We start from the raw sequence: 55,416 nt of genomic DNA on the forward strand, positions 1-55,416 counted from the left end.
TCGTGCGTGCAACCGGATGCACGACCTGTATCCCGGCAATCGCTACGAAGGGGCGATCCGGCTTTATCCCGACAACACGAATCTTCTCGACGCGTCCGTCGATCCGATCGAAGTACGCATGCGGATCGGGATGGTTTTCCAGAAGCCGAATCCGTTTCCGAAATCGATCTACGAGAACGTCGCGTACGGATTGCGGGTGCGCGGAGAGCGGAGCCGATCCGTGCTCGACGACCGCGTCGAGCAGGCGCTGAAGGGGGCCGCCCTGTGGACGGAGGTGGAGAAGCGCCTCAACGACCCCGCCTTCGCGTTGTCGGGCGGGCAGCAGCAGCGGCTGTGCATCGCACGTTGTCTTGCGACCGACCCTGAAGTGCTCCTGTTCGATGAGCCGACTTCCGCGCTCGACCCGATCGCGACGGCAAGCATCGAAGAGCTGATCGACCAGTTGCGCGAACGCGTCACGATTCTGATCGTGACCCACAACATGCAGCAGGCGGCCCGCGTATCCGACTACACGGCGTACATGTACCTCGGGGAACTGATCGAATTCGGACGGACGCGACAACTTTTCGTCAATCCGACTCGCCGCGAAACGGAAGATTACATTACCGGTCGGTTCGGCTGAAGGGGCCGGGCTGTATGTACTGCGGCCGGATATGCCGAGGTCGCGCGCTCCGCGTCGAACCCGCTGCAGGGTCGGCAACTTCCGCATTCGTCTTTACCATGCGCGGTCAGGCAGGATAGAATCGCACGATTTTATTGGGTTCGGGGCGGATGAGACGTAAGCTTGTCGTCGGGAACTGGAAAATGAACGGCGATCTGGCCCGCAACCGGGAGTTGCTCGGCGCGCTCTCGACGCGGGTGCCCGATGAAGTCGATTGCGCGGTCTGCGTTCCATTTCCGTACCTCGCTCAGGCTCGGGAGCTTCTTTCCGGTGCTTCCGTCACTCTCGGGGCGCAGGACGTCAGCGAATTTGCGGAGGGGGCATATACCGGGGAAGTGAGCGCGGCGATGCTCGCGGACTTCGGTTGTCGCTACACGATCGTCGGTCATTCGGAACGAAGATCGATGTTCGGCGACGACTCCGCACTCGTCGGTCGAAAGGCCTTGGCGGCGATGCGTGTCGGGCTTGTTCCGATCCTCTGCGTAGGAGAGTCGCTCGAAGAGCGTTCATCGGGACGGACGGAAGCAGTCCTTCGAGGGCAACTCGATGCCGTGGCCGGGATTGTCGGTGCTTCGTCACTCTCCAAGCTGGTGATCGCGTACGAACCCGTCTGGGCCATCGGCACGGGGCAAGCCGCTTCCGCTGCTCAGGTCCAGAGCGTCCTGTCTTTCGTGCGCGGTTGGCTTGCGGATCGAACCCCCGGGGCCGACGACGTCAGAATCCTTTACGGTGGAAGCGTGAAACCGGAGAGTGCGGGACCCCTGTTCGGTTTGCCGGATTCGGATGGGGGCTTGATCGGGGCGGCTTCGTTGATCGCCGCCCAATTTCTCGGTATCTGCGAAGCGGCACGGATCGCTTGGCAGGATAATGTGCGGCAATTCGAAGGTCTTAAATGAATAATCTCGTTTTCTCACTCGTTCTGACGGTTCACGTGCTCGTCGGGCTTGGCGTAATCGGTCTGGTATTGATGCAGCATGGAAAGGGCGCCGATGCCGGTGCGGCGTTTGGCGGCGGGGCTTCCGGCAGTGTTTTCGGATCCTCGGGCTCTGCGAATTTCCTGAGTCGGACGACGGCGGTTTTGGCGGCGATTTTTTTTGCGACGAGCCTTGGGCTCAGTTACCTCGCAAGTGATAAGCCGGCGCGGCCGACGAGCGTGATGGAAGGCGCCGCTCCCGCAGTGGCCCCGGCAGGCGCCGCTGGTGCGACGGGCGACGGAGTGCCGCAGGATTCGAAAGCACAATCGATCCCAAAATAGATTTCTTTAGGCTTTGCGTAGTCGGAAAAACGTCGTATAATTTTGTGGCTGTAACAAACGTGCCGACGTGGTGAAATTGGTAGACACGCCATCTTGAGGGGGTGGTGGCGAAAGCCGTGTGAGTTCGAGTCTCACCGTCGGCACCAGTATTCGAGATCGCCCGCGAAAGCGGGCGTTTTCTTGCGGCTTCTTCTCTGAAGCTGGAATTGACGAGAAATTCAAACGGGGTGTGGTGCGATGCTGGAAAATTACTTTCCTGTTCTGATGTTCATCCTCGTTGGTCTGGGATTCGGGCTTGTCCCGGTAATTCTCGGTCGTCTTCTTGCTCCCTATCGACCTGGCAGTGAAAAGCTGTCGCCCTATGAGTGCGGTTTCGAGGCGTTCGAAGACGCGCGCATGAAATTCGACGTTCGCTATTATCTGATAGCGATTCTCTTTATTCTTTTCGACCTCGAAATCGCCTTTTTGTTTCCATGGGCGACCGTCTTCCAGGAATTCATTGCGGCTGGCGAAATTGCCTGGTTCGTATTTGGGTCGGTGATGCTGTTTCTTGCCGTGCTGGTAATCGGCTATGTCGTCGAGTGGAAAAACGGTGCGCTCGACTGGGAGTGAGGTATGAGTATTGAGGGCGTCTTTCGCGAAGGATTCGTGACAACTTCGCTCGATGCGGTAATCAACTGGACGCGAACCGGCTCGTTGTGGCCCATGACGTTCGGATTGGCGTGCTGTGCAGTCGAAATGATTCACGCGGGATGTGCGCGTTACGACCTGGACCGGTTCGGCGTCGTGTTCCGGCCGAGTCCGCGCCAGTCGGACCTGATGATCGTCGCCGGGACTCTGTGCAACAAGATGGCGCCGGCGCTGCGCAAGGTGTATGACCAGATGGCCGAGCCGCGGTGGGTCATTTCGATGGGCTCCTGCGCGAACGGCGGCGGTTATTACCACTATTCATATTCCGTTGTCAGAGGCTGCGACCGGATCGTGCCGGTGGACGTCTATGTCCCCGGTTGCCCCCCGACCGCCGAGGCGCTGCTTTACGGAATCATCCAGTTGCAGAACAAGATCAAGCGCACGAACACCATCGCGCGGTGACGAGTGGCCCATTTATGAGTGCAAAGCTGGAACGTCTGAGTCAGTCGCTGAAGGATGTCCTGGGTGGGAGCCTGCAATCGATCGTCGTTGATCGTGGCGAAGTGACGATCGAAGTCGCGGCGAGTGCGCACACTTCGGTCGCGCAGATTCTGCGCGATCACCTCGATTTGCGGTTCGAGGAATTGATCGATCTCTCCGGACTCGATTATTCCGCTTACCGGCAAGGTGATTGGGCGGGCAAGCGGTTCGCGGTTGCGGTGCACCTTCTTTCGCTCACGCACAATTGGCGCGTGCGCCTGCGGACTTTTGCTGACGACGATGCGTTTCCGGTGCTCGAATCGCTGGTCGGCATTTGGCCCGGTGCCAACTGGTATGAGCGCGAGGCATTCGATCTATACGGGATCCTGTTTGCCGGCCATCCCGATTTGCGCCGCATCCTGACGGACTACGGATTCGTCGGGCATCCATTCCGCAAGGACTTTCCGGTGTCCGGCTACGTCGAAATGCGATACGACCCGGAGCAGGGGCGAGTCGTCTATCAGCCGGTGACGATCGAGCCGCGCGAGAATACACCGCGCATCGTGCGCGAAGAGAACTACGGGGATGTCGGCAATGGCTGAGATTCGCAATTACACGATCAACTTCGGGCCGCAGCACCCGTCCGCGCACGGCGTGTTGCGCCTTGTCCTCGAGTTGGACGGGGAAGTTGTCGAGCGGGCTGACCCGCATATCGGGCTGCTTCACCGCGGCACTGAAAAGCTGGCCGAAACACGCACCTGGGTGCAGTCCGTTCCGTACATGGATCGACTCGACTACGTGTCGATGATGTGCAACGAACATGCGTATTGCATGGCGATCGAGCGCTTGCTCGGTATCGAAGTACCGCTGCGTGCGCAGTACATCCGCGTAATGTTCGATGAAGTCACGCGGATTCTGAATCATCTTCTCGGTATCGGTACTCACGCGCTCGATATCGGCGCAATGACGATGGTGCTGTACACGTTCCGTGAGCGCGAAGATCTCATGGACGCGTACGAGGCGGTTTCGGGCGCGCGGATGCACGCCGCCTACTATCGGCCGGGCGGCGTCTATCGCGATCTCCCTGACCGGATGCCGCAGTACGAGACCAACAAGTTCAAGAACGCGAATACGGTTCGCGAGCTGAACGAGAATCGGCAGGGCTCGCTGCTCGATTTTCTCGAGGACTTCACGGCACGGTTTGGGGGCTATTGCGACGACTACGAGACGCTTCTGACCGATAACCGGATCTGGAAGCAGCGTACCGTCGGTATCGGCGTCGTGACGCCCGAGCAGGCGAAAGCCTGGGGGTTCACCGGGCCGATGCTGCGTGGATCCGGCATTGCGTGGGATTTGCGCAAGAAGCAGCCGTACGAGGTGTACGACCGGCTCGATTTCGATATCCCGGTCGGCAAGAACGGTGATTGCTATGACCGGTATCTCTGCCGCATGGAAGAGATGCGGCAGTCGAACCGGATCGTCAAGCAATGCATCGAGTGGCTGCGTAAGAATCCCGGTCCGGTAATTGTCGACAATTACAAGGTCGCGCCGCCGCCGCGCGAAAGAATGAAGAGCAACATGGAGGAGTTGATCCACCATTTCAAGCTCTTCACCGAAGGAATGCACGTTCCCAGCGGCGAAGTCTACGCCGCAATCGAACATCCGAAGGGTGAGTTCGGGGTGTACGCGGTGTCCGACGGCGCCAACAAACCCTACCGGCTCAAGCTCCGCGCGCCCGGTTTCGCACACCTCGCCGCGATGGACGAAATCGCGCGCGGCCACATGATCGCGGACGTCGTCGCCATCATCGGCACGATGGACGTTGTCTTTGGCGAAATCGACCGCTGACGGAACGAAATGACGAACGTCGACACGCAACCCGGGAAGACGAGTACGAAATGCTGAGTCTGGAATCGCTACAACAGATCGACCGCGAGATTGCGAAGTACCCGGTCGATCAGAAACAGTCTGCGGTAATGTCGGCGCTGCGCATTGCGCAGATCGAAAAGGGTTGGCTGGCGAAGGAAACGATCGAGTTCGTCGCCGACTATCTCGACATGCCCGCGATCGCCGCCTACGAGGTTGCGAGTTTCTACAACATGTACGACCTGCAGCCGGTGGGACGACACAAGATCACCGTGTGCACGAATCTCCCCTGTGCGCTGTCCGGCGGCGTGCATGCGGCGGATTACCTGAAGCAAAAACTTGGAATCGACTTCAACGAGACCACTCCCGACGGCAAGTTCACCCTCAAGGAGGGTGAGTGCATGGGGGCTTGCGGCGATGCTCCGGTACTGCTGATGAACAATCATCGCATGTGCAGCTGGATGACAGAGGAAAAGATCGATCAATTGCTGGCCGATCTGGAAGACAAATGAGCGCACGCGGACTTATTCTCGCCGGCGTCGACGGCGACCGTACCTGGCGGTTACAGGATTACATCGAGCGCGGCGGTTACTCGGCGCTAAAAAAGATCGTCGCCGAGAAGATCGCTCCCGAAGCGATCATCGCCGAGCTGAAAGCGTCCTCGCTGCGGGGACGGGGCGGCGCGGGTTTTCCGACGGGATTGAAGTGGAGCTTCATGCCCCGTTCGTTTCCAGGGTCGAAGTATCTCGCATGCAATTCTGATGAAGGCGAGCCGGGGACTTTCAAGGATCGCGACATCCTGCGGTACAACCCGCACAGCGTCATCGAAGGCATGACGATCGCCGCCTATGCGATGGGTTGCGAGCGCGGGTACAACTACATTCACGGCGAGGTTTTCGAAATTTACCAGCGCTTCGAGGAAGCGCTGGTTGAAGCACGGAATGCCGGATTGCTCGGCGCAAACATTCTGGGTTCGGAGTTCTCGTTCGAATTGTTCGCTCATCACGGTTACGGCGCTTATATCTGCGGCGAAGAAACCGCATTGCTGGAATCGATCGAAGGGAAGAAGGGGCAGCCGCGCTTCAAGCCGCCTTTTCCGGCAAGTTACGGCCTGTACGGGAAGCCCACGACGATCAACAACACCGAAACGTTCGCGTCCGTCCCGTTCATCATGAACATGGGCGGCGAGGCGTTTCTCGGTCTCGGCAAGCCGAACAACGGGGGCACGAAACTGTTTTCGGTGTCCGGGCACGTAAATAAGCCCGGTAACTACGAGATCGAATTGGGGACGCCTTTCTCCGAGTTGCTCGAGATGGCCGGTGGAATGCGCGGAGGGCGCAAGCTCAAGGGCGTGATTCCCGGCGGATCTTCTGCGCCCGTGTTGCCTGGGGCGATCATGATGGATTGCACGATGGACTATGACTCCATCGCGAAGGCCGGATCGATGCTCGGTTCCGGCGCGGTTATCGTCATGGACGAGACGACGTGCATGGTGAAGGCGCTCGAGCGTCTCTCGTATTTTTACTTCGAGGAATCGTGCGGCCAGTGCACCCCGTGCCGTGAAGGAACGGGTTGGCTGTACCGGGTGGTACATCGGATCGAGAACGGCTTGGGACGTCCAGACGACCTCGATCTGCTGAATTCGGTGACGGGCAACATCATGGGCAGGACGATTTGCGCGCTCGGCGACGCGGCGTCGATGCCGGTGCAAAGTTTCATCAAGCACTTCGGCTCGGAATTCGAATACCACATCGAAAACAAGAAATGTCTTGTGCCGCCCGAGGTTCAGTACGAAGGCAGCAAAATCTACGTGAGTCAGTGATGCTAGAGATTGAAATCGACGGCAAGCAAGTATCGGTCGAGGACGGCAGCACCGTAATGGATGCTGCTACGAAGGCTGGTTCATACATTCCGCACTTCTGTTACCACAAGAAGCTTTCCATTGCAGCGAACTGCCGCATGTGTCTTGTGCAGGTCGAGAAGGCGCCGAAGCCGCTTCCCGCCTGCGCGACGCCGGTTACCAATGGCATGAAAGTGTGGACGCGGTCCGAACAGGCGATCAAGGCCCAAAAGGGCGTGATGGAATTCCTGCTGATCAACCACCCGCTCGACTGCCCGATCTGCGATCAGGGCGGCGAGTGCCAGTTGCAGGACCTTGCGGTGGGTTATGGCAGCAGCCAGTCCCGCTACGAGGAAGAGAAGCGCGTCGTCTTCAACAAAAACCTCGGCCCGCTGGTTGCGACGGACATGACCCGGTGCATCAACTGCACCCGCTGTGTCCGCTTCACGACCGAGATCGCTGGCATGATGGAACTTGGTCAGGCGTTCCGCGGCGAACACGCCGAGATCATGCCGTTCGTCGAGAAGACCGTCGATTCCGAACTGTCGGGCAATATCATCGACCTCTGCCCGGTCGGAGCCCTGACGTCGAAACCGTTTCGCTTCGCCGCACGCACCTGGGAGCTGTCGCGGCGAAAGTCGATCAGCCCGCACGATTCGCTCGGCTCGAATCTCATCGTTCAAGTGAAGCACGACGTCGTGAAGCGCGTTCTACCGCTCGAAAACGAGGAAATCAACGAGTGCTGGTTGTCGGACAAGGACCGGTTCTCGTACGAAGGCCTGAACAGCGAGGAGCGGCTCACGGTCCCGATGGTCAAGCAGGACGGAGAATGGAAGCAGGCGGACTGGCAGACCGCGCTCGAGTTTGCCGCAAACGGATTGCTTGCCGTTGCGAAGGAGCACGGGCCGGCGGCGATCGGCATGCTCGCCTCGCCGCATTCGACCCTCGAGGAACTGCATCTTCTGCAGAAGTTCGGCCGCGCACTCGGAACCGACAATATCGACTTCCGGCTGCGGCAGACCGACTTCCGCGCGGATGGCCACCTGGAAGGCGCGCCCTGGCTCGGAATGGCGGTCGCTGACGTCGCGATCCTCGACCGTTTGCTCGTCGTCGGCAGTTTTTTCCGCAAGGACGCGCCGCTTCTCGCGCAACGTGTCCGTCAGGCCGCGAAGCGGGGGCTTCAAGTCGATTCGATAAACGCGGCATCCGATGACTGGCTCCTGCCGGTGAGGAACGGCGTCGTCGTCGCGCCGTCGGCAATGGTCACAACGCTCCTGCAAGTGGCCGCCGCACTGGCGGGCGAAAAGGGCGTCGCACTGCCGGACGCACTTGCCGCGTCGGCTCCGAGCGAGATCTCGGCCGAAGCGCGTGCGATCGCCCAGAACCTTGCGAGCGGCGGTCGGGTCGCCGTCTGGTTGGGTAATTTCGCTGTTCAATCCGCCCGCGCCGCAGAGCTGCAGTTCGTCGCCCAGGAGATCGCGCGTATCAGCGGTGGTTCGTTCGGGGTGATCGGCGAGGCCGCGAACAGTGTCGGTGGCTATCTTGCGCAGGCAGTGCCGATCGTCGGCGGGTTCAATGCGAGACAGATGATCGAGCAGCCGCTGAAGTCGTACGTCTTGCTGGGCGCCGAACCGGATTTCGATTTCGCGAACCCCACTGCGACGGTGTCTGCGCTGCAAGGCGCCGAACTGGTCGTTGCGCTGTCGAGCTTCACGTCGCCCGCGTTGCTGTCTTGCGCCGATGTGCTGCTGCCCGTCTCTCCGTTTACGGAGACGTCCGGCACCTTCGTGAACTGCGAGGGCAGGGTGCAGAGCTTCAACGCGGTGGCCCGTCCCCGAGGCGACACGCGACCCGGCTGGAAGGTGTTGCGCGTGCTCGGCAATCTCCTCGATCTCGATGGGTTCGACCAGAACGATTCCGAGGCCGTCGCAGCCGAGGTGTTGTCGGAAGATGTCGTTGCACGGCTCGGTAACGGCGTCAAGGACATCGAACTCTCCCCGACGAAGGCTTTGCAGGCGCTGGAGCGTGTCAGCGACGTCCCGATTTACTTCGGCGACCCGCTCGTCCGCCGCTCGCCGCCCTTGCAAAAGACGCGGGATGCTGCCGCAGTCGTCGCGCGCGCGAGCGCCGCGACCCTTTCGCGGCTCGGAATCGAATCGGGCAGTCGTGTCCGCCTGAAGCAGGGCGCTGCAACCGCCGAACTTGCAATCGTTGCCGACGACGGCGTGGCGCCCAATTGCGTGCGGATCGCGGCTGCCCATCCCGCCACCGCGGCGCTCGGCTCGATTTGCGGCGAAATCAGCGTGGAGCGTATCTGATGGAAGCGTTGCTCGAACCCGTTGCGCAGTTGTTCGGCCCGGCGTGGCCGGCGGTTTGGACTCTGACCAAAATCGTCGCGATCATCGCACCGCTGATGCTGTGCGTTGCCTACCTGACCCTTGCTGAGCGTAAGGTCATCGGGTACATGCAGGTCCGTATCGGTCCCAACCGTGTCGGCCCGAAGGGTCTCCTGCAGCCGATCGCCGACGGGCTCAAGCTGCTGTTCAAGGAAATCATCGTTCCGTCGAGCTCGAACAAGGGGCTCTTCATCCTCGGTCCGATTCTCGCGATCGCGCCGTCGCTGGCTGCCTGGGCGGTCGTTCCGTTCGGCGACGGCATGGTTCTCGCCGACGTCAATGCGGGCTTGCTGTTCCTGCTCGCGATCACGTCCGTCGAGGTCTACGGAGTGATCGTCGCCGGCTGGGCGTCGAACTCGAAGTACGCGTTTCTGGGATCGATGCGCGCTGCAGCACAGATGGTGTCGTATGAAGTCGCGATGGGCTTCGCCCTCATTTGCGTCCTGCTGATCTCTTCTAGCTTGAATCTTTCCGACATCGTCCGATCGCAGGGGCAGGGTCAATTTCACGATATGGGACTTTCCTTCCTGTCGTGGAACTGGCTGCCACTGCTGCCGATGTTCGTGGTTTACCTGATTTCCGGAATCGCCGAGACGAACCGCGCTCCGTTCGACGTCGTCGAGGGCGAGTCGGAAGTGGTCGCGGGGCATATGGTCGAGTATTCGGGGATGGCCTTCGCGCTGTTCTTCCTAGCTGAATACGCGAACATGATCTTGGTGTCGATCCTTACATCGGTCCTGTTCCTTGGCGGCTGGTTATCACCGGTTGGATTCCTGCCTGACGGTTTCCATTGGCTCGCGCTCAAGACGGCGGCGATCCTGTTCATGTTCCTGTGGGCCCGCGCAACGTTTCCCCGGTTTCGCTATGACCACATCATGCGTCTGGGCTGGAAGGTATTCATTCCGATCACGCTCGTCTGGGTGATCGTGGTTGCGGTGTGGATGATGTCCCCACTGTCGATTTGGAAGTGAGAGGCTGAAGATGGGTGCCAAGGATTACATCGGTAGCCTGTTCCTCAAGGAACTCGTGAAGGGACTTGCGCTGACGGGACGTCATCTGTTCGCGCGCAAGATCACCGTCCAGTTTCCGGAGGAGAAGACCCCCGCGAGTCCGCGTTTCCGCGGCCTTCATGCGTTGCGCCGGTATCCAAACGGCGAGGAGCGCTGCATCGCATGCAAGCTCTGTGAAGCGATTTGTCCCGCGTTGGCCATCACCATCGAGTCCGAGCAGCGTGACGACGGTTCCCGTCGGACGACGCGTTACGACATCGATCTCACGAAGTGCATTTTTTGCGGCTTCTGTGAAGAGGCCTGTCCGGTGGATGCGATCGTCGAAACGCGCGTGTTCGAGTATCACGGAGAAAAGCGCGGCGACCTCTACTACACCAAGCAGATGCTGCTGGCGAACGGCGATCGGTACGAAGCGCAGATCGCCGCGGACCGGGAAGTCGACGCCAAGTACCGCTAAGGGAGGGCGCCGGTCGGCGCCACAATACAGAACATGGAATTCAAGACCTTCGTCTTTTACGTTCTCTCCGCGATCATGGTGTTCTCGGCGCTGAGAGTCATTACCTCTCGCAATCCGGTTCAGGCCGCATTGTTCCTCGTGCTGGCGTTTTTTACCGCGGGCGGCATCTGGCTGTTGCTCGCCGCCGAATTTCTCGCGATCGTGCTGATAATGGTTTATGTCGGCGCGGTGATGGTGTTGTTCCTGTTCGTGGTCATGATGCTGGACATCAATCTCGACCGACTGCGACAGGGCTTTTGGAGTTATCTGCCGGTCGGCGCCTTGATTGGCGTGCTGCTCGTCGTCGAGATGGCGCTCGTGCTCGGCGGCCGGTACTTCGGCCTCGAAGCGATGCCCACTCCGCCCGCCGCGCAAGGCGGGTACAGCAACACGCGCGAACTGGGGCGTCTGCTTTATACCGACTATGTTTATCCGTTCGAACTCGCGTCGCTCTTGCTGTTGGTGGCGATGATCGTTGCGGTGACGCTGACGCTGCGCAAACGCAAAGGCGTGAAGTACGTCAATCCGTCGGAACAGGTTTTGGTCAGGCGCGACGAACGTGTCGAACTGATTTCGATGTCTGCCGAGAAAGAATAAGAACAGCGGCGGCTGTGCGGCCGGTGTAATCAGGGAGTTTTTGATGCTTTCGCTTTCCCACTATCTCATTCTGGGCGCGATCCTGTTCGCGATCAGCGTGGTCGGGATTTTCCTCAACCGGAAAAACCTGATCGTCCTGCTCATGGCGATCGAGTTGATGCTGCTCGCGGTCAATTTGAACTTCATCGCCTTCTCCCACTACCTGGGCGATCTGGCAGGGCAGCTTTTTGTTTTCTTCATCCTCACCGTCGCGGCGGCCGAATCGGCAATCGGCCTTGCGATTCTGGTCGTGCTGTTCCGCAACCTGCGGACGATCCACGTGGATGATCTGGACAGCCTCAAGGGTTAAGGAAGCGTCGCGATGACGGATATGCAAAAGCTTTATCTCCTGGTGCCGCTCGCACCGCTCGCCGGTGCGATTCTCGCCGGCCTGTTCGGCAAGGCAATCGGCCGCGTCGGTGCCCACATCGTCACGATTCTCGGCGTCGCGATTGCGTTCGCCGCGTCGATCGTCATCTATCAGGACGTCCAGGCGGGCAACACGTTCAACGGCACGATCTACACATGGATGACGAGCGGGAACCTCGTTTTCGAGGTTGGCTTTCTGGTCGACTCGCTGACCGTGATGATGATGCTCGTCGTGACGTTCGTGTCGCTGATGGTGCACATCTACACGATCGGGTACATGCACGACGACCCGGGGTATCAGCGCTTTTTCAGCTATATCTCGCTGTTCACCTTCTCGATGCTGATGCTGGTGATGGCGAACAACTTTCTTCAGCTCTTCTTCGGCTGGGAAGCGGTCGGCCTCGTTTCTTACCTGCTGATCGGTTTTTGGTACGAGCGTCCGACGGCGATTTACGCGAACCTCAAGGCTTTCCTCGTCAACCGGGTCGGCGACTTCGGATTCCTGCTCGGCATCGGTCTGATCGCCGCCTATGCGGGGAGCCTCAATTACGCTGAAGTGTTTGCCCGTGCCGGCGACCTTGCTGCCCAGGACATGGCGGTGACCGGCTGGCCGCTGATGACCGCGATCTGCATCTGCCTCTTCATCGGTGCGATGGGCAAGTCTGCCCAGGTGCCGCTCCACGTGTGGCTGCCCGACTCGATGGAAGGCCCGACACCGATCTCGGCGCTGATCCACGCCGCGACGATGGTGACCGCCGGCATCTTCATGGTCGCGCGCATGTCGCCGCTGTTCGAGCTGTCGGACGTCGCGCTGTCCTTCGTGCTCGTCATCGGTGCGACCACCGCACTTTTCATGGGCTTCCTCGGCATCGTCCAGAACGACATCAAGCGCGTGGTTGCGTACTCGACGCTGTCGCAGCTCGGCTACATGACCGTCGCGCTCGGCGTGTCGGCGTACTCGGCCGCCGTGTTTCACCTGATGACGCACGCGTTTTTCAAGGCGCTGCTGTTCCTCGGCGCGGGTTCGGTGATCATCGGCATGCATCACGACCAGGACATGCGGAACATGGGCGGGCTGTGGAAATACATGCCGGTGACCTGGTTCACGTCGCTGCTCGGTTCGCTCGCGCTGATCGGTTTCCCGTTCTTTTCCGGTTTCTACTCGAAGGATTCGATCATCGAGGCCGTCCATGCCTCGACGATCCCCGGCGCGGGGTATGCGCTGTTCTGCGTGCTGTTCGGCGTGTTCGTGACGGCGTTTTACTCGTTCCGGATGTATTTTCTCGTCTTCCACGGCAAGGAGCGATTCGGCAGCAACCACGGCCAGCACGATCATCAGGGTGATCATGACGATGAGGAACCGTCGACGGACCATCATCACGGTCTGGCGCCGGGTCAGAAGCCGCACGAGTCTCCGTGGGTCGTCACGTTGCCGCTCGTTCTGCTCGCGATTCCATCGGTCGTCATCGGTTTCTTCACGATCGAGCCGATGCTGTTCGGTGACTGGTTCAAGGACGTCATTTACGTCGGCGACAATCACGTCGGGCTTTCCGAACTCGCCGCGAGCTTCCACGGCGCGATCGGCATGGGACTTCACGGGCTGCAAACCGCGCCGTTCTGGCTTGCGACGGCCGGGGTCGTGCTCGCATGGTTCTTCTACATGGTGCGCCCGGACATCCCGGCCGCGATACAGCGGACCTTCCGCCCGGTGCACGCACTGCTCGAAAACAAGTACTTCTTCGACCGATTCAACGAAATCGTATTTGCCGGCGGCTCCCGGGTGCTGGGTAAGGGCTTGTGGAAGGGTGGCGACCAGGGCCTGATCGACGGCGTCGCGGTCAACGGAACCGCGCGGCTGGTGGGGTGGGTTGCTCAGATTTCCCGGCTGTTCCAGACCGGTCATCTGTACCAGTACGCCTTCGCGATGATCATCGGCGTCTTCATTCTGCTCACTTTCTGGTTCAACCTCGGTTGAGCCGGTGATTGGAATACTGAATAACGATAAACGCGCGTCGGCGAACGACGCACTTGACGGAAAGTAACGATGACGGGTTTGCCATTTCTCAGCCTCGCGATCTGGATTCCGATCCTCGGCGGATTGCTCGTCCTAGCGACCGGTTCGGACCGTAACGCACCGCTCGCGCGGTCGCTCGCCCTGCTGGTGGCGATCGCCGGTTTCGTGATCACGCTGCCGCTATATACGCTCTTCGACGCGAGCACGAGCGCGATGCAGTTCGCCGAAGTGCTTCCGTGGATTCCGCGGTTCAACATCAACTACCATCTCGGGGTCGATGGCATTTCCGTCATGTTCATCCTGCTGAACGCGTTCATCACTGTCATTGTCGTGATCGCGGGCTGGCAGGTGATCCAGGAGAAGGTCGCGCAGTACATGGCCGCCTTCCTGATCATGTCGGGATTGATGAACGGAATTTTCTCGGCGCTCGACGCGATCCTCTTCTACACCTTCTTCGAGGCCTCGCTGATTCCGCTGTACCTCGTCATTGGCATCTGGGGCGGCGCGAACCGTGTCTATGCCGCAATCAAGTTTTTCCTCTACACACTGCTCGGTTCGCTGCTGATGCTGATCGCGCTGCTTTACCTGTTCATGGAGGCGGGCGGCAGCTTCAATATCCTCGACTGGCACCAGCTCCCGTTGGGAATGGGCGCGCAGACGCTGATTTTCTGGGCTTTCCTGATTGCGTTCGCGGTCAAGGTGCCGATGTGGCCGGTCCATACCTGGCTGCCTGACGCGCACGTCGAGGCGCCGACCGGCGGCTCGGTGGTCCTGGCGGCGATCGCACTGAAACTCGGTGCCTACGGCTTCCTGCGCTTCTCACTGCCGATCGTTCCCGACGCCGCGCAGGCGATGGCGCCGATGATGATCGTGTTGTCGCTGATCGCCGTGATCTACATCGGCTTCGTCGCGCTGGTCCAGACGGACATGAAAAAGCTCGTGGCGTATTCGTCGATTTCCCACATGGGATTCGTCACGCTCGGATTCTTCATGTTCAACCCGGTCGGCCTCGAGGGCGCGATCGTACAGATGATCTCGCACGGGTTCGTCTCGGGCGCGATGTTCCTCTGCATTGGCGTGCTGTATGACCGGATGCATTCGCGGAACATCGCCGACTACGGCGGCGTCGTGAAGACGATGCCGAAGTTCGCCGCCTTCTTCATGCTGTTCTCGATGGCGAACGCGGGTCTGCCGGGCACCAGCGGGTTCGTCGGCGAATTCATGGTCGTGCTCGGCGCGGTTCAGTTCAATTTCTGGGTTGCGTTCGCTGCCGCGATCACCTTGATCCTTGGTGCGGCCTACACCCTGTGGATGTACAAGCGGGTCGTTTTCGGTGTCGTCGGCAACGGTCATGTGGCCGAACTGGACGACATCGGCGGGCGCGAGTTCCTGTTCCTCGGCATCCTCGCACTGTGCGTGCTGGCGATGGGCCTCTACCCGTTCCCGTTCACCGAAGTGATGCACGCTTCGGTCAATGAACTCCTGCGGCACGTTGCCGTGAGCAAGCTCTAACCGAGCACGCGAGACACTTTTTCGGATTGGTCAGAAGATGAATTTCGTCATTCCCGACTTCTACCCCGCAGCTGCCGAGATTTTTGTCGCGGTGATGGCGCTGGTAATCATGCTCGCCACGACTTTCGCGCGCAGCATCGCGCGGAGTCTCGCGTACTACCTGACGCAGTTGACGTTGATTGCGGCCGCGTTCGTGACGATTGCGACGATGGACGGGCAGGTGAGCTTCACCTTCAGCAACATGTTCATTTCCGACCTGATGGGTGATTTCCTCAAGCTGGTCATCTATTTCACCGTGGCGACCGCGCTGCTGTACGGGCGCGGGTACCTCGCGGATCGGAACATCGACCGGCCCGAATACTATCTGCTGTCGTTGCTGATGACGCTGGGCATGATGGTGATGGTCACGTCGAACCACCTGCTCTCGCTCTATATCGGGCTCGAGATGATGTCGCTGTCGCTATATGGCATGGTCGCATTCGATCGCGAGTCGGCTCGTTCCACCGAAGCGGCAATGAAGTATTTCGTTCTTGGTGCGCTCGCGTCGGGTCTGCTTCTGTACGGGATGTCGATGATCTACGGCGCGACCGGAAGCCTGGAGCTTTCCGGCGTCGCGCAGTCGATCTATCACCAGGCCGCAAACAAGACCGTGCTGTTGTTCGGGCTCGTGTTCCTGCTGGCGGGCATCGCGTTCAAGCTCGGCGTCGTGCCATTCCATATGTGGGTGCCCGATGTATATCAGGGCGCCCCGACGGCCGTTACGCTGATTATCTCCTCGGCGCCGAAGCTCGCCGCATTCGCGATGGCGATGCGTTTGCTGGTGTACGGTTTGTTCGAACTAGCGGAGCAATGGCAGTCGATGCTGATGTTCATGGCGGTGCTGTCGATCATCCTCGGTAACCTCGCGGCGATCGCGCAGTCGAACATCAAGCGCATGCTCGCGTATTCCGGCATCTCGCACATGGGATTCGTGCTGCTGGGACTGCTCGCCGGGGTCGTGGACGGCGACCGCCATTTCGCGCTGAATGCTTACAGCTCCGCGATGTTCTACGCGATCTCCTACGTGATCATGACCCTCGCGTCGTTCGGCACGATTCTGCTGCTCTCCCGAGCGGGGTTCGAGGCCGAGAACATCGACGATTTCAAGGGCTTGAACAAGCGCAGTTCGTGGTTCGCGGCGCTGATGATGATCGTGATGTTCTCGATGGCCGGTATTCCGTTCTTCATCGGCTTCTTCGCGAAACTCGCGGTGCTGCAGGCAGTGGTCGCTGCCGGATACATCTGGCTGGCGGTTCTCGCCGTCGTGATGTCGGTGATCGGCGCCTACTATTACCTCCGCGTCGTGAAGGTGATGTACTTCGACGAACCGGTCGATGCCGCGCCACTGCGCGCCCCGGCCGGTGTGCGTGTCCTTCTCTCCGCGAACGGTCTCGCAGTCGCGGTGCTCGGGCTGTTGCCGCAGGGGCTGATGTCGCTTTGCGCCTATGCGCTCCTCGCCTCGCTCTGACATCGATCTGGAAGAAGCCGAACTGGAGTCGACGCCTGTTTTTGACGGGGCGTTGCTGAAGGTTCGGCGAGACCGTGTCAGGCTCCCCGACGGGAAGGAGTCGGTCCGCGAGTACGTCAGGCACCCCGGCGCCGTTGTCGTCCTCGCAGTTCTTCCGGACGGGGCGTTGTTGTTCGAACGTCAGTACCGGTACCCGTTGCGCCGGGTCTTCCTCGAGCTGCCGGCGGGAAAAATCGACGCCGGTGAGGACGTGCTCGAATGTGCCCGCCGCGAGCTCCGTGAGGAGACCGGCTACGAGGCGGCGCAATGGCAGTATCTCGGCGTGATGCATCCTTGCATCGGCTACTCCGACGAACGCATCGAGATCTTTCTCGCGCGCGGACTCGCGCACGTCGGACATGCGCTCGACGAGGGTGAATTCCTCGAAGTCCTCAGTCTCACCGTCGACGAGGCGATCGCCGCAATCGACGCCGGAGACATTACCGACGGCAAGAGCATCGTCGCACTATTCAAGGGGTTCGCGGCGCTGGGCCTGTCGCTCGTCTCGGCACCTCAGGCGGACATCGCGGGCGGCGCGGGGTCGCCGGCTTAGTCTCCACCTCAAGACTGGCGGCGACGCCGGCGGTGCCGATCCGAAACCGGAAAAACAAGCTGCGAGGTTGCGGGCCTCGGGGCGAGTAGGGCCGGTTTGAAACCGCGTCTGGATTCCCCCTTCCGCTGCTGCGGTGGCTGCGGCGTCTTTAACGGACTCGGCAGCGGAAGGGGGGATGCGGCGCCGTTGCTCAGCCGCAGGTGCCGACGGCGCCGCACGCGGTGCAGAAGTCGCAGCCGTCCTTGCGGATCACCGAGTAATTGCCGCATTCGACGCACAGCGCGCCCTGCATCACTTTCGGATCGCTGGTTTCGCGCGGCGCTTCGAGGATCCCCATTTCACGCACCGGGTATCCCTTCTCGTCCAGCACGCCGAGCATCGCGTAGCGGTGGATGATCAGCTGTGCCATGTAGGCGACCGTGCTGGGGTAGTTCTGCTGGCGCTTCGTGCCCGGGACGAACGCCATGAAATCGCCGAGCGGCTCCGGGTAGTTCAGGAGCTTGCGCAGCTTCATGCCGATCCATGCCGGATCCATCACGCGCATGTCGAGCGACAGGATGCGCGTGAGTCCGTCCAGTGCGCGCGGGTAGTTGCCGGACAACCACACGGAGTACGGGCGTGTCATCCCGACCGAGAAGCCGTCCTGCGCCGGCAGCGTGATTTCCTTCAGGCCGAGCACGAAGTCTTCGCCGGTGGCCGGGTTCTGGATATCCACCGTCCAGGACAGCGTGCCGTCGGTGCCGGTCTTCGGTTCCTGCAGGCTGAACAACGTGTCCAGAACCGGCGTTGCGCCCCCTTCGGTCAGCGCGCCGAGTTTTTCGCAGCGGTAGCGGACGACCTGGGCGAAAGCGGAGACGGTGCCGGGGAAGAGCGTCTTCTCGCCGTGCGGCGGGAAAGGCATCTCGAAGGACTTTTCGCCGATCGTCTTCGCCAGCGTCTCGAGTTTGAGCTTGAGCCAGCCCTGGTCGTTCGCGCGCATGTCCATCGACAGCGTCTTCGCGACGGCGCCGAGGCCGCGCGGCTGGTCCGCGCCGTTGACCCACACTTCGAACGGGAAGCCGCCGTGGCCGTTGTTCTCGATGTGACCGACGAACAGCGCGAAATCGCCCTGTGGCGTATCGAGCATGTAGGTCCAGGCGAGGTTGCCGTCGGGCAGCTCCGGGCGGCCCGGCCAGCGCAGGCTCGACAGGACCGGTGCCGGAAGGCTCTTGATCGCGAGACGCTTGTTCGGGCCGGACAGTTCGACGTCCTGCGGCTGCTTCTGTTCGTTCGACGGCGTCACCGACAGGACCGCGCCTAGCACCGAGTTCGGGCGGTAGGTCGCGAGTCCCTTCAGACCGGCTTTCCATGCCGTCAGGTAAAGGTCCTCGAATTCGGCATACGGATAGTCCTCGGGGACGTTCACCGTCTTGGAGATCGACGTGTCGACGTACGGCGCGACCGCCGCGACCATGTCCTTGTGCGCCTGGGCGGAGATTTCGAGCGCGGTCACGAAATACGTCGGCAGCCTGTCTGCGTTGCCGCCGATGTGCCGGTACAGCCGCCACGCGTAGTCCTCGACCGCGTATTCCTTGTAGGTGCCGTCGCCCATGCGCTTGCGGCGGGTATAGGTGTACGAGAACGGCGGCTCGATACCGTTGGACGCGTTGTCGGCGAACGCGAGCGAGATCGTGCCGGTCGGTGCGATCGACAGCAGGTGCGAGTTGCGCACGCCGTGCTTGCGGATCTTGTCCTTGACCTCGGCCGGCAGCCGCGACGCGAAGTTGCCGCCCGACAGGTACAGGTCGGCATTGAACAGCGGGAACGCGCCGCGCTCGCGCGCGAGTTCGGCCGATGCAAGATAGGCGCGGTCGCGCATGTACTCGGAGATTTTCGCCGCGACCGCGCGCGCCTCGTCGGTGTCGTAGCGCTTGCACAGCATGATCAGCGCATCGCCGAGGCCGGTGAAGCCGAGGCCGACGCGACGCTTCGACTGCGCTTCGTTCTCCTGCTGCTCGAGCGGCCAGTGCGTGACGTCGAGCACGTTGTCGAGCATGCGGATCGCGACGTCGATGACCTTGCCGAACGCCGCGTAATCGAACTCCGCCTTGTCGGTGAACGGCTGCTTCACGAACGGCGTCAGGTTGATCGAGCCGAGGTCGCAGCAGCCGTATGGCGGCAGGGGCTGCTCGGCGCACGGGTTCGTCGCCTCGATCGTCTCGCAGTAGTACAGGTTGTTGTCCTGATTCATGCGGTCGAGGAAGAGGATTCCCGGCTCGGCGTGGTTGTACGTCGAGCGCATGATCTGGTCCCACAGCTCGCGCGCCGGTAGTTTGCGGTACACCCACAGCCCGTCGTCACGCTGGTAGGCGCCGCCGTCCTTGAGCTCGTCGATGGGCTCGGCCTTGTGCGTGAGCTCGACGTCGGTGTTCGAGTCGACCGCCTTCATGAACGCGTCGGTGACGCCGACGGAAATGTTGAAGTTCGTCAGGTCGCCGTGGTCCTTCGCGTGGATGAATTCCTCGATGTCCGGGTGGTCGCAGCGCAGCACACCCATCTGCGCCCCGCGACGGGCGCCCGCGGACTCGACGGTCTCGCATGAGCGGTCGAACACGCGCATGTACGAAACCGGGCCGGAAGCATTCGACAGCGTTCCCTTGACCAGCGCGCCCTTGGGGCGAATGCTCGAGAAGTCATAGCCGACGCCGCCGCCGCGGCGCATCGTCTCCGCGGCCTGCGCGAGCGCGGTGTAAATCCCGGGCCGGCCGTCGACCGCTTCGGTCACCGAGTCGCCGACCGGCTGCACGAAGCAATTGATCAGCGTCGCCTGAAGGTTCGTGCCGGCAGCGCTGTTGATGCGCCCGGCCGGGACGAAGCCTCGCTCCTGGGCCTCGAGGAACTTCGCCTCCCAATGTGCACGCTTGTCTTCCGCTTCAACGGCCGCGAGCGCGCGGGCCACCCGGGCGCGCACTTCCGCCACGCTACGCTCGTCGCCTTTGGCGTATTTCTCGACCAGAACTTCGCCGGAAATCTCCTGGGCTGCTAGCGTGGATGCGTCGGTCTTGACTTTTGCCTGGATCGTCGTGCTCATTTGTTTCGTCCGTTTCAGGAGTTTCGGATGCGTCGAAGAATAGGCGTTAACGGCAAGATATGCAAAAAATTAAAATGTAGAAAAAACAACGAGATAATAATTTCGACAGTGTGTCAATATGTCGAAGCACACTATATCTAGTAGCCGAAAAATTGGCGTGATCGGCGTGGAAACCGCGCCGGACAAGGCGTTCCGGCCGCCCGGTCACGGGCACGGCGGAACGGGCGGGCAAAAAAATTCCTGCGGCGCGATCTGGCATACTTCGGCGGGGCTCCCCGTCAGCGTCGGGGTGGAAAGAACAGCGCGATATAGCCCGCGAGGTTGAGTTCGGCGTCCTCGCGGATCTTCGCCAGCGCTTCCGGGCTCATGTCGAGCTGGGACCAGATGACCGGGTCGATTCCAGCGAGCGCCGTCTCCGTCGTGTCGCGATTCAGGTCGGCGGCCGCGAGGTGGGCGGCAACATGAACGATCGCGGCTTCGTAAGCATGCTCGCCGCCGAGCCGCGGGTTGAACTGGGCGCCCGTGATCCGTGCGAACGCGCCCGGCAGCTTCCATCGCTCCATCAGCGCGGCGCCGACTTCGGCGGAATCGCAGCCGACGATGCGGCGTTCCGCTTCGTGAAGGCGCTCACCGCTTTCTTCGCTGGCCGCCCGCGACGCCGCCGCAGCGTCGGGCGCCACCTGATACATCACGAGGTGCCCGAGGTCGCTGAGCAGTCCGACGACGAAGAGCCTTTCCGCGGAGGGGAGCTTGCGCGCTCGCCCGATCGCCCGCGCGGCGAGCCCACGCATCACGCTGCGGCGCCAGAAGCGGGCGAGATCCAGCTGAGCTGGATCGAGCCGCGCGAACGTCGATCCGAGCGACATCGCGAGAACCAGGTCATGCGCCTGCTGCAAGCCGAGCAACACGACCGCCCGGTCGGCCGTCTCGATCGGCCTGCCGTAACCGTAGAACGCGCTATTGACGACGTGAAGAAGGCGCGCCGTCGTCGCCGGATCGCCGGAGATCGCCGTTGCCACCGCGGTGAGGGAGCCGTCCGGAGCGTCGAGTTCCTCGCGGATGCGCAGGTACACCGACGGCAGCGAAGCGAGCGCTGCGAGACCGGTGACGAGTTCTGGGGCGGAAGGCATTAGGCGTGTCCTTGTCCTTGTCCTGGTCCTGGAAGATCGGCCGCCCGTGCCGGCGAGCGGGCCGCGAAAGTGACGACTTGGCCGGGAAGGGGTTCGGGCTGAAGCGTGACGTGCGCGATGCCGAACCGGTCGTTCAACAGATTTTGCAGGCGCGCGAGCGTGTCAGGCCAGTCCCGTCCGGTGCGCACGACCACGTGGGCGGAAAGAGCGACGTGGTTCGAATCGAGGCTCCATACGTGGAGGTCGTGAATCGAATGGACGCCTTCGACGCCCGCCATTGTGCGGCCGATTTCGGGCAGCGAAAGGTCGTCCGGGACCCCTTCGAGCAGCGTGTGCGCGGCGGTGCGAAGCAGCTTGAGCGTCGACGCGAGGATCAGGCCGCAAATCAGCATCGACAGCAACGGGTCGACCGGGAGCCAACCCGTATAGGTGATGACGAGGCCGGAGACGAGGGCCGCGACCGAACCGAGCATATCGCCCATCACGTGAAGCAGCGCGCCTCGCGTGTTCAGGTCGTCTTCGCCGTGCGACAGGAGCCAGGCCACGAGGAGATTGATCGCGAGGCCGATCGCCGCGACGAGCGTCACCGCGGCACCGGCGACCGGCCGCGGGTCGAGCAGTCGTTCGACCGCGTGCCAGCTGATCAGAATGACGAGCACCAGCATGAACAGCCCGTTGAGCAGGCCGGCGAGCGTTTCGAACCGGCGAAGGCCGTACGAATGCCGCACACTTGCCGGGCGACGGGAAACGACGGCGGCGACGGTCGCGAGCGCGAGCGCGAGGCTGTCGGTGAGCATGTGGCCGGCGTCCCCGACGAGCGCGAGGGATCCCGACCACCAGCCGGCGACCGCTTCGACCGCGGCGAAGGTCAATGTCATCGCCAGCGCCCACGGGAGCGCCCGGCCGGTGTGCGCGGCGTGCGCGTGGCCGTGATGCGAGCGCGTCGCGTGGGCGTGGCCGTGGTGCGAATGGCCGGGATGTCCGTGATCGTGCGGGTGCGGCGAAGCCATCGTCATCGTGCGAAATTCGCGGAAAGAAGCGGCGCGTTCAGCCGGTCGGGCATTCGAATTGCCGGAGTCGGAGGGCACGCGAAGCCGTTGGTGCCAGCAGGTCGAGCGCGGTCCGGTTTACCATCGAGGCGGAGACTACACCATGCGCATCATCAGCTGGAACATTCAGTGGGGGCGCGGCGCCGACGGCCGGGTCGACCTCGGGCGGACGATAGCGGCGATCGGTGAAACCGGTGGGGCCGACGTGATTTGTCTGCAGGAAGTCGCGCAGAGTTTCCCCGGTCTCCCCGGTGGCCACCGCGAAGACGGCGTCGCGATCCTCTCGGAAGCGTTTCCGGATCACGAGCCGGTGTTCGGCCCGGGGGTCGATGTGCCGGACGGCCGGGGAGGGCGCGCCCGTTTCGGGAACCTGATCCTGTCGCGGCTGCCGGTCGGCCAGGTGTTTCGCCACCTATTGCCGTGGCCCGTCGATCCGGGCGTGCCCGGGATGCAGCGATGCTGTATCGAAGTCGTGGCGCAAGCGCCGTCGGGACCGCTGCGCGTTCTCACGACGCACCTCGAGTATTACTCGCAGCGGCAACGGGCAGCGCAGGTCCGCGCGCTGCGGGCGTTGCAGGACGAGGTCGCGGCCCATGCGCGGGCGGCTGCGGTCGGCAAGGAGTCGAACCCGATCTTCGCCGCGCGCCCGCGGCCGTCGAGCGCGGTGCTCTGCGGCGATTTCAACTGCGAACCGGGTTCGGCGGAATACGCGCAGATGCGCGCCGATCCTCGCGCGGACGTGCCGGAATGGCGTGACGCGTGGGAAGTCCGGCATCGCGGTCGCGAGCACGCGCCGACCGTCGGGCTGCACGGCGCCGAGTGGCCCGGCCGAAAATACTGCTGCGACTACGTCTGGGTGTCGGAAGACCTCGCGCCGCGCGTCGAGGACGTCTCGATCGCCGCCAACACGGCAGCATCGGACCACCAGCCTGTGCTGCTCGAACTTCGCGACTGAAACCGCTTTCTCATCCGCCATCGGCGAGCGGGACGATGAGGTCGCGATAGGCGTGCCAGGTGGCATGTCCGACGATCGGCATCAGCACGACCAGACCCAGGTGGAAGCTCATGAACCCGATCACGGTCAGCGTGACGATGATGAGCGCCCAGACGATCATCGAGGCCGGATTGCGCGCGAGGGCACCGATGCTCGCGAGCATCGACGAAACCGCGTCCTGGTTCCGGTCGAGCATCAGCGGCACGGAGATCACGCTGACCGCGAACACGACCGTCGAAAACAGCAGTCCGACGCCGAAATAAACGAGCAGGAATTCCAGATTTTCGAACGCGAGCAGTTGCGTCAGGAAGCCGGAGAGATTCGGCATCTCGTTCGTGTAGAACAGCGCAAAGACGACGAGCGAGGCGCGCGCCCAGACGAGAAACACGATGCCCAGCACGACTGCGAAGATGCCGATGTTGCCGGCGTTGCGCTTCCAGACGGTGAGGGTCGGCGCGAGTGCGCAGCGGCTGCCCTGCTCGCGGCGGCGGCTGATTTCGTAGAGGCCCATCGCGAGGAAGGGGCCGACCAGTAAAAAGCCCGATGTCAGCGCCGCGGTGTATTGGTAGGCGTGCTCGAATACGAACGTGATCAGAAGTCCCATCGCGGAGAAGCAGAAGCCGTAGAACAGGCTCGGGACGGGGCACGCTGCGAAATCGGCGAATCCTTTGCGGATCCAGCGCAAGGGCGCGGCGGCCCCGACGTCGCGGACGGTCGGAAAGACCGGTTCCTCCACGGCGAATTTGGCATCGTTGGGCTGGGACATGTCTCTCTCCTGGGGTCGTTATTGTCCGTACAGCGCAGGCTTGCCGCCCTTTTTGTCTTATTCGTTATTTTTCGTCGAGCATCCTCCGGATCGCAGCGCCGACGGCCGCCGGCGCCTCGGCCATCATCGCGTGCCCGGCCCCGGGGATGACGGCCACGCGAGCCCCTCCCGGCACCTTCGTCAGCGCCTCCTGCAAGGGTTTGACCGCGCGGTGCGGCGTCATCTGGTCCCGCTCGCCGCACAGCAGCAAGGTCGGGCAGAGGACTTCCGCCGCCGCGTCGAGCCCGCGCTGGTAGCCATTGCATGCGGCGAGATCGTTTGCCAGCACGCCTTCCGGCTGGCGCTCCATCAGGCGCAGGTTCATCGTGGTCAGTCGGACGCCGGGGGATGCGCTCGCGCCGAGCTGCGACGCCGGGGTGTACGACCACTGGTTGATCATCGCGTGGGCGGTGCCCGGTGTCTCGCGCGCGGCCTGGAGCAGCGGGTCGGCGACCGGCATCGGCACCGCGCTGCCGATCAGGATCAGCCGGCTGACGCGAGCGGGCATCTGCGTCGCGGCATGGAGTGCGACGAGCGACCCCATGCTGTGGCCGACGAGGGCGGCACGATCGACGCCGAGCGCATCGAGCAGCGCCGCGACCCACTCGGCGAGTGATTCCACCGACGCGAGGGAAGGCCCGCCGGAGCGCCCATGGCCGGGGAGATCCGGTGCGACGACCGAAAAACCGTGATGGGCCAGCTGGCGCGCCTGGAAATTCCACACGCTGTGGTCGTGGCCGGCGCCGTGGATGAGCACGACGACCGGCAGCCCGGCGTCGAACGGGCGGCCGCCGGTATAGACGAAGACTGAAGACGAGGCGATCGGGATTTCCATCGCTATTTCTGCATCGCGCGTTCCGCGCCGTACAGCCCGCGGTCCAGGTCTTCGATCAGGTCGGCGAGGTTCTCGAGGCCGACCGACAGCCGGACCGTGCCTTCACCGATTCCCGCCGCTTCGAGATCCCGTGGCGACATGCGGAAATGGGTCGTGCTCGCCGGGTGGATCACGAGCGATTTCACGTCGCCGACGTTCGCGAGGTGGGAAAAGACCCGCAAGCTTTCGATGAACGCCCGCCCCGCGACCTGCCCGCCGCGCAAGTCGAAGGACAGCACCGCGCCCGCGCCGACCGGCAGCAGGCGGGCGGCGAGTTCGTGGTCGCGATGCGTGGCAAGTCCCGGGTATGCGACGCGCTCGACGAGCGGGTGGCCGGCGAGATGCTCGGCGACGGCGCGAGCGTTCGCAACGTGGGCACGCATACGCAGCGGCAGCGTTTCCATCCCCTGGAGGATCTGGAACGCATTCATCGGCGACAGGCAGGCGCCAAAATCGCGCAGACCTTCGCGCCGTGCGCGAAGCAGGAAGGCCGCGATCGGGGACTCCTCAGCGAAGTTCATCCCGTGAAAACCATCCCAGGGGTCGGTGAGCGTCGGAAAACGCCCGGAGGCTTCCCAGTCGAACCTGCCGCCATCGACGAGCAGGCCGCCGACGGCGACGCCGTGGCCGCCGAGGAATTTCGTCGCCGAGTGCAGCACGAGGTCGGCTCCGAGCGACAGCGGACGCTGCAGCGTCGGCGTGACGAGGGTCGCGTCGACGAGGAGCGGCACGCGGTGTTCGTGCGCGATCTCGGCGACGACCGGGATGTCGAGGACGTCGAGCCCTGGGTTGCCGAGCGATTCGCCGAACAGCAGCCGGGTTTCGGGCCGCAGCGCTCGCCGCCAATGGTCCGGGTCGCGCGGATCGACGAAGGTGGTCTCGATGCCGAAACGCGGCAGCGTGTAGCGGAGGAGGTTGTGCGAGCCGCCGTACAGCGAGCGCGACGCGACGATGTGGCCGCCGGCGCCCATCAGCGTTGTGATCGCGAGATGCAGCGCCGCCTGGCCGCTCGCGACTGCGACCGCGCCGACGCCGCCTTCGAGCGCGGCGATCCGTTCTTCGAGCACCGCGTTCGTCGGATTCGAAAGGCGGGAATACGCGTGGCCGGGGCGTTCGAGATTGAAAAGCGCGGCGGCGTGATCCGGGTCCGGAAACACGTAGCTCGTCGTGAAGTAGATCGGCGCCGCGCGCGCGCCGAAGTCCGAGTCCGGTGACTGGCCCGCGTGCAGCGCGAGGGTTTCAGGGCCGAAAGTCCGGGGTTGTGTCATCGGCGTAAGGGCGCTTTTTCGGGTCCGTGGTCAGGCGGGCTCGTCGGGCTCGAGCATGCGCTCGATGACCGAGATGCGGTCCTTCAGCGCGAGCTTGCGCTTCTTCAGTCGGCGCAGCAGCAGTTCGTCGTCCTGCGGCGCCCCCCCGAGGCGGGCGATCGCGTCGTCGAGATCCCGGTGCTCGGCTCTGAGCTCCGCCAGGCGCGTCTGAAGACTGGTTACGTCGTCGAATGCTTCCTCGCTCATCTCGGACCTGTGCGGCTGGGCGACGGGGCGCCATTGAAGGGAAATCGGTGCTGTATGGTATGCGCCGACGCTGGGAATGACAATTAGCCCGGCGCGGTCCGGGCGGGAACCCTGCCGGCCGGTGACGTCCAATATCGCGCTGGAGATCGGTTTATGATCAGCCCTTTCCGCGCGACGCCCGCGTCCGCGCCCCGTGGGCCCGCCCCGAGAAACTTTTCTGAAAGCAGAACACATCGTGAACAAGGCGTTTGTCAAGGAAGGCGAAGGTTCCGAGGAAGACGACGAGGTGCCTGCGGGCGTCCGCCTGCCGCCCGGCACCAGGAATTACATGACGCGGCACGGCTATGAGGCGCTGAGGAGCGAACTCGACCACCTCGTGCGGACGGAGCGGCCGAAGATGGTCGAGACCGTCGCATGGGCGGCATCCAACGGTGACCGCTCGGAAAACGGCGACTACATCTATGGCAAGAAGCGGCTGCGTGAAATCGACCGGCGCATCCGCTTCCTGATCAAGCGCATCGAATCGGCCGAGGTCGTCGATCCGGCCGACCAGCGCGGCATGGACCAGGTGTTCTTCGGCGCCACCGTCACGATCGCCGACGTCGACGACGGCGACGAGCAGACCTGGCAGATCGTCGGCGTCGATGAAGCGGACGCGAGCGCCGGCCGGATCAGCTGGATTTCGCCGTTGGCGCGCGCGCTGCTGAAAGCGCGCGAAGGCGACGCGGTGCGCTTCGCGAGCCCGGCCGGCCCGCGTGAAGTCGAGGTCGTCGAGGTGCGCTACATCTGACGGAGGGGATCCGCTGGCGCGCGGATTCGTTCCGGGCACTTGAAATCCGGCCCGGCCGCTCCCATTTGCGGCCAGTTGAACAGCAAACGGAGTTGCATCCATGACGAATGAGCACGCCGCCGGCGCCCAGACCCTCAATTTCCAGGCCGAGGTGAAGCAGCTGCTTCACCTGATGATCCACTCGCTATATTCGAACCGCGAGATCTTCCTGCGCGAGCTGGTCTCGAACGCGTCGGATGCCTGCGACAAGCTGCGCTTCGAGGCGCTCGACAAGCCCGAGCTCTTCGAAGGCGACGGTGAGCTCGCGATCCGCGTGTCGTTCGACAAGGACGCGAAGACCGTCACCGTCGCTGACAACGGCATCGGCATGAGCCGCGACGAGGCCGTCGCGCACCTCGGCACGATTGCGAAGTCCGGCACGAAGGAGTTCTTCTCTCAGCTCACCGGCGACCAGAAGAAGGACGCGCACCTGATCGGCCAGTTCGGCGTCGGTTTCTATTCGGCCTTCATCGTCGCCGACAAGGTCACGGTCGTGACGCGCCGCGCCGGGCTGCCGGCCGCCGAAGGCGTGAAGTGGGAATGTTCGATGGTCGGCGAGGCCGCGGGCGAATACACCGTCGAGCCGGTCGAGAAGGCCGGCCGCGGCACCGAGATCACGCTGCACCTGCGCGAAGGCCAGGACGACCTGTTGTCCGGCTGGAAGCTGCGTGGCCTGATCCGCAAGTACTCCGACCACATCGTCCAGCCGATCCTGATGAAGAAGGAGGAGTGGGATAAGGACAAGAACGAGCAGGTCACGACCGACGAGGACGAGACCGTCAACCAGGCGAACGCACTGTGGACGCGCGCCCGCAACGACATCACCGAGGACGAGTACAAGGCGTTCTACAAGCACGTCGGCCACGACTTCGACGAGCCGCTCGCGTGGTCGCACGCGCGAGTGGAAGGCCGCCACGAATACACGCAGCTCCTCTACATCCCGTCGCACGCGCCGTTCGACATGTGGGACCGGAATGCACGCCATGGCATCAAGCTGTATGTGAAGCGCGTCTTCATCATGGACGACGCCGAGAAGCTGATGCCCACCTACCTGCGCTTCGTGCGTGGCGTCGTCGATTCGGCCGACCTGCCGCTCAACGTATCGCGCGAGATCCTGCAGGAAAGCAAGGACATCGACACGATCCGCGCCGGCTGCACGAAGAAGGTGCTCGGCCTGCTCGAAGACCTCGCGACGAGCGAGGACGCGGCCGAACGCGAAAAGTACGCGACCTTCTGGGAGGAGTTCGGCAAGGTGCTGAAGGAAGGCGTCGGCGAGGACTTCGCGAACAAGGAGAAGATCGCCGGCCTGCTGCGCTTCGCCTCGACGCATGACGACACGCCGGGCGAGACGGTGTCGCTCGCCGATTACATCGGCCGCATCAAGGAAGGCCAGAACAAGATCTACTTCGTCACCGCGGAATCCTTCAACGCCGCGAAGAACAGCCCGCACCTCGAGATCTTCCGCAAGAAGGGCATCGAAGTGCTGCTGCTCTCGGACCGCGTCGACGAATGGGTGATCGGCAACCTGACGGAGTTCGACGGCAAGCCGCTCGTCTCGGTCGCGAAGGGCGGCCTGGATCTGGGCAGCCTCGAGGACGAAGCCGAGAAGAAGGAAGCCGAGCAGGCCGCCGACGAGTACAAGGAACTGCTCGAGAAGATGAAGACGAGCCTCGGCGAGCGGGTTAAGGAAGTGCGCGTCACGCACCGCCTGACCGACTCGCCCGCCTGCCTCGTCGCCGACGAGCACGACATGGGGATGAACCTCGCGCGCATCCTGAAGGCCGCGGGACAGAACGCGCCGGCGTCGAAACCGATCCTCGAGATCAACCCGCAGCATCCCGCGGTGATGCGCCTGAAGTACGAGGACAAGCAGTTCGACGACTGGGCCTCGGTGCTGTTCGACCAGGCCTTGCTCGCCGAAGGCGGCACGCTCGACGACCCGGCGACCTTCGTCAAGCGCATCAACCAGCTGATGATGGCGATGAGCGGGGGAGCGGCGAACGCGAGCTGACGCGTAGCCCGGCCATCCGACGATGACGCCAGGCCTCGGTGCCTGGCGTTTTTTTTATCTCTCGGGCGCCACCGCGCGCGGCGGAGGCCGGGGGCTTTCGTCGCGGGCCTGCGATTCGGCGTGGCGCAGCGCCGCGAAGGAGAGCGCGTGGTAAAGCGGGATCGGCGCGACCGATTTCGAGAAACCGTGCGCGACGACGGCCGTCGCCATCAGCGGCAGCAGCATCTCGTGGTTCGCCGTCATCTCCATGACGATGACGAACGACGTGATCGGCGTCTGCGTCATGCCGGCGAGGAAGGCGACCATCCCGAGCACGAGGATCGTGGAACTCTGCTCGCCGGGCAGAATCAGCGCGAGATCCGCACCGAGGCCGGCGCCGACCGCGAGAGCCGGCGCGAAGATGCCGGCGGGAATCCGGCTGAGGAACGCGAGCCAGATCACCAGCATCTTCGCGATCAGGAAATACGCCGGCAGGTCGGCCACACCTTCGAGTGCCGCCTTCGACTCCGCATAGCCGGTGCCGTAGGTGAGCCCCCCGGTCGCGAGGCCGACGAGCGCGGTGCCGAGTCCGCATGCGGCGGCGAACGCGATCGGCCGGACACGGGCGAACTGGCCGATGCTGCCAGGCAGGCCGCGCGACGATGCGATCAGCAAGCGGCTGAAGAGCCCGCCGAGCACGCCGCCCGCCGCGCCGCACATCAGCAGCGGCCACAGACCGGCGGGCCACGTCAGCGAAGAGGGCGTGCGGCCGAAGTAGGTGTAGTTGCCGAGCACGCCGAGCGACATCAGGCCCGCGAAGATCACCGCGATCAGCGTCGTGCTGTTCGCGCGAAACGGGCGATGCCGGCACATCTCCTCGATCGCGAACATGATGCCCCCGAGCGGCGTGTTGAACGCCGCGGCGATTCCGGCGCCGCTGCCGGCGACGATCAGGTCGCGGCTCGACGCAATCCACCTCGTCTTTCGCCCGGCCAGCATGTGCATGACCGACGCGCCGACCTGCACCGTCGGCCCCTCGCGGCCGACCGATCCCCCCGCGAGAAGGCCGCCGAGAGTCAGTACGACCTTCGCGATTGCGAGCCGCAGCGACAGCAGCTTATGCCGGACGCGCGGGTCGTCGACGAGGGAGGCGGCGATCGCCTGCGGAATTCCGCTGCCCTGCGTCCCCGGGAAGAAGCGCTGCGCGATCCACGCGAGGAACGCGAACCCGGCGGGGGCGATCAGCAGCGAAAGCCACGGAGAGACTTGCATCATGCTGCGGTGAGTGTCGATCACGATTTCGGCGCCGATCGCGAAGACGATCGCGATGAATCCGGCCAGCAGCGCGGTGCCGACGAGCAGTATTCGCCGGCGCCAGCGCCGGATCGAGAGCCAGGGCATCGCGTAGCGGCGGCCGCCGCGCGCGAACCGTCGGAGCGCGCGCTCAGGGAGGGTTTCGCTGTCTCGAATCGAATCGCGTTGCACGATGTTCGGGCTGGAGAGGTTCAACGAACTGTCGGTGACCGGCGCCGTCTTATCAGACGACCGGGACGGGGCGCCGGGTCGCGGACGACCCCAGCATGTACTCCCGCATACCCCGAATGCCGTACGCCCGTCGCGGCGTTGCGCTACGATACGCGTGCACACGGCAACGTGTTTACGTTTTTTACAAATATTTTCTCTGCAAATATAGTTGGAGCCCATGATTCATGTCGCAAGAGCAGTCCTCGGCCTTGGCAAAATCGTCGGAACGCAAGCCATCCGTTTCGCCGCTGTCGGTCTTGCAGCGTTTTCGGGTGCTCATTCGCACGGCCCAGCGACACTCGCAGTGGATCGAGCGGCAAAGTGGCGTGACGGGTGCCCAGCTGTGGGCGCTGCAGGAGCTGAAGGAGGTTTCGGGTCTGCGCGTCGGGGAGCTGGCTGGAAGGATGGCGCTGCACCAGTCGACCGCGTCGAACATGGTGGACAAGCTCGAGTCGGCCAAGCTGATCCGCAAGGAACGCACGAGTGTCGATCAGCGCGTCGTGCGTCTGTATCTCACCGATGCCGGCAGCGATCTCCTGAAGCGTTCGCCGTCGCCGGCGCGTGGCGTCTTGCCGGAAGCCTTGCGCCTTCTGGACGAAGAGGCGCTGATGCGCCTGCAACGCGAACTCGACGTACTGCTGCGACAGATCAAGGACCTGGATGAAGGCTTCGGCATGCAGCCTCTGCCCTTCACCGAATAGCACACGGCGCCGGCGGTCTATCCGGCGACCGTATCCCGCAACAGGTGCGGACAGCAGTTTGAAAGCGGCCTCCGGGCCGCTTCTTTTTTACTGTTTCTTCGACAGCTGCTGCATCGCCCGTTCCAGCCCCCCGAGCGTCATCGGATACATCCGCCCGCCCATGATCTGCTGCAGGATTTCGATCGATCTGCGGTAGGGCCACAAGCGTTCGGGCTCGGGATTGAGCCAGGCTGCGGCAGGCCAGGCGTCGAGCAGGCGGCGAATCCAGGCCGCGCCCGGTTCGGCGTTCATGTGTTCTATCGAGCCGTGCTGGTGCAGGATCTCGTAGGGGCTCATCGTCGCGTCGCCAACGAAAATCAACTTGTAGTCCGGGCCGTACCGGTGGATCAGGTCGACCACCGGGATGTTCTCGGCGTGACGACGGTGGCTGTCGCGCCACACCCGCTCATAGACGCAGTTGTGGAAATAGAAATACTCGAGGTGCTTGAACTCGCCGCGACACGCCGAGAACAGCTCCTCGCAGACCTTCACGTGGTCGTCCATCGAGCCGCCGACGTCGAGGAACAGCAACACTTTCACCGCATTGTGGCGCTCGGGACGCATCATCAGGTCGAGCCACCCCGCGTTGCGTGCGGTCGCGGCGATCGTCCCGTCGAGGTCGAGTTCGTCCGCCGCGCCTTCGCGCGCGAAGCGCCGTAGCCGCCGCAGCGCGACCTTGATGTTGCGCGTGCCGAGTTCGACCGAATCGTCGAGGTTGCGGTATTCGCGCTTCTCCCACACCTTGATCGCGGTCCGGTTGCCCGCCGACTCGCCGCCGACGCGAATGCCCTCGGGATGGTAGCCGCCGTTGCCGAACGGCGACTTTCCGCCTGTGCCGATCCATTTCGAACCGCCCTGGTGGCGCTCCTTCTGCTCGTCGAGACGCTTGCGGAATTCTTCCATCAGCTTGTCCCAGCCGAGTTTCTCGAGCTTTGCCTTGTCCTCCGGCGACAGGTGGCGCTTCATCATCGCCCGCAGCCACTCCTCGGGCAGCTCGGTTTCGAGCCCCGGGATTTCGGTGACGCCCTTGAAATAGGCGCCGAAGGCGGCGTCAAAGCGGTCATAAAACGACTCGTCCTTGACGAGGCAGGTGCGCGCGTAGAAATAGAAGTCCTCCATCGAATGCCCGCAGACGCCGTCCCGCAGGCCTTCGAGGAGGGTCAGGAACTCGGAGGTCGACACCTTGAGCTTGCTCGCCTTCAAGTGCAGGAAAAAATCGATCAGCATCGTCCCTCTCCATGGCGCGCAGCGGGCGCGGCGGTGACTTCGAGTGCCCACGCGAAGGCTTCGAGGTGGCGTCGGTTCGCGATCGCCGGCGTGATGTCGCAGCGCTCGGCGAGTTCGTCAAGCGTGCGCGGATCGCCGGTTTCGCATCCGATCACGAGCGCCAGAAGGTTGCCGAGCGGTCCTTCGCCGTGCAGCACCGCTGCCTCGACTTCCGGGGCCGACGCGATCGAAGCCATCGCCTCGGTCATCGGCACCTCCAGCGCGACGTCCACGAGTGACAGCAGACCCACGAGGAACAGCGCGTCGTGCTCCGTCGCGGGACGCCCTTCGCCGAGGAGTTCCATCAGGCGCGCGCGCACGAGGGCATTCTCGAGGACGGCCGCGGACCGCGCGGACGCCTTATCGGCGCCGTACATCAGCAGCAACAACCAGCGGTAGAGCCGGTCGCGCCCGAGTTGCATCACCGCGCGCTCGATCGACGAGAGGTCACCGTGCATGCCGATCGCCGCCGAATTCATGTACCGCATCATCCGCAGCAACAGTGCGCCATCCTGCTTCAGCAGTGCGACAAGTTCGGCGGTATCCGCGTCGCGGCGCAGGCGCGCGAGCAACTCGGCGATTTTCGCGGTGTTCGGCCCGAGCTTGTTGCCGTGCCAGTCTTCGCGCCTCGTGATGAACGGCCCCTGGAACAGCTCGGCGCCCAAGCTTCGGCAGAGCTGGAAATCGTCCTGACTCGGAAGGCCGCGGGCGATCAACATGGCTTCCGAGCCGGCCTGTCGCAAGCGTTCGACGTCGTTCTTCTGCCGCGTCGGGTCCGGGGCCTCGGCTGCGAGCGTCGCGTAGTCGACCTCGGGCTGCAGGAAGGAGAGCGCGCCGAGCAGGTCCGAGCACGCGACGGCGACGCCGTAACCGGATTCACGAAGGTTTCGGACCGCGGCGAGCAAGTCGGCAGCCGCGGGAGCGCCCTCGTCATCGAGCCTCGTGACGACCAGCACGGTGTTTCCCGGCGGAAGCGACGCGATCGACGTGTGACCGAGAAAGGAGTCCGGCACGTCGAGAAGCGCCTTGCGATGACCGAGCAGGCGCGCAAGGTCGATTCGAGCGACGTTGCGAACCAGGACTTCGGCGTAGACGTGATGAATGCGCCGGTTTCGGGTGCAGATGCGGCTGCGCGTGGCTTCGCTCAGCATGAACTGATGGCCGGCGACGCGCTGGTCCGCACCGAGGACGGCCTCGCGATAGACGAACCCTTCGGGCTGCGGGGCATGGGCCGACGCGAGCCCGCAGTCGGGCTCCGGCGCAGGGCGCTCGAGCATCTCGAAGTGCGTGCGATTTCCCGCGGGGTTTGCCGGTTTGCGGAACAGGCCGCCGAGAAACGGCGCGATTACGTCCAAAAACATCGCGCGCTCAGCGATTGTGGCGCGCCATGAACACGAGACGTTCGAACAGATGCAGGTCCTGCTCGTTCTTCAGGAGCGCGCCGGCGAGCGGCGGCACCGCGACCTCATTGTCCTTCGAGCGCAGTGCTTCGGCCGGAATGTCCTCGGCGACGAGGAGTTTCAGCCAGTCGATGAGCTCGGACGTCGACGGCTTCTTCTTCAGCCCCGGCACGTCGCGCAGGCCGAAGAACACTTCGAGCGCCTCGCGCAGCAGGTCGCGCTTGATCGACGGGAAATGCACGTCGACGATGCGCTGCATCGTGTCGCGGTCGGGGAAGCGGATGTAGTGGAAGAAGCAGCGGCGCAGGAACGCGTCCGGCAACTCCTTTTCGTTGTTCGACGTGATGAACACGATCGGCCGATGACGCGCGCACACCGTCTCGCGCGTCTCGTAGACGTGGAACTCCATGCGGTCGAGCTCGCGCAGCAAGTCGTTCGGGAATTCGATGTCGGCCTTGTCGATCTCGTCGATCAGCACGACCGTCGGCGTCTCGGCGTCGAACGCCTGCCACAGCACGCCCTTGACGATGTAATTCGCGATGTCCTTGACGCGATCGTCACCGAGCTGCGAGTCGCGCAGGCGCGACACCGCATCGTATTCGTACAAACCTTGCTGTGCTTTCGTCGTCGACTTGATGTGCCACTGCAACAGCGGCACGCCGAGAGCGGCGGCGACTTCTTCAGCCAGCATCGTCTTGCCGGTGCCGGGTTCGCCCTTGATCAGCAAGGGGCGCTGCAATTTGATCGCGGCATTGACCGCGAGCATCAGGTCGGGGGTGGCGACGTAGTCCTCGGAACCTTCGAAACGCATCGGGGAATCCTCTGATTAAGCTTGAACGATTATAGGGCTAGCCTGTGCTGCGGCAGCCTTTCGAATCCGTACTTTTACGGAGTTTCGCGAAGAATCGACGGTATTTGCAACCCGGTTGGCGGCACGTAGAATTTTTCGCCGTTGTCCGGCCGCATAAAAAACGAACCGAGGAGACAACATGCTGCGACGCCATTTCCTGATCGCCGCCTGTCTTGTGTTGTCCGGGCCTTCTGCGTTCGCACTCGAAGGCGATGCGCAGGCCGCGAGGAACAAGACGTCGATGTGCATCGGCTGCCATGGCATTCCCGGCTACCGGACGTCGTTCCCCGAGGTGTATCCCGTGCCGAAGCTCGGTGGCCAGCACGCCGCGTACATCGTCCGTGCGCTGCAGGCCTACCGCGACGGTGAGCGCAGCCACCCGTCGATGCGGGCCATCGCGACGAGTCTCTCCGACCAGGACATGGCCGATCTCGCGGCCTATTACAGTTCGAAGGCTGCAGCAGCGGAGGCGGTGAAATGACGATGCGCAAAAAAACCGCCGGCGCGGCGCTCGCGCTTCTCTCGGTCGCGGCGTTTCCGGCGGTCGGAGGCGATCCGGCTGCCGGCAAGGAAAAGTCGACCGTGTGCGCGGCCTGCCACGGACCGGACGGCAACAGTCCGTCTCCCGAATTCCCCCGGATCGGCGGCCAGTACGAGGAGTACCTGTACCAGGCCTTGCTCGACTACAAGGCGGGCAAGCGGAAGAACCCGATCATGACGGCGCAGGTCGAGAACCTCACGCCGGCCGACCTCGGCGATCTCGCCGCATACTTCGCGAGCCAGAAAGGGTTGTACCAGAAACGCTGAGTTCGCCGGCCGCCGGCAGGGTTCGGCCGCGGCGGCCGCTTCGGCGGCGCGCGAGGGACCGGCTTGCAGCGCCTAGCTGGAGCGCGCCCGCCGCATCACGCACGCGACGTACGCCGCGCCGTCCGGCGCGGCGTTGTTCCGCTGCGCGTCGAACAGGGTTTCGCCGAGGCATTCGAGCACGTCGTGCAGCGCGTCGTGCCGATTGCCGTGGCGGTTCTGCGATGCCTCGAACGCAGCTCGCAGTCCCGGAGGCTGGTCGATCGAAAGCTGCTCCTCAATCGCGAGATGCAGCGACAGGTGCAGGAACGGATTGACCTGCCCGGCGTCGGGCAGGAAGTCGCGGTCGACCGAGTCGGGATCTTCGAGCAGCGTCTGATATTCGGGGTGTTGCAGCACGAGATCGGCAGCGATGTGCTCGAGCGGCGTGAGCACTTCCTTTTCCCGGTATTTGCGCCAGCTTCCGATGAAGAAGCTGCGGACTTCGTCGCGTGAGGGGTTGAACATTCGAGCTTCCCAGTTAGGCGGTCTTGTCGCGGTATTCGCACAGATCGAACACGCGACACTCGCCGCATTTCGGCTTGCGCGCGACGCATACGTAGCGGCCGTGCAGAATCAGCCAGTGGTGGGCGTTCTTCAGGTATTCCTTCGGCACCCGGCGCATCAGCGCGTTTTCGACGGCGAGCACGTCCTTGCCCGGCGCCAGCCCGGTGCGATTCGCGACGCGGAAAATATGCGTATCGACCGCCATCACGGGTTCTCCGAACACCGTGTTCAGCACGACGTTCGCCGTTTTCCGCCCGACGCCGGGCAGCGCTTCGAGTGCCGGGCGGCTGCGCGGGACTTCGCCGCCGTGACGTTCCAGCAACAGGCGTGACAACGCGACGGTGTTCCTGGCCTTGTTGCGATACAGGCCGATCGTCCGGATGTGCGCGGCGACCCCTTCTTCGCCGAGCGTCAGCATCGCCTCGGGGGTCGGCGCGGCCGCGAAAAGTCCGCGCGTCGCGAGATTCACGCTCTTGTCGGTCGCCTGCGCGGACAGCACGACGGCGACGAGCAACTGGAACGGCGTCGCGTATTCGAGCTCGGTGGACGGTTCGGGGTTCGCTTCGGCCAGCCGTCGGAAGAATTCGCGGATCGCGTCGCGCTTCATTCCGACCGGTCAGGGCTGCGCGGAAGCGGCCGCGGGCTCGTCGGCGGCGGCCGGGCGGGCCGCCTTGCGGGCGCCGGCGCGGCTGCGCAGCCAATTCGACAGCGCGATCAGGCACCCGAGCGCGAAGAAGGCGCCGGGCGGCAGGATGCCTAGCAGAAAGCCGGGATAGTCTTCATCGAAAACGAGGATCGGGGACGTCCCCGGAACGATCATCTCGATGCCCGAAAGGAGCGTGCCGTTGCCGACCAGTTCGCGAATGCCGCCGAGCACCGCGAGCACGCAGACGAGCCCGAGGCCCATCATGACGCCGTCTACCGTCGACGAAACGGGGTCGTTCTTCGCCGCGTAGGCCTCGACGCGCGCGAGCACGATGCAGTTCGTGACGATCAGCGGAATGAAGATCCCGAGCACGAGGTAGAGGTCGTGGAGATACGCGTTGAACGCGAGGTCCACGACGGTCGTCAGCGCGGCGATGATCAGGACGAACACCGGAATGCGGATTTCGTACGGAATGAAGTTGCGCAACGACGCGACCGCGAAGCTCGACACCGCCATGACGACGACGGTGGCAAGGCCGAGGCTCACGGCATTGACCACGCTGGTGCTGACCGCTAGGATCGGGCACAGGCCGAGCAGCTGCACGAGGCCCGTGTTCTGCTTCCAGAGGCCGTTCCAGGCGGTCTCGCGAAAGGTCCGGAGATTCATCTGCTGGTTCTTCCGTCAGATCCGGCCGCCGTTCGGCGCACCGAACAACGCGTCGCGGTTCGCCGTTGCGTACTCGAGGGCACGGCCCGTAGCGTTCGTCACTGCCCGCGCGCTGATCGTCGCGCCGACGCGGTAACCGAATAGGCCGCTGTCGCGCTTGACCTTCCATTGTGCCGGCCCCACGTCGGCGAGCGAAACGCCGGTGAACTGGTCGATCCAGGGCTGACTCTTGTTGCGGTCCTTCTTCGGATCGATGTAGTCGCCGAGTCCCGGCGTTTCCTTGTGGCCGGTCACGCGCACGCCGCCGAGGCGCCCGTCTGCGTTCACCGCGATCACGAGCTGGATCTTTCCGGCATAGCCGTCGGGCGCGGCCGCTTCCAGCACCAGCGCCACTGGGGCGTCGGCGAGGCGGGCGCGATAGATGCGAGCGCCCTGGTCGAGGCCGAGTTGCGGGATCGGGCCGACGGCGACGAAGTCGTCGAGCAGCACGTTGTCGTAAGTGCCGGGCGGGAGCACGTCGTTGATCAGCCGCATTTTCTCGTCCTGGGCCGATGCTTCGATCTGCGGGCGGGTCATGCGGTAGGTCTGCGACATCAGCGCGGTGAACGCGATCGTGAAAACCACCATGATTCCGGCCGTGCGCAGCGAAGTGCGCGCGGCGCTGTAGCGGGCGCTCGTCACGGACGTCCTCCACGATGGCCGAACACCGGCGGCTGGGTCTTCATGTCGATCACCGGTACGCAGATGTTCATCAGCAGCACCGCGAACGCGATCCCTTCGGGAAATGCCCCGAACACGCGGATGAGGTAGGCGATCACCGCGATGCCGGCCGCGAAGATCAGCTTGCCGCGCGGCGTCGTCGCCCCCGAAATCGGATCGGTGACGATGAAGAAGGCGGCGAGCATCGCACCGCCGGTCGCGAGGTGAAACCACGGCGGCGCGAACTGTGCCGGGTTAGCGAGCCAGAACACCGCGGAGATCAGCGCCAGCGCCGCGAGGAACGCGACCGGCATGTGCCAGGTGACGATGCGCCGCGCGAGCAGATACAGGCCGCCCGCGAGGTAGCCGAGCGGCAGCCACTCCCACCCGCGCCCGCCCAACACGCCGAAGGCGTCGGGCTGCAGCAGCACGGTTTCGACGCTCGCCCCCCCGCCGCGCAGGCCGGTGCGCAGCGCATCCAGCGCGGTCGCGCCGGTGATCGCATCGAGCTGCCGCGCGCTGCCGAGGACGAGGTCGAGCTGCGTCTGGAAGTCGAGCTGCCCGGCCGGCGGCCATTGGGACATCAGCGACGGAAACGCGACGATCATCGCGCAGTACGCGACCATCGCCGGATTGAACGGATTCTGGCCGAGGCCGCCATAGAGATGCTTGACCGCGACGATCGCGATCAGCACGCCAAGCACGGTGACCCACCACGGCAGGATCGGCGGAAAGCACAGCACGACGAGCCACGCGGTGACGACGGCGGACAGGTCCGACAGCGCCGGCGCGATCGGCCGCTTGCGCGCCGCGAGCATCATCGCTTCGGCCGCGAGCGCGGTGACGGTCGCGATCAGCAGATTGACAACGACGACTGCGGCGACCTGCCAGACGTAGGCGGCAATGCCGGGAAGCAGGGCGAGCAGCACGGCGAGCATGACGCTCTGAACGCTCGCCGGCTTGCGGATGTAGGGGGAATGGATCATGTCAGGATGTCGCGTCGCTGCCTTCGAGTTTCGCCTTTTCGCGCGACGCGTCGGTCGTCGCGGGCGCGTCGCCCCCGGGCGCCTCGGCGGTCGCCTGTGCCACGGCGGCCTTCTGCTGTTTCGCGCGCGCGAGGGCCGCGGCGATCAATGCCTTTTTCGGATCTTCATCCGCGACGGCGTCGCCTCCCGCCGTGTCGGACAGCTTTGCCCGCGTTTCGGCGGCCTTGGCCGCGAGCTTCGCCGCCTTTTCGTCCTTTTCCCGCTCCTGGCGGAAGTTGCGGAACTCGAAGCGGTCGCGCGCCTGGTCGGCGGCCGTCACTTCACGCTCGCGCGCCCAGATCTCGCTCTTCGAGAAACGGAAGTAATCGACGAGCGGGATATGCGACGGGCAGACGAAGGCGCAGCAGCCGCATTCGATGCAGTCGAAGAGGTGATATTCCTGCGCCTTGCCGAAGTTCTTCGCGCGCGAAAACCAATACAGCTCGAAGGGCTGCAGACTCGCCGGGCAGGCGCGCGCGCAACTGCCGCAACGGATACACGGGAGTTCCGGCGGCGGCGGCGGGAACAGCGCCCGCGACGCCGCGATGACGCAGTTGCTGCCTTTGGTCGTCGGCACGGACAGGTTGCCGAGCGCGATACCCATCATCGGCCCGCCCGTCAGGTAGCGGTCCGTGCCCGATTTCGGGCGGGCGAGCGGTAGAAGCGATTCGACCGGCGTGCCGATCAGGACTTCGTGGTTGCCGGGGTGCTCGACGTTGCCCGTCAGCGTGACGACGCGGGAGATCAGCGGTTCGCCGTGCCGGATCGCGCGGTGGACCGCGTAGGCGGTGCCGACGTTGAAACATTGCACGCCGAATTCGGTGCCGAGTTTGCCGTGCGCGATCTCGATGCCGGTCAGCACCCGGATCAGCTGTTTTTCGCCACCGGCCGGGTAGAGCGTCGGCACGGGGACGATCTCGATCGGTTCGGACAGTGCCGCGGCGCTCTCGCGCATCGCGGCGATCGCTTCGGGCTTGTTGTCCTCGATGCCCACGAGAACGCGGGCGGCGCCGATCAGCTCGCGCAGGATCGTCACCCCGGACAGGATTTCCGCCGCGCGCTCGCGCATCAGCCGGTCGTCGCAGGTGATCCAGGGCTCGCATTCGGCGCCGTTGACGACGAGTGTGTCGATGTCGCGGCCATTGCCGAGCTTGATGTGCGTCGGGAAGGTCGCGCCCCCCAACCCGACGATGCCCTGGTCGCGTAGATACTTCAGGACCGCGTCGCGGGGAACCGAGCGGAGGTCGAACGGGCCGTGCTCGATCCACTCGTCCGCGCCGTCCGGTTCGATGACGACCGAAAGCGTGTCGAGGCTGGAAGCGTGCGCCATCGGGTACGGCGCGATCTCGATGATGGTGCCCGACGTCGAGGCGTGCACTGCGGTGCCCAGAAAGCCTTCGCCTTCGCCGATGCGCTCGCCCTTGCGCACTTTCTGCCCGACTTCGACGACGCAGCGCGCCGCGGAGCGGGCGCCCTGGCGCAATGGGATGACGAGCCGCGGCGGCAGCACGACGGGCGCGATCGGCGTCGTCGACGACTCGTTCTTGTGTGATTCCGGCTTCACCCCGCCGCGGAAATTGAACAGGCGGGCAATCATGCCGCGGACCTCAGTTCGTGCACCGGGTATTTCCATTTCCAGGTTTCGATGGTTTCCGCGAGCGGGACCATCGTGATGCAATCCACCGGACATGGCGCGACGCAGAGCTCGCAGCCGGTGCATAGCGGCGTGACGACGGTGTGCATCTGCTTGGCCGCGCCGACGATGGCGTCGACGGGACAGGCCTGGATGCACAGCGTGCAGCCGATGCAGCTCTGCTCGTTGATGGCCGCCACCGACTTCGCTTTTTCCGCACCGTGCTCTTCGGACAGCGGCTTGAACTCGCGACCGAGCAGGTCCGCGAGCTTGCGAATGCCTTCCTCGCCGCCCGGCGGGCACTGATTGATGTCGGCCTCGCCGTTCGAGATCGCCTGCGCGTAGGGTTTGCAGCCCGGGTAGCCGCACTGGCCGCATTGCGTCTGTGGCAGGATTGCGTCGATCTTCTCGACCAGCGGGTCGCCTTCGACCTTGAAGCGGATCGAGGCATAGCCGAGTGCCGCGCCGAGCGCGACGGCGATGCCGGTCATGACGAGGAGGGCGGTCAACATGGTGGGATGTCCGGTTGCGGGACGCGGCAGCGTAGGCGAAGCGCCGCGTTCGTGCCTTGTGCCATGTCAGGAATCGGAAGGCGGGACGGCAATTACTGGAACCGGTCGAGGCCGGCGAACCCCATGAACGCGAGGCTCATGAATCCGGCGGTGATCATCGCGATCGCGGTGCCCTTGAACGGCGCCGGGACGTCGGCGCCGTCGAGTCGCTCGCGGATGCCCGCGAACAGAATCAGCGCGAGCGTGAAGCCGATCGACGAGCCGAAACCGAACAGCAGCGACTCGAGCAGGTTGTGGTCGAGGGCGACGTTCAGCAGCGGCACGCCGAGCACCGCGCAGTTCGTTGTGATCAGCGGCAGGTAGATGCCGAGCACCTGGTGCAGCAGCGGGCTCGTCTTCTGGATGACAAGTTCGGTGAGCTGCACGATCGCCGCGATGACGACGATGAACGACAGCGTGCGCAGATACGCGAGATCGTTCGGCTGCAGCAGGTAGTGGTCGATCAGGTAGCTGGTGCCGGATGCGAGCGTGAGCACGAAGGTCGTCGCGGCGCCCATGCCGATCGCAGTCTCGAGCTTCTTCGACACGCCCATGAACGGGCACAGTCCGAGGATACGGACGAATACGACGTTGTTGACCAGAACTGCGCCGATGACGACGAATATGTAACTGCTCATGATCACGACCGGAGGGAATCGCGGGATTATCGCGCGCGGCGACGCCGTTGCTCAACCCTGGAACGGTTATAGGCTTATTCCCGATCGGAACGACCGGGGCTTTCAGGCGGTCCGGGCCGGGCCCGACGGACTTGCCGCACCGGAATATCCGTGACCCGCCGTCGCGCGGACGCATTCCCCGACCAGTCCGGGGCCGCGGTAGATGAGTCCGCTATAGACCTGCACGAGTCCGGCCCCCGCGTCGAGCTTCGCTCTCGCCGCGCGTCCGTCGAGCACTCCGCCGGCGGCGATGATCGGCAGTTCGCCGGCGAGCGCCTGCGCGAGTTGCGTAACGACCGCGGTCGAGGCCGCGAACACCGGCGCGCCGGAAAGCCCGCCCTGTTGTTCCGCGTAACGGATGCCCTGCACCTTTTCGCGGGAGATCGTCGTGTTCGTCGCGATGACGCCGTCGATGCGATGGCGGCGAAGCGTGTCGGCGATGTTCGTCACCTGTTCCGGTTCGAGGTCGGGAGCGATTTTGAGCGTCAGCGGCACGTAGCGTCCGTGCGTGTCCGCGAGTTGCTGCTGACGCGCCTTCAGCCGGCCGAGGAAGTCGCCGAGCTCCGATTCGCCCTGCAGTTGCCGCAAGTTCTTCGTGTTCGGCGAGGAGATATTGACCGTGACGTAGCTCGCGAGCGGATAGACCTTGTCGAGGCACGCGAGATAGTCGTCGGCGGCGCGCTCGATCGGCGTATCGAAATTCTTGCCAATGTTGATGCCGAGAATGCCGCGGTATTTCGCCGCCTTCACGTTCGCAACCAGCGCATCGACGCCGTGGTTGTTGAAGCCCATGCGGTTGATGATGCCCCGCACTTCGGGCAGGCGGAACATCCGCGGGCGCGGATTGCCCGGCTGCGGACGCGGCGTGACGGTGCCGATCTCGATGAAGCCGAAGCCGAAGCGGGCGAGTCCGTCGATCGCTTCGCCGTTCTTGTCGAGGCCGGCGGCCAGGCCGATGCGATTCGGAAACGTGAGCCCCATGAGTTGCACCGGATCCGCCTCCGCGGGTTTTCCGGCGGGAAGGAAACGGCCGAGGACGTGGAGGGACGCGAGGGAGAATTCGTGGGCGGTTTCCGGGTCGAGCGAAAACAGCAGCGGGCGGATGGTTTCGTAGAGCATCGCCGGATTTTACCGCTTCAATACCTGGGACGCGTCGGGGTTTTCACGGTTCCGGCGTCCGGAGCCTCTCGCCGAGCCGGCAAATCGGGCGTGTTACTCCGATGCCCGGTCCTTCAGCGGGTCGAGCTCGCGCCATTCCCCGCGCACCCGCCCTTCGAGCGGGTGGAAGCGCACCTTGTAGGCCATCTTGCGGCTTTCCTTGATCCAGTATCCGAGGTAGAGGTAGGGCAACTGCATGCGCCGGCAAACTTCGATCTGCCACAGGATGCCGTAGGTGCCGAAGCTTGCGCGTTCGGCGTCGGGATCGTAGAAGGTGTAGACACTCGAAAGCCCGTCGGTGAGGCGGTCGATCACGCTGACCATGCGCAGCACGCCGTCCTCGCGGAATTCGACGAGGCGGGTGTCGACATGGCTCTGCAATAGGAAGTGCGCATACTGCTCGCGGTTGTCCTGATCCATGCCGCCGCCGGCGTGGCGCGCCATCTGGTAGCGCTGGTAGAGCGCGTAGTGCTCTTCCGAGTACGCGAGTTCCTGCTCGCTCGCGCGCAAGTCGCGATGCTGGTTCAACGCGCGTCGCTGGCTGCGGTCCTCTTCGAAACGATTGACCGGAACGCGCACCGGCACGCAGGCGCGACAATGGTCGCAGTACGGGCGGTAGGTGAACATCCCGCTGCGGCGGAAACCATTGCGGACGAGCTCGCTGTAGACCGGGGTGTCGATCAGGTGGCCGGGCGTGGCGACCTGTGACCGGGCGACCCGGTCCGGCAGGTACGAACAGGCGTAAGGCGCGGTGGCGTAAAACTGGATCAGCGCGTAGGGATAGTCCTTTTGCATGGCCGGTCCGTCATCATTTATTTCAAAAGACCTCCGGCCCACTGGGCTGTGTCCAGCGCTGCGGCGGCCGGTCTTCCCGTGTCCATGAGGCGAGGCCGGCGCAAAATTCGCGCCGGCTCATTTCCTCCGCGCCGAGCGAGAGCAGGTGCGGAGTCGTCATCTGGCAGTCGATCACCGCGAAATCCTGCTGCTTCAGGTGATTGGCGAGGTGCGCCAACGCGACCTTCGATGCGTCCGGTCGGCGGCTGAACATCGATTCACCGAAGAATGCCCGACCGAGGGCGATTCCGTACAGCCCCCCGACCAGCTCGTCGCCGGCCCAGGATTCGACACTGTGCGCATATCCGAGTTCGTGCAGGCGCTGGTAGGCCTCCTGCATTTCGGCGGTGATCCAGGTGCCGGGGTCCGTCCCGCGAGGCGCGGCGCAGCTCGCGACGACGGCGCGGAAAGCGGTGTCGAAGCGGACTTCAAAGCGGCCCTGGCGGAGCGTCCTGCGCAGGGAACGGCTGATCCGCATCTTCGGCGGACACAGCACGAGGCGCGGGTCCGGGCTCCACCACAAGATCGGCTGGTCGGCGCTATACCACGGGAAGATGCCGCGCCGGTACGCGGCGAGCAGCCAGTCGGGAGACAGGTTGCCGCCGACCGCAAGGAGGCCGTTAGGCTCGCTCAGCGCGCTTTCGACCGGCGGAAATGCCGGCCCGTCGAGCCACGGGATCATTGCGCCGGTTGCGCGAGCCGCGGGACCTGCTGCGTGTGCGCCGCGTCTTCCGAGCCCTCGTGGAAGGTCACGACGTGGTCGACGTCGAGACGAATTCCGATCTTCTCGCCGATCGCGTGGTTGTGATGGCTCGGCACCAGGGACAGCACGCGCGCACCGCTCGCGAGCCGCAGCGTATAGAGAATGTCGGCGCCGCGGAACGCCTTGTGCACGACTTCGGCCTTCAGGTCGCTCCCGTCATCGTGGACGACGTCGTCGGGCCGCAGCAGCACCTCGACGCTGCATATGCGGCCGCAAGCGCCGCAGCCGATTCCGCACTCCGCCGGGATCGCGCTGTTCAGCCTGCCGAGTTCGACCTCCACCTGCTCGTCGTTCACCACGTGCCCGGGCAGGAACACGCCCTGTCCGATGAAATCTGCGACGAAGCGGCTCGCGGGGCGATGGTAGAGATTGTACGGCGTATCCCATTGCTGGATCCGGCCTTCGTTCATGATGCCGATCTCGTCGGCGACCGCGAACGCTTCGTTCTGATCGTGCGTGACGAGAATCGCCGTCGTGCGCGTGGCCTTGATGATGTCGCGCACCTCGTGCGACAGGCGCTCGCGCAGTTCGACGTCGAGGTTCGAGAACGGCTCGTCGAGCAGCAGCAGATGCGGACGCGGTGCGAGCGCGCGGGCGAGGGCGACGCGCTGCTGCTGGCCGCCCGACATCTCGTGCGGGTACTTTTGGCCCTGGTCGGCGAGGCCGACGATACGGAGCAGTTCGGCAACGCGTTCGCGCCTTTGCGTCGCATTCAGCCCGCGCAGGCCGAAGCCGATATTTTCGGTGACCGACAGGTGCGGAAACAGTGCGTAATCCTGGAACACCATCCCGATCCGGCGCCGCTCCGGCGGCAGATGATGGCCGTGGCCGCTTACGACCTGGCCGTCGAGCCGGATCTCGCCGGCGGCGACCGGCTCGAAGCCGGCGATGCAGCGCAGGACCGTCGTTTTTCCGCAGCCCGAGGGGCCGAGCAGGCAGCCGATCGCGCCGTCCTCGAGGCGCAGCGAGAGCTTGCGCACGACGCGATTGCTGCCGAATGCGAGATCGATGTCGACGAGTTCGAGAAGGGACATGACGAGTCGGTGCGGACGTATTCGGAGAGACCGATTATTGCACCCGGGCAATCCAAATGCGATCAATTATAATTTGCACGCCTTGCCGCGCGGAAGGGGTCCGGCGGCACGTAATACCGGGAGTGAGATGAAACTAAAAGGGGGGACGCACCCGCTCGGGCGCGACGGGTCGTCGTTGACGTTCGGCGCACTGGTGATCGCCGTATTGATCGCGATGCCGGTGATCTCGGTGTTCTCGAACGTTTTTGTCGGCGGTACGTCGGGCACGTGGGAGCACCTCGCCGACACGGTCTTGCCGGAGTTCATTCGCAACACCGTGATCCTCTGCCTCGGCGTCGGGCTCGGCGTGTCGAGCATCGGCATCGCGACCGCGTGGCTCACGACGATGCTCGACTTCCCCGGCCGGCGATTCTTCCAGTGGGCGCTGGTTCTCCCGCTCGCGGTCCCGGCCTACGTGATGGCCTATGTCTATACGGATTTCCTCCAGTTCGTCGGGCCCGTGCAGAACTGGCTGCGGGAGACATTCGGGTGGCGCGCCGGCGACTACTGGTTTCCGGACGTGCGCACGGTCGGCGGCGCCGCGGCGATGTTCATGTTCGTGCTCTATCCGTACGTCTACCTGCTCGCGCGCACCGCCTTCCTCGAGCGCGCCGGCGGGATGCTGGAAGCGGGGCGGTCCCTCGGACTCGGCCCCTGGCGCTGCTTCTTCAAGGTCTCGCTGCCGCTCGCGCGGCCCGCGCTCGTCGCCGGCAGCGCGCTCGCGCTGATGGAGACGCTCGCCGACTTCGGCACCGTCGCGTATTTCGGCGTCCAGACCTTCACGACGGGCATCTACCGCGCGTGGTTCTCGCTCGGCGACCGGATCGCGGCGGCGCAGTTGTCGGCCGCGCTGCTCGCGTTCGTCGTGATCGTGCTCGTGCTCGAACACGCGAGCCGTGGCCGCGCGCGTTTCAACAACACGTCGCGCCAGCAGCGCGAGCCTGTGCGGATCCGGCTGTCCCCGGCCGCCGGCCTCGTCGCGGCGCTCGCGTGCTTCATGCCGCTGCTGCTGGGATTCCTGCTGCCGGCCGGCCTGTTGCTCGACATGGCGTTCAGCGAGGGCGACGCGCAGTTCGGCGGGCGCTTTGTCGATCTCGCGCGAAACAGCTTCGTGCTCGCGTCGGTCACCGCGGTGCTGGCGGTGGCGCTCGCCGTGATCCTCGCGTATGCGGCTCGCCTCGCGCGCTCGCGGCTGCCCCCGGCGCTCAATCGCGTGGTCGGACTCGGCTACGCGGTGCCGGGGTCGGTCATCGCGGTCGGCGTGCTGATTCCCGTGACCCGGCTCGACGCGTACATCGCTTCGTTGTGGCAGGAAGCGTTCGGCGTCAATCCGGGGCTGGTCCTGACCGGCGGCATCGCGGCGCTGGTCTATGCGTACCTCAGCCGTTTCCTCGCGGTCGCGCTGCACACCGTCGACTCGAGCCTCGGCAAGATCACGTCGAGCATGGATGACGCGTCGCGCTGCCTCGGTCTCGGCACCTGGGGAACCTTGCGGCGCGTCCACGTGCCGATTTTGCGCGGCAGCCTGCTCACCGCCGGTCTGCTCGTTTTCGTCGACGTCATGAAGGAGCTGCCGGCGACGCTCGTGATCCGGCCGTTCAATTTCGACACGCTCGCGACCCAGGCGCACACGCTCGCCTCGGATGAGCGGCTCGCCGAAGCCTCGACGGCCGCACTGACGATCGTCGCGGTCGGCCTCCTGCCGATGTTCGTGATTTCCAGCCAGATCGTGCGCGGACGACGCAGAACGTACGAAGAGGCCGATGTGTAGGCGGCGCCGGGTTAAACTGATGGAAATCCAAGTATCGGAAAGCTGACATGAAGATCCTGCTGTGGTGCCACGACCTGATGACCCGGATGCGACTCGAGTCGGCCTGGAAGGCCGTCGGTGTGACGATGTTGAAGAGGAAGTCGACCGAAGTGCCCGATTGCATCGTGATCGACCTCGGCAACAGCCGGGCGTTTGAACAGATCCGAGAGTTGCGCGCGGCGCATCCCCAGGTCGACATCATCGCCTTCGGAGCGCAGATGGACAGCGACACGTTCAGGCAGGCGCAGGAGGCCGGCGCCACCGACGTCGCCGCGTCCGGGTCGATCGAACACCGGGTCACGCGTCGTTTGTCGAATTGAAAAATCCGACCGCGCCGCGCGTCTTTTCGCGTGGCCGCTAAGCCGCCAGATCGGATGGCAGGAAAAGCCCGAACAATGGGATAATGCCGCGATGAATTCCCCGCAACCGATATCCCCGCGTCGTCGCCTGCAGGAGCTCCTGGCCATCCCGGACAGTCAGCGCACCGACGCCGAGTGGGACGAACTCAACGAACTCGAAATCTCGCTCGCGCCCGGCAACCGTGCCGGCGCCCCGGATCCCGTCGTGCGTCGCACCGGGCAGGCGCCGGGCGGGGGGCAGCGCAAGCCGCCTCGCGGCCCGCGAGCCGATCGTCCGCCGAGACCTTCCGGTGCGCCAAAGCCCGCCCCCGCCCAGGCGAAACCCGCCGAAGACGGGCAGCCGCGAAAGCCGACACGAAAATTCCGCAAGCGTCCGCCGAAGCCGCCGGCTGAACAATAAGCGCGCGTCGCAGCGCGCCGGAGCGGCCGGTCTTCCTGGGTGTCGACGTGTCTGCCGCAATATTCCGCCACCGTTGCATGGGTGGCGGCCGTAGCGCGAAATCCGTCTCACCCGTACTCCTGCCGCTGCCGCACCCGTCGCACGCCGTCGAAACGAAAAAAAGCCGCCCGAAGGCGGCTTGTCGTTCGCGGCCCGCGCGGATCAGCGGAAGCCGGCCCGGTCGAACACGCGCTGGGCTTCGGCGGCGGTCTTCGCCAGGCTGCCGATCGGCTGCGTGTCCGCCTTGAAATCGCCGAGCTTGTCGAGCGCCGGGTTCGACACCTTGACGCTTTCGACGACCGGCCATTCGTTGTTGCCGTTCGCGAAATACTTCTGCGCGTCGTCGGACGCGAGGTACTCGAGGAACTTGACCGCGGCGCCCTTGTTCGGCGCGTTCTTCAGCATGCCGGCGCCCGACACGTTGATGTGCGTGCCCCAGGTCTTCTGGTTCGGCCACACCGCGCCGATCTTTGCGACGACGGCCTTGTCCTCTTCCTTCGTCGAATTCATCAGGCGCGCGAGGTAGTAGCTGTTCGCGATCGCGACGCCACATTCGCCCGCCGCCACCGCCTTGATCTGATCGGTGTCGCCGCCCTTCGGCGCGCGCGCGAAGTTCGCGACGAGGTCCCGCGCCCATTTTTCGGTGGCTTCGACGCCGTTGTGATTGATCATCGCCGCGCCGAGCGAGATGTTGTACGGGTGGCTGCCCGAGCGCGTGCATACCTTGCCCTTCAGCGCCGGGTCCCCGAGGCTTTCGTAGGTCTGGACCTGCTCGGGCTTCACGGTGTCCTTGTTGTAGACGATCAGGCGGGCTCGCGTCGAATAGGAGTACCAGTCGTCGGCGCGCAGGTGGGCCGGGATCCGCTCTTCGAGCACTTTGGATTTCACCGGCGCGAAAATGCCCATTTCATCGGCTTTCTCGAGACGCGACGCGTCGACCGTGATGAAGACGTCCGCGGGGCTGTTCGCGCCTTCGTTGCGGATGCGTTCGAGCAGCTCGTCTTCCTTCGCCTCGATGCGGTTGATCTTTATCCCCGTCTGCTTCGTGAAGTTCGAGTACAGCGCCTCATCCGTCTGGTAGTGGCGCGCCGAGTAGAGATTCAACTCGCTGTCGGCGGCATGGACGTGCAGGGCAGAAAGACCGAGGCCGATCAGGGCGGAGGCAAGAATGCTCTTCTTCATGACGTAATGCCTTTCAGGTGTGTTAGTCGATGTCAGCATAGTAACGATAGCAATTCGCAGTTGCAATCGATTCGTATTGGCTTCATCATGGATGCGAATAATTCGCAATAAGGAGACCTGCATGAACGCCCTGATCGTCGGCGCCGACCGCCTCGGCAACATTCCCGATGTGCTGGCCGGCTTCGGAATCAGCATCGCCGCACATGTGAGCGGCCGCGACAGTTCACATCAGCGCCGGGGTGCCGCACTGCCGGCCGGGATCCAGCTCGTGATCCTGTTCACCGACTTCCTCGGACACAACGTCATGCAGCGCTTTCGCGACGCGGCAAGCCGCGAGGGCGTGATGCTCGTCTGCTGCCGCCGCTCGGTCTGCGCGCTGCAGCAGGCGCTGGGGCGCAAGATCAGCCGCGACGACTGCGCGGGGTGCTTTGGTGCGTGCCAGAAGAAGTGAAGCGGCTGCAGCGCCGCGATCCATGAGGCCGCTGCTACCATTAGCCGCATGAAACAGTACCTCGAATCGCGATGCGAGCAGCTCGAAGTGCGCGGGCTGCGCTACAACGTACGACACTGGGGCGAGCCCGACGCGCCGCCGGTGTTCTTTTTTCACGGCTGGATGGATAGCTCGGCGACATTCCAGTTCGTCGTCGACGCGCTCGAGCGGGAATGGCACGTCATCGCACCGGACTGGCGCGGTTACGGGGCCACGCAATGGCTCGGGACGGCGTACCAGTTTGCCGACTATTACGCGGATCTCGACGCACTGCTCGCGCACTATTCGCCCGGCGTCCCGACGCGGCTCGTCGGCCACAGCATGGGCGCGAACATCGCGAGCATTTATGCGTCGGTGCGTCCCGAGCGCGTATCGCAGGTCGCGCTGCTCGACTTTCTCGGGCTGCCCGAAACAGATGCTTCCGATGCTCCGGCGCAGTTGCGGAAATGGCTCGACGGGGTCGCCGCCGGCGCCGCGAGCCGGGCGTATCCCGACCACGACGCGTTCGCCCGCCGGCTGATGCAGGTGAATCCCCGCCTGACGCAGGAGCGCGCGGACTTTCTTGCCGGACATATCGCTCGCCGGCGCGCCAACGGACAGGTCGAGATCGCGGCGGACCCGTGGCACAAGACGCGATCGGCGAAGCCATACCGCCTCGACGAAGCGATGGCGTGCTGGCGCGCGATCGAAGCGCCGGTGCTGATGCTGATCGCCGATCGTGGCTACATCCACGACCGCTTCGACAGCATTCCGGGCGAGTGTCAACGGCGGTTGGACTGTTTCGCGGGGGCGCGCGTCGTCACGATCCGCGACGCCGGGCACAACATCCAGCACGACCAGCCGGAGCAGGTCGCGGCGGCCCTCGAGGATTTTCTTTCGCGCGATTGATTCCGCCCGGCCCGCGGTGCTGGGACGCCGGACGGATGCCCGAGTTACGGCATCGCGGGCAAGGCCGCTTCCGCGTCGGGCAGCAATCTGCGGGCGCCGTTGAAGCGCTTGGTCCAGTACGCGGTGTCCATTTCCTCGATGCGCACCTTGCCGCCGCGCGAAGGCGCGTGAAGGAAGCGGCCTTCCCCCATGTAGATGCCGACGTGCGAGAACGCGCGACGCATCGTGTTGAAGAACACGAGGTCGCCCGGCTTCAGGTCGTCCATTCCGACCTTGTCACCGAGGCGTGCCATGTCGCGCGCGGTGCGCGGGAGATCGAGCCCGAGCGCGTTGCGAAACACGTTTTGCACGAGGCCGCTGCAGTCAAGGCCGGTCTCGGGCGAATTGCCGCCGAAGCGGTAACGGATGCCGAGGTAGTCCATGCCCTGGTTGACCAGGTCCTGCGCCGCGGTGCCGTAGCGTTCCAGCAGGCGGATTTCGTCGCTGTCCGGGCGCTGGAGATTTTCCGATGCGTGCAGCGGCGGGACGACGGCGATGAAAAGGGTGACGGCAAATACCGCGAGACGGCGCGTTGTGGGGGACGCGCCGGTAAGCGCGTTGCGGGAAAACTTCATCCGTGAGGCCTCAAGTGGCGGCGCGAGCGTTCCAGCTCGGCAAGGCTGCGCGGTGTATTCAGGCCGAGCGAAACGGCCCGGGGTTGTGCGGCGAGCATCAGCTGGGCGATCGCCCAGGCATCGCCGAGCGCGTGGTGGCGCTGGAAGGTCTCGATGCCGAACGTCTTCATCCAGTCGGCGAGGCGGGCAGGGCCCGCGATCCGCTCGCCGTAGAGTGCGGGCAGAAGCCAGTACAGGTCGATCCACAGCCATTCGGGCTCGACCGCGAGGTGCTGGGCGAGCGCGCGTTCGAGCATGTCGCGGTTGACGCCCGAGTTATAGACGACGACCGGGCCGCCTCCGGAGAATGTCAGCAGGTTCGTCAGCGCCGTCGCGGGATCGGGGTCGAGCTTCGCGTAGAAGCTCTCGTGAGGAGACAGCAGGCCCCCGTCGACGGCGACCGCGCCGACCGCGAGGACATGGTCGCTGTCGGGATCAAACCCGCTCGCCTCGGTGTTGAGGACGACGTAACGGGATTCGAAATGCTGCAGGCCGGGACCGGGCGCAGGCAGCGCCTGCCAGCGCGCGAGCGCGTCGCGCAGCGCCGGATCGAGCGCGCCGGCGTCGTTTCGCGTCGCGAGGAGCCGCGTCAGCCAGCTCACAGCTGATAGTCCAGCTTCAGACGCAACTGGAGCTTGCGTGCCTGCCGGAATGCTTCCTTCAGGATGCGCCGGTCGAGCTCGTTGAGTGCGTCGGGATCGATCCGGTTGTCGCCCGGGGCGTCGTGCTCGGTGTCGAGGTGCTGCGCCCGCAGGCGCAACAGCTGGATGAAGTGGAAACCGTCGATCAGCGCCGCGGTTTCCTCGGCCTGGATGCCGAGCTTCGTGCCGGCCTGCCGCAGCCGCTGGACGGTGCTGCTCGGCGCGATGCCGGTTCGCAACGCCTGGATGCGGGCGACGTCGACGAAGAGGCGGGCGCCGGATTTCTTCAGGTCCACGGTGCCGTCGTCATCGACGACGAAGTCGCGGATGCGCCCGAGGGGCGGCGGGACGTCGAGCGCATTGGCGGCCATCATCCGCAGGAAAGTCGCATTTCCCTTCACCGCCCGATTGAGCCAGCCGCGCAACTGGTCGCCGAGGCGCTCGTCGCCGCACAGGACGCGGTAGTCGAAGAAGATCGTGGCGTTGAGCAGGGCCTGAGGATCGGGTTCGCGGATCCAGTCGCCGAACCGGCCTTTCCACTCGTCGAGCGTCAGGCACAGGTCCGGATTGCTCGCCATGATGTTTCCCCTGCACAGCGGAAAACCGCAGGCCGCGAGGTTGTCGTTGATTTCCTTCGCGAACGCGACGAGCCGCCGCTTCAGCGCGTCCTGGTCGGTCCCCGGCGGGCATTCGTAGATCAGGCCGTTGTCCTGGTCGGACGACAGCGTCTGCTCGTGCCGCCCTTCGGAGCCGAAGGCGAGCCATGCGTAGCGGATGCCGTAGATGTCGTGGTGCGCGACCGCGAGCTCGATGATGCGCCGCGTCAGCGCGTCGTTGAGCGCGGAAATGAACAGAGTAAGCTGCTCGGCGCCGACACCCTGCGCGATGAGGTTCAGCGCGAGCTGCCGGATGTCGCGGCTCGCGCGCTGCAGCGACTCGATGTCCTCGGCGCCCTCGATGCCCGCGCGGACCTGCTGCAGGCCGATCCGCTGCAGCGTGAAGAGGTCGCGCTCGGAGACGACGCCGGCGAGTTTGCCGTCGCTGTCCGTGACGAGGAGGTGGCGCACGCCGTGGGTCGCCATTTCGAGCGCCGCGTCGTAGGCCGACGCGGATGCGGGCATCGCGTGCGGTGCGTGCGTCATGACCTCGCCGATCGGCCGCTGCAGATCGAGCTGCGGCAGCACGACACGCGGGAGCAGGTCGCTTTGCGTCAGGATGCCGACCGGCCGCTGCTCCGCGTCGGCGACGACGATGCAGCCGACGCGCATTTCCGCCATCCGCTCGCAGGCGAAGCGGATCGTCCCCTCCGGGGCGACGAAGACGGGCGCCTTCTTCACGAGCTGGCCGAGCGGCGTGGTCATCGTCTGCTGCTCGGCGGCACGCTGCGAAAACGTCGCTTGCAACTGCTGGCGCGACTGGTTCAGCAGGCTCGCGATGTACTGCGTGCAGAAGACGTGGAACACCGGGCTCATCTGCATGAGCCTGAGGAAATCCTCGGCCGGCAACTGGTAGACGAAGCTGTCTTCGACGGCGACGTACGCGTTCGTCGATGGCCGCTGAGCCGAAAGCGCGCCGATCGGGAAGCATTCGCCCGGACCGAGCGTCATCATCGTGTAGTCGGTGACGCTCGCCGGGCCGTACTGGCGCGCCTGCACCTTGCCGCGCTGGACGATGTGGAAATACTTCGGCTGGCCCGTTTCAGGCGTCAGGATTTCGCTGCCTTTCGCGTGAAAGGCGAGGACCGCGTGCTCCGCGAGGAATTCGAGCGCCTGCGGCTCCATCCCATTGAACGGGGAGAAGCGCTTGAGGAAATCGGAACTGGCTCCCACGAGCATCTCGGGCGCGGTCACGGACATCGGCGTGTCGGGTCGAAAAAATCCCCGCATTATAGGCGTGCTACCCGGAATCAGGGATCGTCGTCGCGGCCCGCGCGCATTTTCGCGCTGAATGACGCGCAGGTGACTCGGTTCTCACTGAGCTGCGTCGGATCTTGCTTCGATGCGGTCAGTCGGGCACATTCCGCTCCGCTGAAGCGGGCTGGTGTCGGCCGCCGGAGCGCGCCCGGCCCGCGGGCCCGCATTTCTGCGAGAGTCGAAGATGAAAGACGGCAATTCCGGAGGAGCGTCTCCGAAGAAGGCTTCGTGGTGGTCGAGACTGTTAGGTGACGATGAGGACGAGAACGCGCCGTCGAGGCCGGCTCCGGCACCGGCCGAGTCCGACGCGCCGCGTGCTCCGCCCGAGAACCGGCGAGCGACAGTGCGCGTCGATGCGCCGCTCGGGCAGCAGGACACGGTGCGCTTTTCGGCGCGCGGCAAGCCCTACGAAGCGCCGATCCATGACCTGTCGCTCGGCGGTGTCAGCTTCTGGCTACCGCGCGGCGAGTTCGCGCTGCTGACACCCGGGATGACGCTCGCGCACGCGACCGTCGAGCGCGGCGAGCACAGCTTCGTCGCTGACCTCGAGGTGCGCGGCACGCGCAGGGTCAAAAGCTTCCTCGGCGGTGAGCAGCTCCACGTCGGCTGCCAGTTCGCGCCGCTCGGTGACGATGAGCTGGCGACGCTCGAAGCGGTGCTCGCGGAA

The 55,416-nt window shown here is 64.3% G+C and carries 56 protein-coding genes and 1 tRNA gene (2 of these 57 running past the window's edge); 30 read left to right on the forward strand and 27 right to left on the reverse strand.

Features of this window, described 5'->3' with window-relative positions; all coding sequences use genetic code 11:
- From pstB to V6M37_RS09030, 19 genes are all read left to right on the forward strand, one after another.
- Positions 1-622, forward strand: the 3' portion of a protein-coding gene (gene pstB, locus V6M37_RS08940) for a phosphate ABC transporter ATP-binding protein PstB (protein WP_442881003.1). It extends 251 nt beyond the left edge of the window; only the last 622 of its 873 coding nucleotides appear in the window; the start codon falls outside the window, past its left edge; its stop codon occupies positions 620-622.
- A 149-nt stretch (positions 623-771) separates the two neighbouring features.
- Positions 772-1,557: a triose-phosphate isomerase gene (tpiA, locus tag V6M37_RS08945; RefSeq protein ID WP_332672442.1), complete on the forward strand. Its 786-nt coding sequence runs from the start codon at positions 772-774 to the stop codon at positions 1,555-1,557.
- On the forward strand, positions 1,554-1,916 hold the full coding sequence (gene secG, locus V6M37_RS08950; RefSeq protein ID WP_332672444.1) for a preprotein translocase subunit SecG: 363 nt from the start codon (positions 1,554-1,556) through the stop codon (positions 1,914-1,916). The genes tpiA and secG overlap by 4 nt, the downstream gene beginning before the upstream one ends.
- Before the next feature lie 61 nt (positions 1,917-1,977).
- A tRNA-Leu gene (locus V6M37_RS08955) sits at positions 1,978-2,062 on the forward strand.
- 91 nt (positions 2,063-2,153) lie between these two features.
- Complete coding sequence (ndhC, locus tag V6M37_RS08960) at positions 2,154-2,528, forward strand: NADH-quinone oxidoreductase subunit A (protein ID WP_332672445.1); 375 nt, start codon at positions 2,154-2,156, stop codon at positions 2,526-2,528.
- Positions 2,529-2,531: 3 nt separating this feature from the next.
- A complete protein-coding gene (locus tag V6M37_RS08965; RefSeq protein WP_011238548.1) occupies positions 2,532-3,008 on the forward strand; it encodes a NuoB/complex I 20 kDa subunit family protein in 477 nt (158 codons plus the stop codon).
- Between the two features lie 14 nt (positions 3,009-3,022).
- A complete protein-coding gene (locus V6M37_RS08970; protein ID WP_332672448.1) occupies positions 3,023-3,628 on the forward strand; it encodes an NADH-quinone oxidoreductase subunit C in 606 nt (201 codons plus the stop codon).
- On the forward strand, positions 3,621-4,874 hold the full coding sequence (locus V6M37_RS08975; protein WP_332672449.1) for an NADH-quinone oxidoreductase subunit D: 1,254 nt from the start codon (positions 3,621-3,623) through the stop codon (positions 4,872-4,874). Before V6M37_RS08970 ends, V6M37_RS08975 begins: the two co-directional genes overlap by 8 nt.
- A gap of 50 nt (positions 4,875-4,924) precedes the next feature.
- Positions 4,925-5,404 carry an NADH-quinone oxidoreductase subunit NuoE gene (nuoE, locus tag V6M37_RS08980; protein ID WP_332672451.1) on the forward strand — a complete coding sequence of 160 codons (480 nt, stop codon included), beginning with the start codon at positions 4,925-4,927 and terminating at the stop codon, positions 5,402-5,404.
- Complete coding sequence (gene nuoF / locus V6M37_RS08985) at positions 5,401-6,714, forward strand: NADH-quinone oxidoreductase subunit NuoF (RefSeq protein WP_332672546.1); 1,314 nt, start codon at positions 5,401-5,403, stop codon at positions 6,712-6,714. The genes nuoE and nuoF overlap by 4 nt, the downstream gene beginning before the upstream one ends.
- Positions 6,714-9,050 carry an NADH-quinone oxidoreductase subunit NuoG gene (gene nuoG / locus V6M37_RS08990; RefSeq protein ID WP_332672548.1) on the forward strand — a complete coding sequence of 779 codons (2,337 nt, stop codon included), beginning with the start codon at positions 6,714-6,716 and terminating at the stop codon, positions 9,048-9,050. The genes nuoF and nuoG overlap by 1 nt, the downstream gene beginning before the upstream one ends.
- Positions 9,050-10,099 carry an NADH-quinone oxidoreductase subunit NuoH gene (gene nuoH, locus V6M37_RS08995; protein ID WP_332672453.1) on the forward strand — a complete coding sequence of 350 codons (1,050 nt, stop codon included), beginning with the start codon at positions 9,050-9,052 and terminating at the stop codon, positions 10,097-10,099. Before nuoG ends, nuoH begins: the two co-directional genes overlap by 1 nt.
- Positions 10,100-10,109: 10 nt before the next feature.
- A complete protein-coding gene (gene nuoI, locus V6M37_RS09000; protein WP_332672455.1) occupies positions 10,110-10,595 on the forward strand; it encodes an NADH-quinone oxidoreductase subunit NuoI in 486 nt (161 codons plus the stop codon).
- 33 nt (positions 10,596-10,628) lie between these two features.
- Positions 10,629-11,231: an NADH-quinone oxidoreductase subunit J gene (locus V6M37_RS09005; RefSeq protein WP_332672457.1), complete on the forward strand. Its 603-nt coding sequence runs from the start codon at positions 10,629-10,631 to the stop codon at positions 11,229-11,231.
- 43 nt (positions 11,232-11,274) lie between these two features.
- Positions 11,275-11,580 carry an NADH-quinone oxidoreductase subunit NuoK gene (nuoK, locus tag V6M37_RS09010; RefSeq protein WP_442881001.1) on the forward strand — a complete coding sequence of 102 codons (306 nt, stop codon included), beginning with the start codon at positions 11,275-11,277 and terminating at the stop codon, positions 11,578-11,580.
- 12 nt (positions 11,581-11,592) lie between these two features.
- On the forward strand, positions 11,593-13,614 hold the full coding sequence (gene nuoL, locus V6M37_RS09015; protein ID WP_332672460.1) for an NADH-quinone oxidoreductase subunit L: 2,022 nt from the start codon (positions 11,593-11,595) through the stop codon (positions 13,612-13,614).
- Between the two features lie 69 nt (positions 13,615-13,683).
- Entirely contained in the window at positions 13,684-15,165 is a 1,482-nt protein-coding gene (locus V6M37_RS09020; RefSeq protein WP_332672462.1) for an NADH-quinone oxidoreductase subunit M, read from the forward strand.
- A gap of 37 nt (positions 15,166-15,202) precedes the next feature.
- Positions 15,203-16,672 (forward strand): NADH-quinone oxidoreductase subunit NuoN, encoded by a 1,470-nt coding sequence (gene nuoN / locus V6M37_RS09025; protein WP_332672464.1) that lies wholly within the window; start codon positions 15,203-15,205, stop codon positions 16,670-16,672.
- Positions 16,650-17,264 carry an NUDIX hydrolase gene (locus tag V6M37_RS09030; protein WP_332672466.1) on the forward strand — a complete coding sequence of 205 codons (615 nt, stop codon included), beginning with the start codon at positions 16,650-16,652 and terminating at the stop codon, positions 17,262-17,264. Before nuoN ends, V6M37_RS09030 begins: the two co-directional genes overlap by 23 nt.
- 190 nt (positions 17,265-17,454) lie before the next feature.
- On the opposite strand, the gene V6M37_RS09035 is transcribed toward V6M37_RS09030, so the two are convergent.
- From V6M37_RS09035 to V6M37_RS09045, 3 genes are all read right to left on the reverse strand, one after another.
- A complete protein-coding gene (locus V6M37_RS09035; RefSeq protein ID WP_332672468.1) occupies positions 17,455-20,334 on the reverse strand; it encodes an adenosylcobalamin-dependent ribonucleoside-diphosphate reductase in 2,880 nt (959 codons plus the stop codon).
- Between the two features lie 278 nt (positions 20,335-20,612).
- Positions 20,613-21,464: an HDOD domain-containing protein gene (locus V6M37_RS09040; protein WP_332672470.1), complete on the reverse strand. Its 852-nt coding sequence runs from the start codon at positions 21,462-21,464 to the stop codon at positions 20,613-20,615.
- The gene (locus V6M37_RS09045; RefSeq protein WP_332672472.1) at positions 21,464-22,480 is read right to left on the reverse strand and encodes a cation diffusion facilitator family transporter; all 1,017 of its coding nucleotides are present in this window, start codon (positions 22,478-22,480) and stop codon (positions 21,464-21,466) included. Before V6M37_RS09045 ends, V6M37_RS09040 begins: the two co-directional genes overlap by 1 nt.
- A 136-nt stretch (positions 22,481-22,616) precedes the next feature.
- On the opposite strand from V6M37_RS09045, the gene V6M37_RS09050 reads away from it, so the two are divergent.
- Entirely contained in the window at positions 22,617-23,468 is an 852-nt protein-coding gene (locus V6M37_RS09050; RefSeq protein WP_332672474.1) for an endonuclease/exonuclease/phosphatase family protein, read from the forward strand.
- Between the two features lie 10 nt (positions 23,469-23,478).
- On the opposite strand, the gene V6M37_RS09055 is transcribed toward V6M37_RS09050, so the two are convergent.
- The 4 genes from V6M37_RS09055 to V6M37_RS09070 form a co-directional block, all read right to left on the reverse strand.
- The gene (locus V6M37_RS09055; protein ID WP_332672476.1) at positions 23,479-24,273 is read right to left on the reverse strand and encodes a DUF2189 domain-containing protein; all 795 of its coding nucleotides are present in this window, start codon (positions 24,271-24,273) and stop codon (positions 23,479-23,481) included.
- A gap of 64 nt (positions 24,274-24,337) precedes the next feature.
- Complete coding sequence (locus V6M37_RS09060; protein WP_332672477.1) at positions 24,338-25,147, reverse strand: alpha/beta fold hydrolase; 810 nt, start codon at positions 25,145-25,147, stop codon at positions 24,338-24,340.
- A 2-nt stretch (positions 25,148-25,149) separates the two neighbouring features.
- Positions 25,150-26,454 carry an O-acetylhomoserine aminocarboxypropyltransferase gene (locus V6M37_RS09065; RefSeq protein ID WP_332672479.1) on the reverse strand — a complete coding sequence of 435 codons (1,305 nt, stop codon included), beginning with the start codon at positions 26,452-26,454 and terminating at the stop codon, positions 25,150-25,152.
- A 30-nt stretch (positions 26,455-26,484) separates the two neighbouring features.
- Positions 26,485-26,700 (reverse strand): YdcH family protein, encoded by a 216-nt coding sequence (locus V6M37_RS09070; protein WP_332672481.1) that lies wholly within the window; start codon positions 26,698-26,700, stop codon positions 26,485-26,487.
- Positions 26,701-26,935: 235 nt separating this feature from the next.
- On the opposite strand from V6M37_RS09070, the gene greB reads away from it, so the two are divergent.
- Both greB and htpG read left to right on the forward strand, forming a co-directional pair.
- Complete coding sequence (greB, locus tag V6M37_RS09075; protein WP_332672483.1) at positions 26,936-27,490, forward strand: transcription elongation factor GreB; 555 nt, start codon at positions 26,936-26,938, stop codon at positions 27,488-27,490.
- Positions 27,491-27,590: 100 nt separating this feature from the next.
- Positions 27,591-29,540 carry a molecular chaperone HtpG gene (gene htpG / locus V6M37_RS09080; protein WP_332672485.1) on the forward strand — a complete coding sequence of 650 codons (1,950 nt, stop codon included), beginning with the start codon at positions 27,591-27,593 and terminating at the stop codon, positions 29,538-29,540.
- A 54-nt stretch (positions 29,541-29,594) separates the two neighbouring features.
- On the opposite strand, the gene V6M37_RS09085 is transcribed toward htpG, so the two are convergent.
- A complete protein-coding gene (locus tag V6M37_RS09085; protein WP_332672487.1) occupies positions 29,595-30,920 on the reverse strand; it encodes a chloride channel protein in 1,326 nt (441 codons plus the stop codon).
- 308 nt (positions 30,921-31,228) lie between these two features.
- On the opposite strand from V6M37_RS09085, the gene V6M37_RS09090 reads away from it, so the two are divergent.
- Complete coding sequence (locus V6M37_RS09090) at positions 31,229-31,744, forward strand: MarR family winged helix-turn-helix transcriptional regulator (RefSeq protein WP_332672489.1); 516 nt, start codon at positions 31,229-31,231, stop codon at positions 31,742-31,744.
- Between the two features lie 87 nt (positions 31,745-31,831).
- Here the strand turns inward: V6M37_RS09090 and V6M37_RS09095 are convergent, their stop codons facing one another.
- From V6M37_RS09095 to V6M37_RS09105, 3 genes are read right to left on the reverse strand one after another with little or no spacing between them, the layout of a single operon-like run.
- Positions 31,832-33,010 (reverse strand): vWA domain-containing protein, encoded by a 1,179-nt coding sequence (locus tag V6M37_RS09095; RefSeq protein WP_332672492.1) that lies wholly within the window; start codon positions 33,008-33,010, stop codon positions 31,832-31,834.
- On the reverse strand, positions 33,004-34,410 hold the full coding sequence (locus tag V6M37_RS09100) for an EAL and HDOD domain-containing protein (protein WP_332672493.1): 1,407 nt from the start codon (positions 34,408-34,410) through the stop codon (positions 33,004-33,006). Before V6M37_RS09100 ends, V6M37_RS09095 begins: the two co-directional genes overlap by 7 nt.
- A 7-nt stretch (positions 34,411-34,417) precedes the next feature.
- A complete protein-coding gene (locus tag V6M37_RS09105; RefSeq protein WP_332672495.1) occupies positions 34,418-35,260 on the reverse strand; it encodes an AAA family ATPase in 843 nt (280 codons plus the stop codon).
- Positions 35,261-35,438: 178 nt separating this feature from the next.
- Between V6M37_RS09105 and V6M37_RS09110 the strand changes: the two genes are divergently transcribed.
- Positions 35,439-35,780 (forward strand): c-type cytochrome, encoded by a 342-nt coding sequence (locus tag V6M37_RS09110; protein WP_332672497.1) that lies wholly within the window; start codon positions 35,439-35,441, stop codon positions 35,778-35,780.
- Complete coding sequence (locus tag V6M37_RS09115; protein ID WP_332672499.1) at positions 35,777-36,106, forward strand: c-type cytochrome; 330 nt, start codon at positions 35,777-35,779, stop codon at positions 36,104-36,106. The genes V6M37_RS09110 and V6M37_RS09115 overlap by 4 nt, the downstream gene beginning before the upstream one ends.
- A 72-nt stretch (positions 36,107-36,178) precedes the next feature.
- Here V6M37_RS09115 and V6M37_RS09120 read toward each other — a convergent pair whose 3' ends face one another.
- The 12 genes from V6M37_RS09120 to V6M37_RS09175 form a co-directional block, all read right to left on the reverse strand.
- A complete protein-coding gene (locus V6M37_RS09120; protein ID WP_332672501.1) occupies positions 36,179-36,610 on the reverse strand; it encodes a DUF1841 family protein in 432 nt (143 codons plus the stop codon).
- Positions 36,611-36,623: 13 nt separating this feature from the next.
- A complete protein-coding gene (gene nth / locus V6M37_RS09125) occupies positions 36,624-37,256 on the reverse strand; it encodes an endonuclease III (RefSeq protein ID WP_332672503.1) in 633 nt (210 codons plus the stop codon).
- 9 nt (positions 37,257-37,265) lie between these two features.
- Entirely contained in the window at positions 37,266-37,961 is a 696-nt protein-coding gene (locus V6M37_RS09130) for an electron transport complex subunit E (protein ID WP_332672505.1), read from the reverse strand.
- 15 nt (positions 37,962-37,976) lie between these two features.
- Positions 37,977-38,588 (reverse strand): RnfABCDGE type electron transport complex subunit G, encoded by a 612-nt coding sequence (locus V6M37_RS09135; RefSeq protein WP_332672550.1) that lies wholly within the window; start codon positions 38,586-38,588, stop codon positions 37,977-37,979.
- A gap of 50 nt (positions 38,589-38,638) precedes the next feature.
- Entirely contained in the window at positions 38,639-39,646 is a 1,008-nt protein-coding gene (locus V6M37_RS09140; RefSeq protein ID WP_332672507.1) for an RnfABCDGE type electron transport complex subunit D, read from the reverse strand.
- Position 39,647: 1 nt separating this feature from the next.
- A complete protein-coding gene (rsxC, locus tag V6M37_RS09145) occupies positions 39,648-41,282 on the reverse strand; it encodes an electron transport complex subunit RsxC (protein WP_332672509.1) in 1,635 nt (544 codons plus the stop codon).
- Complete coding sequence (gene rsxB / locus V6M37_RS09150) at positions 41,279-41,830, reverse strand: electron transport complex subunit RsxB (protein ID WP_332672511.1); 552 nt, start codon at positions 41,828-41,830, stop codon at positions 41,279-41,281. The genes rsxC and rsxB overlap by 4 nt, the downstream gene beginning before the upstream one ends.
- Before the next feature lie 92 nt (positions 41,831-41,922).
- The gene (rsxA, locus tag V6M37_RS09155) at positions 41,923-42,507 is read right to left on the reverse strand and encodes an electron transport complex subunit RsxA (RefSeq protein ID WP_332672512.1); all 585 of its coding nucleotides are present in this window, start codon (positions 42,505-42,507) and stop codon (positions 41,923-41,925) included.
- Between the two features lie 102 nt (positions 42,508-42,609).
- Positions 42,610-43,665 carry a quinone-dependent dihydroorotate dehydrogenase gene (locus V6M37_RS09160; RefSeq protein ID WP_332672514.1) on the reverse strand — a complete coding sequence of 352 codons (1,056 nt, stop codon included), beginning with the start codon at positions 43,663-43,665 and terminating at the stop codon, positions 42,610-42,612.
- A 93-nt stretch (positions 43,666-43,758) separates the two neighbouring features.
- Positions 43,759-44,499 carry an arginyltransferase gene (locus tag V6M37_RS09165; RefSeq protein ID WP_332672516.1) on the reverse strand — a complete coding sequence of 247 codons (741 nt, stop codon included), beginning with the start codon at positions 44,497-44,499 and terminating at the stop codon, positions 43,759-43,761.
- Between the two features lie 22 nt (positions 44,500-44,521).
- Entirely contained in the window at positions 44,522-45,220 is a 699-nt protein-coding gene (gene aat / locus V6M37_RS09170) for a leucyl/phenylalanyl-tRNA--protein transferase (protein ID WP_332672518.1), read from the reverse strand.
- Positions 45,217-46,335 carry an ABC transporter ATP-binding protein gene (locus V6M37_RS09175; RefSeq protein ID WP_332672520.1) on the reverse strand — a complete coding sequence of 373 codons (1,119 nt, stop codon included), beginning with the start codon at positions 46,333-46,335 and terminating at the stop codon, positions 45,217-45,219. Before V6M37_RS09175 ends, aat begins: the two co-directional genes overlap by 4 nt.
- Before the next feature lie 127 nt (positions 46,336-46,462).
- Between V6M37_RS09175 and V6M37_RS09180 the strand changes: the two genes are divergently transcribed.
- Entirely contained in the window at positions 46,463-48,145 is a 1,683-nt protein-coding gene (locus V6M37_RS09180; protein ID WP_332672521.1) for an ABC transporter permease, read from the forward strand.
- Positions 48,146-48,192: 47 nt separating this feature from the next.
- Positions 48,193-48,504, forward strand: coding sequence for a hypothetical protein (locus V6M37_RS09185; RefSeq protein ID WP_332672523.1), 312 nt, complete (start codon positions 48,193-48,195; stop codon positions 48,502-48,504).
- A 640-nt stretch (positions 48,505-49,144) separates the two neighbouring features.
- Here the strand turns inward: V6M37_RS09185 and V6M37_RS09190 are convergent.
- Positions 49,145-50,164 carry a Fe(3+) ABC transporter substrate-binding protein gene (locus V6M37_RS09190; RefSeq protein ID WP_332672525.1) on the reverse strand — a complete coding sequence of 340 codons (1,020 nt, stop codon included), beginning with the start codon at positions 50,162-50,164 and terminating at the stop codon, positions 49,145-49,147.
- Between the two features lie 121 nt (positions 50,165-50,285).
- Here V6M37_RS09190 and V6M37_RS09195 point away from each other — a divergent pair, with 121 nt between their 5' ends.
- Both V6M37_RS09195 and V6M37_RS09200 read left to right on the forward strand, forming a co-directional pair.
- Positions 50,286-50,615 carry a DUF2325 domain-containing protein gene (locus tag V6M37_RS09195; protein WP_332672527.1) on the forward strand — a complete coding sequence of 110 codons (330 nt, stop codon included), beginning with the start codon at positions 50,286-50,288 and terminating at the stop codon, positions 50,613-50,615.
- A gap of 48 nt (positions 50,616-50,663) precedes the next feature.
- The gene (locus tag V6M37_RS09200) at positions 50,664-51,542 is read left to right on the forward strand and encodes an alpha/beta fold hydrolase (protein WP_332672529.1); all 879 of its coding nucleotides are present in this window, start codon (positions 50,664-50,666) and stop codon (positions 51,540-51,542) included.
- A gap of 44 nt (positions 51,543-51,586) precedes the next feature.
- Here V6M37_RS09200 and V6M37_RS09205 read toward each other — a convergent pair whose 3' ends face one another.
- The 3 genes from V6M37_RS09205 to V6M37_RS09215 are packed head-to-tail and all read right to left on the reverse strand — an operon-like array spanning position 51,587 to position 54,692.
- The gene (locus tag V6M37_RS09205; protein ID WP_332672531.1) at positions 51,587-52,156 is read right to left on the reverse strand and encodes a C40 family peptidase; all 570 of its coding nucleotides are present in this window, start codon (positions 52,154-52,156) and stop codon (positions 51,587-51,589) included.
- Positions 52,153-52,797, reverse strand: a complete 645-nt coding sequence (locus V6M37_RS09210) for a 3'-5' exonuclease (RefSeq protein ID WP_332672533.1) — start codon at positions 52,795-52,797, stop codon at positions 52,153-52,155. The genes V6M37_RS09205 and V6M37_RS09210 overlap by 4 nt, the downstream gene beginning before the upstream one ends.
- The gene (locus V6M37_RS09215) at positions 52,794-54,692 is read right to left on the reverse strand and encodes a DUF294 nucleotidyltransferase-like domain-containing protein (protein WP_332672535.1); all 1,899 of its coding nucleotides are present in this window, start codon (positions 54,690-54,692) and stop codon (positions 52,794-52,796) included. Before V6M37_RS09215 ends, V6M37_RS09210 begins: the two co-directional genes overlap by 4 nt.
- A 241-nt stretch (positions 54,693-54,933) precedes the next feature.
- On the opposite strand from V6M37_RS09215, the gene V6M37_RS09220 reads away from it, so the two are divergent.
- Positions 54,934-55,416, forward strand: partial view of a PilZ domain-containing protein gene (locus tag V6M37_RS09220; protein ID WP_332672537.1) — the 5' portion only. Its footprint extends 27 nt past the window's final position; the window shows 483 of its 510 coding nt (coding positions 1-483); its start codon is at positions 54,934-54,936; its stop codon lies beyond the right edge, outside the window.

Origin of the sequence: Aromatoleum sp. (assembly GCF_036675785.1) — a bacterium.
In the GTDB taxonomy this organism is placed as follows: Bacteria; Pseudomonadota; Gammaproteobacteria; order Burkholderiales; family Rhodocyclaceae; genus Aromatoleum.

Bases quoted from the DNA above. Each gene is read 5' to 3' on its own strand.
- V6M37_RS09050 (WP_332672474.1), top strand. From the start codon at position 22,617: ATGCGCATCATCAGCTGGAACATTCAGTGGGGGCGCGGCGCCGACGGC.
- V6M37_RS09095 (WP_332672492.1), bottom strand. From the start codon at position 33,010: ATGCTGATCGATTTTTTCCTGCACTTGAAGGCGAGCAAGCTCAAGGTG.
- V6M37_RS09205 (WP_332672531.1), bottom strand. From the start codon at position 52,156: ATGAAGTTTTCCCGCAACGCGCTTACCGGCGCGTCCCCCACAACGCGC.
- V6M37_RS08965 (WP_011238548.1), top strand. From the start codon at position 2,532: ATGAGTATTGAGGGCGTCTTTCGCGAAGGATTCGTGACAACTTCGCTC.
- V6M37_RS09165 (WP_332672516.1), bottom strand. From the start codon at position 44,499: ATGCAAAAGGACTATCCCTACGCGCTGATCCAGTTTTACGCCACCGCG.
- V6M37_RS08975 (WP_332672449.1), top strand. From the start codon at position 3,621: ATGGCTGAGATTCGCAATTACACGATCAACTTCGGGCCGCAGCACCCG.
- V6M37_RS09180 (WP_332672521.1), top strand. From the start codon at position 46,463: ATGAAACTAAAAGGGGGGACGCACCCGCTCGGGCGCGACGGGTCGTCG.
- V6M37_RS09120 (WP_332672501.1), bottom strand. From the start codon at position 36,610: ATGTTCAACCCCTCACGCGACGAAGTCCGCAGCTTCTTCATCGGAAGC.
- V6M37_RS09035 (WP_332672468.1), bottom strand. From the start codon at position 20,334: ATGAGCACGACGATCCAGGCAAAAGTCAAGACCGACGCATCCACGCTA.
- V6M37_RS09100 (WP_332672493.1), bottom strand. From the start codon at position 34,410: ATGTTTTTGGACGTAATCGCGCCGTTTCTCGGCGGCCTGTTCCGCAAA.
- V6M37_RS09090 (WP_332672489.1), top strand. From the start codon at position 31,229: ATGTCGCAAGAGCAGTCCTCGGCCTTGGCAAAATCGTCGGAACGCAAG.
- V6M37_RS09045 (WP_332672472.1), bottom strand. From the start codon at position 22,480: ATGACGATGGCTTCGCCGCACCCGCACGATCACGGACATCCCGGCCAT.
- rsxB (WP_332672511.1), bottom strand. From the start codon at position 41,830: ATGTTGACCGCCCTCCTCGTCATGACCGGCATCGCCGTCGCGCTCGGC.
- V6M37_RS09160 (WP_332672514.1), bottom strand. From the start codon at position 43,665: ATGCTCTACGAAACCATCCGCCCGCTGCTGTTTTCGCTCGACCCGGAA.
- V6M37_RS09005 (WP_332672457.1), top strand. From the start codon at position 10,629: ATGGAATTCAAGACCTTCGTCTTTTACGTTCTCTCCGCGATCATGGTG.
- aat (WP_332672518.1), bottom strand. From the start codon at position 45,220: ATGATCCCGTGGCTCGACGGGCCGGCATTTCCGCCGGTCGAAAGCGCG.
- V6M37_RS09030 (WP_332672466.1), top strand. From the start codon at position 16,650: ATGCGCTCCTCGCCTCGCTCTGACATCGATCTGGAAGAAGCCGAACTG.
- V6M37_RS09060 (WP_332672477.1), bottom strand. From the start codon at position 25,147: ATGGAAATCCCGATCGCCTCGTCTTCAGTCTTCGTCTATACCGGCGGC.
- V6M37_RS09065 (WP_332672479.1), bottom strand. From the start codon at position 26,454: ATGACACAACCCCGGACTTTCGGCCCTGAAACCCTCGCGCTGCACGCG.
- nuoF (WP_332672546.1), top strand. From the start codon at position 5,401: ATGAGCGCACGCGGACTTATTCTCGCCGGCGTCGACGGCGACCGTACC.
- nuoH (WP_332672453.1), top strand. From the start codon at position 9,050: ATGGAAGCGTTGCTCGAACCCGTTGCGCAGTTGTTCGGCCCGGCGTGG.
- V6M37_RS09070 (WP_332672481.1), bottom strand. From the start codon at position 26,700: ATGAGCGAGGAAGCATTCGACGACGTAACCAGTCTTCAGACGCGCCTG.
- V6M37_RS09110 (WP_332672497.1), top strand. From the start codon at position 35,439: ATGCTGCGACGCCATTTCCTGATCGCCGCCTGTCTTGTGTTGTCCGGG.
- ndhC (WP_332672445.1), top strand. From the start codon at position 2,154: ATGCTGGAAAATTACTTTCCTGTTCTGATGTTCATCCTCGTTGGTCTG.
- nuoL (WP_332672460.1), top strand. From the start codon at position 11,593: ATGACGGATATGCAAAAGCTTTATCTCCTGGTGCCGCTCGCACCGCTC.
- V6M37_RS09105 (WP_332672495.1), bottom strand. From the start codon at position 35,260: ATGCGTTTCGAAGGTTCCGAGGACTACGTCGCCACCCCCGACCTGATG.
- V6M37_RS09115 (WP_332672499.1), top strand. From the start codon at position 35,777: ATGACGATGCGCAAAAAAACCGCCGGCGCGGCGCTCGCGCTTCTCTCG.
- V6M37_RS09195 (WP_332672527.1), top strand. From the start codon at position 50,286: ATGAACGCCCTGATCGTCGGCGCCGACCGCCTCGGCAACATTCCCGAT.
- V6M37_RS09055 (WP_332672476.1), bottom strand. From the start codon at position 24,273: ATGTCCCAGCCCAACGATGCCAAATTCGCCGTGGAGGAACCGGTCTTT.
- V6M37_RS09200 (WP_332672529.1), top strand. From the start codon at position 50,664: ATGAAACAGTACCTCGAATCGCGATGCGAGCAGCTCGAAGTGCGCGGG.
- nth (WP_332672503.1), bottom strand. From the start codon at position 37,256: ATGAAGCGCGACGCGATCCGCGAATTCTTCCGACGGCTGGCCGAAGCG.
- secG (WP_332672444.1), top strand. From the start codon at position 1,554: ATGAATAATCTCGTTTTCTCACTCGTTCTGACGGTTCACGTGCTCGTC.
- tpiA (WP_332672442.1), top strand. From the start codon at position 772: ATGAGACGTAAGCTTGTCGTCGGGAACTGGAAAATGAACGGCGATCTG.
- V6M37_RS09185 (WP_332672523.1), top strand. From the start codon at position 48,193: ATGAAGATCCTGCTGTGGTGCCACGACCTGATGACCCGGATGCGACTC.
- nuoN (WP_332672464.1), top strand. From the start codon at position 15,203: ATGAATTTCGTCATTCCCGACTTCTACCCCGCAGCTGCCGAGATTTTT.
- V6M37_RS09190 (WP_332672525.1), bottom strand. From the start codon at position 50,164: ATGAAGAAGAGCATTCTTGCCTCCGCCCTGATCGGCCTCGGTCTTTCT.
- rsxA (WP_332672512.1), bottom strand. From the start codon at position 42,507: ATGAGCAGTTACATATTCGTCGTCATCGGCGCAGTTCTGGTCAACAAC.
- V6M37_RS09215 (WP_332672535.1), bottom strand. From the start codon at position 54,692: ATGTCCGTGACCGCGCCCGAGATGCTCGTGGGAGCCAGTTCCGATTTC.
- V6M37_RS09140 (WP_332672507.1), bottom strand. From the start codon at position 39,646: ATGATCCATTCCCCCTACATCCGCAAGCCGGCGAGCGTTCAGAGCGTC.
- V6M37_RS09130 (WP_332672505.1), bottom strand. From the start codon at position 37,961: ATGAATCTCCGGACCTTTCGCGAGACCGCCTGGAACGGCCTCTGGAAG.
- V6M37_RS09040 (WP_332672470.1), bottom strand. From the start codon at position 21,464: ATGCCTTCCGCCCCAGAACTCGTCACCGGTCTCGCAGCGCTCGCTTCG.
- V6M37_RS09085 (WP_332672487.1), bottom strand. From the start codon at position 30,920: ATGCCCTGGCTCTCGATCCGGCGCTGGCGCCGGCGAATACTGCTCGTC.
- V6M37_RS08970 (WP_332672448.1), top strand. From the start codon at position 3,023: ATGAGTGCAAAGCTGGAACGTCTGAGTCAGTCGCTGAAGGATGTCCTG.
- nuoG (WP_332672548.1), top strand. From the start codon at position 6,714: ATGCTAGAGATTGAAATCGACGGCAAGCAAGTATCGGTCGAGGACGGC.
- nuoE (WP_332672451.1), top strand. From the start codon at position 4,925: ATGCTGAGTCTGGAATCGCTACAACAGATCGACCGCGAGATTGCGAAG.
- rsxC (WP_332672509.1), bottom strand. From the start codon at position 41,282: ATGATTGCCCGCCTGTTCAATTTCCGCGGCGGGGTGAAGCCGGAATCA.
- nuoI (WP_332672455.1), top strand. From the start codon at position 10,110: ATGGGTGCCAAGGATTACATCGGTAGCCTGTTCCTCAAGGAACTCGTG.
- nuoK (WP_442881001.1), top strand. From the start codon at position 11,275: ATGCTTTCGCTTTCCCACTATCTCATTCTGGGCGCGATCCTGTTCGCG.
- htpG (WP_332672485.1), top strand. From the start codon at position 27,591: ATGACGAATGAGCACGCCGCCGGCGCCCAGACCCTCAATTTCCAGGCC.
- V6M37_RS09135 (WP_332672550.1), bottom strand. From the start codon at position 38,588: ATGGTGGTTTTCACGATCGCGTTCACCGCGCTGATGTCGCAGACCTAC.
- V6M37_RS09175 (WP_332672520.1), bottom strand. From the start codon at position 46,335: ATGTCCCTTCTCGAACTCGTCGACATCGATCTCGCATTCGGCAGCAAT.
- V6M37_RS09020 (WP_332672462.1), top strand. From the start codon at position 13,684: ATGACGGGTTTGCCATTTCTCAGCCTCGCGATCTGGATTCCGATCCTC.